The 56,011-nt window shown below is 46.6% G+C and carries 71 protein-coding genes and 1 other annotated feature (1 of these 72 cut by a window edge); of the genes, 68 read left to right on the top strand and 3 right to left on the bottom strand.

Annotated elements, in window-relative coordinates; all coding sequences use genetic code 11:
* Positions 1 to 163, bottom strand: the 5' end (the start) of a protein-coding gene (locus PBN151_RS28690; protein WP_072732037.1) for a nucleoside triphosphate pyrophosphohydrolase family protein. The gene continues 233 nt to the left of window position 1, outside the view; 163 of the gene's 396 nt are visible here — the first part of the coding sequence; its start codon is at positions 161 to 163; its stop codon lies beyond the left edge, outside the window.
* A 229-nt stretch (positions 164 to 392) separates the two neighbouring features.
* On the opposite strand from PBN151_RS28690, the gene PBN151_RS28685 reads away from it, so the two are divergent.
* The 65 genes from PBN151_RS28685 to PBN151_RS28365 all read left to right on the top strand — a co-directional run bounded on the left by PBN151_RS28685 (position 393) and on the right by PBN151_RS28365 (position 52,183).
* A complete protein-coding gene (locus PBN151_RS28685) occupies positions 393 to 1,478 on the top strand; it encodes a PIN/TRAM domain-containing protein (protein WP_021252483.1) in 1,086 nt (361 codons plus the stop codon).
* Positions 1,479 to 1,520: 42 nt separating this feature from the next.
* Positions 1,521 to 2,228 (top strand): 2-C-methyl-D-erythritol 4-phosphate cytidylyltransferase, encoded by a 708-nt coding sequence (gene ispD, locus PBN151_RS28680; protein ID WP_072732036.1) that lies wholly within the window; start codon positions 1,521 to 1,523, stop codon positions 2,226 to 2,228.
* Between the two features lie 32 nt (positions 2,229 to 2,260).
* Entirely contained in the window at positions 2,261 to 2,743 is a 483-nt protein-coding gene (ispF, locus tag PBN151_RS28675; protein ID WP_028532528.1) for a 2-C-methyl-D-erythritol 2,4-cyclodiphosphate synthase, read from the top strand.
* Between the two features lie 43 nt (positions 2,744 to 2,786).
* Entirely contained in the window at positions 2,787 to 4,235 is a 1,449-nt protein-coding gene (gltX, locus tag PBN151_RS28670) for a glutamate--tRNA ligase (RefSeq protein WP_028532527.1), read from the top strand.
* A 621-nt stretch (positions 4,236 to 4,856) separates the two neighbouring features.
* The gene (gene cysE, locus PBN151_RS28665; protein WP_072732035.1) at positions 4,857 to 5,603 is read left to right on the top strand and encodes a serine O-acetyltransferase; all 747 of its coding nucleotides are present in this window, start codon (positions 4,857 to 4,859) and stop codon (positions 5,601 to 5,603) included.
* 29 nt (positions 5,604 to 5,632) lie between these two features.
* Positions 5,633 to 7,048 carry a cysteine--tRNA ligase gene (cysS, locus tag PBN151_RS28660; RefSeq protein WP_072732034.1) on the top strand — a complete coding sequence of 472 codons (1,416 nt, stop codon included), beginning with the start codon at positions 5,633 to 5,635 and terminating at the stop codon, positions 7,046 to 7,048.
* Between the two features lie 43 nt (positions 7,049 to 7,091).
* Positions 7,092 to 7,571 carry a Mini-ribonuclease 3 gene (locus tag PBN151_RS28655; protein ID WP_028532525.1) on the top strand — a complete coding sequence of 160 codons (480 nt, stop codon included), beginning with the start codon at positions 7,092 to 7,094 and terminating at the stop codon, positions 7,569 to 7,571.
* Positions 7,572 to 7,605: 34 nt separating this feature from the next.
* Positions 7,606 to 8,349, top strand: coding sequence for a 23S rRNA (guanosine(2251)-2'-O)-methyltransferase RlmB (gene rlmB / locus PBN151_RS28650; RefSeq protein WP_028532524.1), 744 nt, complete (start codon positions 7,606 to 7,608; stop codon positions 8,347 to 8,349).
* Positions 8,350 to 8,360: 11 nt separating this feature from the next.
* A complete protein-coding gene (locus PBN151_RS28645; protein WP_072732033.1) occupies positions 8,361 to 8,900 on the top strand; it encodes an NYN domain-containing protein in 540 nt (179 codons plus the stop codon).
* 206 nt (positions 8,901 to 9,106) lie between these two features.
* The gene (sigH, locus tag PBN151_RS28640; protein WP_021252474.1) at positions 9,107 to 9,766 is read left to right on the top strand and encodes an RNA polymerase sporulation sigma factor SigH; all 660 of its coding nucleotides are present in this window, start codon (positions 9,107 to 9,109) and stop codon (positions 9,764 to 9,766) included.
* Positions 9,767 to 10,232: 466 nt separating this feature from the next.
* On the top strand, positions 10,233 to 10,382 hold the full coding sequence (rpmG, locus tag PBN151_RS28635; RefSeq protein WP_019420680.1) for a 50S ribosomal protein L33: 150 nt from the start codon (positions 10,233 to 10,235) through the stop codon (positions 10,380 to 10,382).
* 38 nt (positions 10,383 to 10,420) lie between these two features.
* A complete protein-coding gene (gene secE, locus PBN151_RS28630) occupies positions 10,421 to 10,612 on the top strand; it encodes a preprotein translocase subunit SecE (protein WP_028532522.1) in 192 nt (63 codons plus the stop codon).
* Between the two features lie 23 nt (positions 10,613 to 10,635).
* Positions 10,636 to 11,169, top strand: coding sequence for a transcription termination/antitermination protein NusG (gene nusG, locus PBN151_RS28625; RefSeq protein ID WP_021252472.1), 534 nt, complete (start codon positions 10,636 to 10,638; stop codon positions 11,167 to 11,169).
* A gap of 76 nt (positions 11,170 to 11,245) precedes the next feature.
* Entirely contained in the window at positions 11,246 to 11,671 is a 426-nt protein-coding gene (gene rplK, locus PBN151_RS28620; RefSeq protein WP_021252471.1) for a 50S ribosomal protein L11, read from the top strand.
* A gap of 62 nt (positions 11,672 to 11,733) precedes the next feature.
* Complete coding sequence (gene rplA / locus PBN151_RS28615) at positions 11,734 to 12,426, top strand: 50S ribosomal protein L1 (protein WP_021252470.1); 693 nt, start codon at positions 11,734 to 11,736, stop codon at positions 12,424 to 12,426.
* A gap of 104 nt (positions 12,427 to 12,530) precedes the next feature.
* Positions 12,531 to 12,696 (top strand) — a sequence feature (ribosomal protein L10 leader region).
* 61 nt (positions 12,697 to 12,757) lie between these two features.
* Positions 12,758 to 13,261 (top strand): 50S ribosomal protein L10, encoded by a 504-nt coding sequence (gene rplJ, locus PBN151_RS28610; RefSeq protein ID WP_021252469.1) that lies wholly within the window; start codon positions 12,758 to 12,760, stop codon positions 13,259 to 13,261.
* A gap of 46 nt (positions 13,262 to 13,307) precedes the next feature.
* Positions 13,308 to 13,673: a 50S ribosomal protein L7/L12 gene (rplL, locus tag PBN151_RS28605; protein ID WP_021252468.1), complete on the top strand. Its 366-nt coding sequence runs from the start codon at positions 13,308 to 13,310 to the stop codon at positions 13,671 to 13,673.
* Positions 13,674 to 13,854: 181 nt separating this feature from the next.
* Complete coding sequence (locus PBN151_RS28600) at positions 13,855 to 14,469, top strand: class I SAM-dependent methyltransferase (protein ID WP_072732032.1); 615 nt, start codon at positions 13,855 to 13,857, stop codon at positions 14,467 to 14,469.
* 366 nt (positions 14,470 to 14,835) lie between these two features.
* Positions 14,836 to 18,378 (top strand): DNA-directed RNA polymerase subunit beta, encoded by a 3,543-nt coding sequence (rpoB, locus tag PBN151_RS28595; protein ID WP_021252466.1) that lies wholly within the window; start codon positions 14,836 to 14,838, stop codon positions 18,376 to 18,378.
* A 152-nt stretch (positions 18,379 to 18,530) separates the two neighbouring features.
* Positions 18,531 to 22,154, top strand: a complete 3,624-nt coding sequence (rpoC, locus tag PBN151_RS28590; protein ID WP_021252465.1) for a DNA-directed RNA polymerase subunit beta' — start codon at positions 18,531 to 18,533, stop codon at positions 22,152 to 22,154.
* A 185-nt stretch (positions 22,155 to 22,339) separates the two neighbouring features.
* Positions 22,340 to 22,594, top strand: a complete 255-nt coding sequence (locus PBN151_RS28585; RefSeq protein WP_072732031.1) for a ribosomal L7Ae/L30e/S12e/Gadd45 family protein — start codon at positions 22,340 to 22,342, stop codon at positions 22,592 to 22,594.
* A gap of 136 nt (positions 22,595 to 22,730) precedes the next feature.
* A complete protein-coding gene (gene rpsL / locus PBN151_RS28580) occupies positions 22,731 to 23,150 on the top strand; it encodes a 30S ribosomal protein S12 (RefSeq protein ID WP_005544563.1) in 420 nt (139 codons plus the stop codon).
* A gap of 32 nt (positions 23,151 to 23,182) precedes the next feature.
* Positions 23,183 to 23,653 carry a 30S ribosomal protein S7 gene (gene rpsG / locus PBN151_RS28575; protein WP_021252463.1) on the top strand — a complete coding sequence of 157 codons (471 nt, stop codon included), beginning with the start codon at positions 23,183 to 23,185 and terminating at the stop codon, positions 23,651 to 23,653.
* Between the two features lie 62 nt (positions 23,654 to 23,715).
* Positions 23,716 to 25,791: an elongation factor G gene (fusA, locus tag PBN151_RS28570; protein WP_072732030.1), complete on the top strand. Its 2,076-nt coding sequence runs from the start codon at positions 23,716 to 23,718 to the stop codon at positions 25,789 to 25,791.
* Positions 25,792 to 25,896: 105 nt separating this feature from the next.
* Positions 25,897 to 27,090, top strand: a complete 1,194-nt coding sequence (tuf, locus tag PBN151_RS28565) for an elongation factor Tu (RefSeq protein WP_021252461.1) — start codon at positions 25,897 to 25,899, stop codon at positions 27,088 to 27,090.
* 243 nt (positions 27,091 to 27,333) lie between these two features.
* Positions 27,334 to 28,668 (top strand): globin-coupled sensor protein, encoded by a 1,335-nt coding sequence (locus tag PBN151_RS28560; protein WP_227775180.1) that lies wholly within the window; start codon positions 27,334 to 27,336, stop codon positions 28,666 to 28,668.
* A gap of 143 nt (positions 28,669 to 28,811) precedes the next feature.
* Positions 28,812 to 30,059: a hypothetical protein gene (locus PBN151_RS28555; protein ID WP_072732029.1), complete on the top strand. Its 1,248-nt coding sequence runs from the start codon at positions 28,812 to 28,814 to the stop codon at positions 30,057 to 30,059.
* 322 nt (positions 30,060 to 30,381) lie between these two features.
* Complete coding sequence (rpsJ, locus tag PBN151_RS28550; RefSeq protein ID WP_005544556.1) at positions 30,382 to 30,690, top strand: 30S ribosomal protein S10; 309 nt, start codon at positions 30,382 to 30,384, stop codon at positions 30,688 to 30,690.
* An 87-nt stretch (positions 30,691 to 30,777) separates the two neighbouring features.
* Positions 30,778 to 31,401: a 50S ribosomal protein L3 gene (rplC, locus tag PBN151_RS28545; RefSeq protein WP_021252458.1), complete on the top strand. Its 624-nt coding sequence runs from the start codon at positions 30,778 to 30,780 to the stop codon at positions 31,399 to 31,401.
* Positions 31,402 to 31,426: 25 nt separating this feature from the next.
* Entirely contained in the window at positions 31,427 to 32,050 is a 624-nt protein-coding gene (gene rplD / locus PBN151_RS28540) for a 50S ribosomal protein L4 (RefSeq protein WP_021252457.1), read from the top strand.
* A complete protein-coding gene (gene rplW, locus PBN151_RS28535) occupies positions 32,050 to 32,340 on the top strand; it encodes a 50S ribosomal protein L23 (protein ID WP_005544549.1) in 291 nt (96 codons plus the stop codon). The genes rplD and rplW overlap by 1 nt, the downstream gene beginning before the upstream one ends.
* 31 nt (positions 32,341 to 32,371) lie before the next feature.
* Positions 32,372 to 33,202 (top strand): 50S ribosomal protein L2, encoded by an 831-nt coding sequence (gene rplB, locus PBN151_RS28530; RefSeq protein ID WP_021252456.1) that lies wholly within the window; start codon positions 32,372 to 32,374, stop codon positions 33,200 to 33,202.
* A 70-nt stretch (positions 33,203 to 33,272) separates the two neighbouring features.
* Positions 33,273 to 33,551: a 30S ribosomal protein S19 gene (rpsS, locus tag PBN151_RS28525; protein ID WP_021252455.1), complete on the top strand. Its 279-nt coding sequence runs from the start codon at positions 33,273 to 33,275 to the stop codon at positions 33,549 to 33,551.
* Positions 33,552 to 33,584: 33 nt separating this feature from the next.
* Positions 33,585 to 33,917, top strand: a complete 333-nt coding sequence (gene rplV / locus PBN151_RS28520) for a 50S ribosomal protein L22 (protein ID WP_021252454.1) — start codon at positions 33,585 to 33,587, stop codon at positions 33,915 to 33,917.
* A 13-nt stretch (positions 33,918 to 33,930) separates the two neighbouring features.
* Positions 33,931 to 34,596: a 30S ribosomal protein S3 gene (gene rpsC / locus PBN151_RS28515; protein WP_021252453.1), complete on the top strand. Its 666-nt coding sequence runs from the start codon at positions 33,931 to 33,933 to the stop codon at positions 34,594 to 34,596.
* A gap of 2 nt (positions 34,597 to 34,598) precedes the next feature.
* Positions 34,599 to 35,033 carry a 50S ribosomal protein L16 gene (gene rplP / locus PBN151_RS28510; RefSeq protein ID WP_021252452.1) on the top strand — a complete coding sequence of 145 codons (435 nt, stop codon included), beginning with the start codon at positions 34,599 to 34,601 and terminating at the stop codon, positions 35,031 to 35,033.
* The gene (gene rpmC / locus PBN151_RS28505) at positions 35,023 to 35,223 is read left to right on the top strand and encodes a 50S ribosomal protein L29 (RefSeq protein WP_005544540.1); all 201 of its coding nucleotides are present in this window, start codon (positions 35,023 to 35,025) and stop codon (positions 35,221 to 35,223) included. The genes rplP and rpmC overlap by 11 nt, the downstream gene beginning before the upstream one ends.
* A gap of 63 nt (positions 35,224 to 35,286) precedes the next feature.
* Positions 35,287 to 35,553, top strand: coding sequence for a 30S ribosomal protein S17 (gene rpsQ / locus PBN151_RS28500; protein WP_005544539.1), 267 nt, complete (start codon positions 35,287 to 35,289; stop codon positions 35,551 to 35,553).
* A gap of 35 nt (positions 35,554 to 35,588) precedes the next feature.
* Complete coding sequence (gene rplN, locus PBN151_RS28495) at positions 35,589 to 35,957, top strand: 50S ribosomal protein L14 (RefSeq protein ID WP_021252451.1); 369 nt, start codon at positions 35,589 to 35,591, stop codon at positions 35,955 to 35,957.
* Positions 35,958 to 35,996: 39 nt separating this feature from the next.
* Entirely contained in the window at positions 35,997 to 36,347 is a 351-nt protein-coding gene (gene rplX, locus PBN151_RS28490; RefSeq protein ID WP_005544537.1) for a 50S ribosomal protein L24, read from the top strand.
* Between the two features lie 27 nt (positions 36,348 to 36,374).
* A complete protein-coding gene (gene rplE / locus PBN151_RS28485) occupies positions 36,375 to 36,917 on the top strand; it encodes a 50S ribosomal protein L5 (RefSeq protein ID WP_072732027.1) in 543 nt (180 codons plus the stop codon).
* Between the two features lie 90 nt (positions 36,918 to 37,007).
* Positions 37,008 to 37,193: a type Z 30S ribosomal protein S14 gene (locus PBN151_RS28480; protein ID WP_005544535.1), complete on the top strand. Its 186-nt coding sequence runs from the start codon at positions 37,008 to 37,010 to the stop codon at positions 37,191 to 37,193.
* 32 nt (positions 37,194 to 37,225) lie between these two features.
* Positions 37,226 to 37,624, top strand: a complete 399-nt coding sequence (gene rpsH, locus PBN151_RS28475; RefSeq protein WP_005544534.1) for a 30S ribosomal protein S8 — start codon at positions 37,226 to 37,228, stop codon at positions 37,622 to 37,624.
* Between the two features lie 31 nt (positions 37,625 to 37,655).
* Entirely contained in the window at positions 37,656 to 38,198 is a 543-nt protein-coding gene (rplF, locus tag PBN151_RS28470) for a 50S ribosomal protein L6 (RefSeq protein ID WP_021252448.1), read from the top strand.
* A gap of 64 nt (positions 38,199 to 38,262) precedes the next feature.
* Positions 38,263 to 38,631 carry a 50S ribosomal protein L18 gene (gene rplR / locus PBN151_RS28465; protein WP_021252447.1) on the top strand — a complete coding sequence of 123 codons (369 nt, stop codon included), beginning with the start codon at positions 38,263 to 38,265 and terminating at the stop codon, positions 38,629 to 38,631.
* A gap of 25 nt (positions 38,632 to 38,656) precedes the next feature.
* Positions 38,657 to 39,154 carry a 30S ribosomal protein S5 gene (gene rpsE / locus PBN151_RS28460; RefSeq protein WP_021252446.1) on the top strand — a complete coding sequence of 166 codons (498 nt, stop codon included), beginning with the start codon at positions 38,657 to 38,659 and terminating at the stop codon, positions 39,152 to 39,154.
* 13 nt (positions 39,155 to 39,167) lie between these two features.
* Complete coding sequence (gene rpmD / locus PBN151_RS28455; protein ID WP_005544529.1) at positions 39,168 to 39,353, top strand: 50S ribosomal protein L30; 186 nt, start codon at positions 39,168 to 39,170, stop codon at positions 39,351 to 39,353.
* A 94-nt stretch (positions 39,354 to 39,447) separates the two neighbouring features.
* On the top strand, positions 39,448 to 39,888 hold the full coding sequence (gene rplO / locus PBN151_RS28450) for a 50S ribosomal protein L15 (protein WP_021252445.1): 441 nt from the start codon (positions 39,448 to 39,450) through the stop codon (positions 39,886 to 39,888).
* On the top strand, positions 39,888 to 41,186 hold the full coding sequence (gene secY / locus PBN151_RS28445) for a preprotein translocase subunit SecY (protein ID WP_065291715.1): 1,299 nt from the start codon (positions 39,888 to 39,890) through the stop codon (positions 41,184 to 41,186). Before rplO ends, secY begins: the two co-directional genes overlap by 1 nt.
* Positions 41,187 to 41,328: 142 nt before the next feature.
* Positions 41,329 to 41,973, top strand: a complete 645-nt coding sequence (locus tag PBN151_RS28440) for an adenylate kinase (protein ID WP_021252443.1) — start codon at positions 41,329 to 41,331, stop codon at positions 41,971 to 41,973.
* 3 nt (positions 41,974 to 41,976) lie between these two features.
* A complete protein-coding gene (gene map, locus PBN151_RS28435) occupies positions 41,977 to 42,729 on the top strand; it encodes a type I methionyl aminopeptidase (RefSeq protein WP_021252442.1) in 753 nt (250 codons plus the stop codon).
* A gap of 9 nt (positions 42,730 to 42,738) precedes the next feature.
* The gene (locus tag PBN151_RS28430; protein WP_021252441.1) at positions 42,739 to 43,050 is read left to right on the top strand and encodes a KOW domain-containing RNA-binding protein; all 312 of its coding nucleotides are present in this window, start codon (positions 42,739 to 42,741) and stop codon (positions 43,048 to 43,050) included.
* Between the two features lie 2 nt (positions 43,051 to 43,052).
* Positions 43,053 to 43,268, top strand: coding sequence for a translation initiation factor IF-1 (gene infA, locus PBN151_RS28425; RefSeq protein WP_005544522.1), 216 nt, complete (start codon positions 43,053 to 43,055; stop codon positions 43,266 to 43,268).
* A gap of 101 nt (positions 43,269 to 43,369) precedes the next feature.
* A complete protein-coding gene (rpmJ, locus tag PBN151_RS28420) occupies positions 43,370 to 43,483 on the top strand; it encodes a 50S ribosomal protein L36 (protein WP_003333770.1) in 114 nt (37 codons plus the stop codon).
* Between the two features lie 20 nt (positions 43,484 to 43,503).
* Positions 43,504 to 43,872, top strand: coding sequence for a 30S ribosomal protein S13 (rpsM, locus tag PBN151_RS28415; protein WP_005544507.1), 369 nt, complete (start codon positions 43,504 to 43,506; stop codon positions 43,870 to 43,872).
* Positions 43,873 to 43,891: 19 nt separating this feature from the next.
* The gene (rpsK, locus tag PBN151_RS28410) at positions 43,892 to 44,287 is read left to right on the top strand and encodes a 30S ribosomal protein S11 (RefSeq protein ID WP_021252440.1); all 396 of its coding nucleotides are present in this window, start codon (positions 43,892 to 43,894) and stop codon (positions 44,285 to 44,287) included.
* 138 nt (positions 44,288 to 44,425) lie between these two features.
* Positions 44,426 to 45,370 (top strand): DNA-directed RNA polymerase subunit alpha, encoded by a 945-nt coding sequence (locus PBN151_RS28405; protein ID WP_021252439.1) that lies wholly within the window; start codon positions 44,426 to 44,428, stop codon positions 45,368 to 45,370.
* A 33-nt stretch (positions 45,371 to 45,403) separates the two neighbouring features.
* Positions 45,404 to 45,769, top strand: a complete 366-nt coding sequence (gene rplQ, locus PBN151_RS28400) for a 50S ribosomal protein L17 (RefSeq protein ID WP_021252438.1) — start codon at positions 45,404 to 45,406, stop codon at positions 45,767 to 45,769.
* Positions 45,770 to 46,041: 272 nt separating this feature from the next.
* Entirely contained in the window at positions 46,042 to 46,842 is an 801-nt protein-coding gene (gene truA, locus PBN151_RS28395) for a tRNA pseudouridine(38-40) synthase TruA (RefSeq protein ID WP_065291713.1), read from the top strand.
* 181 nt (positions 46,843 to 47,023) lie between these two features.
* Complete coding sequence (gene rplM, locus PBN151_RS28390) at positions 47,024 to 47,461, top strand: 50S ribosomal protein L13 (RefSeq protein ID WP_005544500.1); 438 nt, start codon at positions 47,024 to 47,026, stop codon at positions 47,459 to 47,461.
* Positions 47,462 to 47,483: 22 nt separating this feature from the next.
* Positions 47,484 to 47,876 (top strand): 30S ribosomal protein S9, encoded by a 393-nt coding sequence (gene rpsI, locus PBN151_RS28385; RefSeq protein WP_005544499.1) that lies wholly within the window; start codon positions 47,484 to 47,486, stop codon positions 47,874 to 47,876.
* A 258-nt stretch (positions 47,877 to 48,134) separates the two neighbouring features.
* The gene (locus tag PBN151_RS28380) at positions 48,135 to 48,827 is read left to right on the top strand and encodes a phosphoadenylyl-sulfate reductase (protein ID WP_072732026.1); all 693 of its coding nucleotides are present in this window, start codon (positions 48,135 to 48,137) and stop codon (positions 48,825 to 48,827) included.
* A gap of 76 nt (positions 48,828 to 48,903) precedes the next feature.
* On the top strand, positions 48,904 to 50,079 hold the full coding sequence (sat, locus tag PBN151_RS28375) for a sulfate adenylyltransferase (protein WP_072732025.1): 1,176 nt from the start codon (positions 48,904 to 48,906) through the stop codon (positions 50,077 to 50,079).
* 99 nt (positions 50,080 to 50,178) lie between these two features.
* Entirely contained in the window at positions 50,179 to 50,961 is a 783-nt protein-coding gene (cwlD, locus tag PBN151_RS28370) for an N-acetylmuramoyl-L-alanine amidase CwlD (protein ID WP_021256081.1), read from the top strand.
* 70 nt (positions 50,962 to 51,031) lie between these two features.
* Positions 51,032 to 52,183: an Mrp/NBP35 family ATP-binding protein gene (locus PBN151_RS28365; protein WP_072732024.1), complete on the top strand. Its 1,152-nt coding sequence runs from the start codon at positions 51,032 to 51,034 to the stop codon at positions 52,181 to 52,183.
* Between the two features lie 69 nt (positions 52,184 to 52,252).
* On the opposite strand, the gene gerD is transcribed toward PBN151_RS28365, so the two are convergent.
* Positions 52,253 to 52,939, bottom strand: a complete 687-nt coding sequence (gene gerD / locus PBN151_RS28360) for a spore germination lipoprotein GerD (protein WP_072732023.1) — start codon at positions 52,937 to 52,939, stop codon at positions 52,253 to 52,255.
* A gap of 130 nt (positions 52,940 to 53,069) precedes the next feature.
* On the opposite strand from gerD, the gene PBN151_RS28355 reads away from it, so the two are divergent.
* Positions 53,070 to 53,672: a KinB-signaling pathway activation protein gene (locus PBN151_RS28355; protein ID WP_072732022.1), complete on the top strand. Its 603-nt coding sequence runs from the start codon at positions 53,070 to 53,072 to the stop codon at positions 53,670 to 53,672.
* 38 nt (positions 53,673 to 53,710) lie between these two features.
* Here the strand turns inward: PBN151_RS28355 and pdaB are convergent, their stop codons facing one another.
* On the bottom strand, positions 53,711 to 54,520 hold the full coding sequence (gene pdaB, locus PBN151_RS28350; RefSeq protein WP_021256085.1) for a polysaccharide deacetylase family sporulation protein PdaB: 810 nt from the start codon (positions 54,518 to 54,520) through the stop codon (positions 53,711 to 53,713).
* A 172-nt stretch (positions 54,521 to 54,692) separates the two neighbouring features.
* Between pdaB and PBN151_RS28345 the strand changes: the two genes are divergently transcribed.
* Positions 54,693 to 55,298, top strand: coding sequence for a stage II sporulation protein M (locus PBN151_RS28345; protein ID WP_072732021.1), 606 nt, complete (start codon positions 54,693 to 54,695; stop codon positions 55,296 to 55,298).
* A 206-nt stretch (positions 55,299 to 55,504) separates the two neighbouring features.
* Positions 55,505 to 55,729, top strand: a complete 225-nt coding sequence (locus tag PBN151_RS28340; RefSeq protein ID WP_021256087.1) for a hypothetical protein — start codon at positions 55,505 to 55,507, stop codon at positions 55,727 to 55,729.
* Positions 55,730 to 56,011 lie beyond the last annotated feature (282 nt).

The raw sequence follows: 56,011 nt of genomic DNA, 5'->3' as shown, positions 1-56,011 counted from the left end.
CATGCAGCTCCAAGCAGCCACATTCTGTTATGGCTTTCGTTACCGCGCGGTTTACCGAGGCGTCAGACTGTCCGTATTTCGAAAGAATGTCCAGCAAGCTTCGGTGTCTTAACAATAAATCGCCGACTTGATCCTGCAAAGATTGCAAACTGGAAGTACTCATTACTCATCCACCTCTATTCATGGAATCGTGGTTCGGCCCGAGCCATACTGCTCAAGGGACTCACGTTATTTCAGCTCTCCCCATTCCGTACTACTCCCCTATTATACGACTAGGATTTCCTACATTTCAACTTCGCCTCGAATTTAAAAATGTAAGAATGGACGATTAGGAGCGAGAGGGTTGGGCCATAATTGTAAAGATATTCAAATTAGATAAGGAGGTGGACTTCGTGTTCAGACGATTATTTTATGCGGTTGCAGGATTGATCGGAGCATGGAGTGGGACAGAGTTCCATCGGTATTGGAATATGCAGACAATGGAGTTTTCGTCATTATCCAACCCTGGAATAACTTCTAACGGACTGTTATGGGCACTTGGTGGGGCATTTTGCTTTATTGTGATGGGTCGTGCACTTTTTACGCCATTGGCACGGTTATGGGGCAGCTTGGAAGAACGCATGGTGAATATGTCAGCAGGGATGCTGGTGATTGGAGCTTCTGGCGCATTGATGGGACTGTCCTTTGGGGGGTTGCTTGTACCGCTATTTGAGCCGTTTGGGACAGTAGGGCGTATGGTATCGGTTTGTATGATTGTCCTGCTGTCAGCAGCAGGGTTGCAAGCAGCACTTATGAAGCAGGATGAGATTGTAAAGTGGGTCTCCGCCTTCCGCATGCCTGAACGAGGTGAAGAGAAGAGCAGAGGAATGGAAGAACATAAGATCTTGGATACAAGCGTCATCATTGATGGTCGCATTGCAGATATATGCAAGACCGGATTCATTGAAGGGACAATCGTCATTCCTGAATTCGTCTTAGAGGAGTTGCAGCATATCGCGGATTCATCGGACTTGCTCAAGCGGAACCGTGGACGCAGAGGGTTGGACATTCTGAATAAAATTCAAAAAGAACTGGAAGTAAAAGTACTCATTTATGAAGGGGACTTTGACGAAATTTCGGAGGTAGACAGCAAGCTGGTTAAGCTCGCGAAGCTGCTAAAGGGGAAAGTCGTCACGAATGATTTCAACTTGAACAAGGTATGTGAGCTGCAGGGAGTATCAGTGCTCAATATTAACGATCTAGCCAACGCTGTGAAGCCAGTGGTTCTCCCAGGAGAAGAGATTGTTGTTCAAGTCATCAAGGATGGTAAGGAACATGGTCAAGGTGTAGCCTACTTGGATGATGGTACGATGATCGTCGTTGAGGGCGGCAGAGATTATATCGGCATGACGATGGAGGTTCTGGTGACCAGTGTACTTCAGACGTCAGCAGGACGAATGATATTTGCTAAGCCAAAACTGTTGGAAAAAGCCCAATAAACAGGTATGATGGGGATACTACCATCATGGGGGTTAGTAAGGATGGACAGAGGGTTTGGCGTGGTCATAGTCGCTGCTGGCAGAGGCACGCGCATGGGCACGGAAGAGAGTAAACAGTATTTGCATTTACAGGATAAGCCAGTAATCATCCATACCGTAGAGCGGTTTCAGTCCATGGAGGAGTGCGAATCGATCGCATGGGTAACCACGGAACAGGATTATGCGCGCTGCGAAGCATGGGTGAAACAATACGGATTGCATAAGGTTCAAGACATCGTTACAGGAGGCAAGGAACGTCAGCATTCAGTATATGCTGGCTTGCAGGCTCTGAAAGCGCGTGGACTCGAATATGTGTGCATCCATGATGGTGTACGGCCCTTTGTAGAGCCGGGCAGAGTAAGCGCATGTTACGATGCGGCCCGGCAGCACAGAGCGGCCGTATTGGCCGTTCCGGTCAAGGATACCATTAAGCAGGTGGACAAGTCCGGTATTATTACGGCAACACCTGATCGCAGCAGCTTATGGGCGATTCAGACACCACAGGCTTTCCGGCTTGCTGATGTAATGGCTGCTCATGAGCTCGCGGAGCAGGAGCAATTCGTGGGAACGGATGATGCGATGCTTGTTGAGCGGATGGGAATTGCTGTTCACGTAGTGGAGGGGAGCTACACGAACATTAAGCTAACGACGCCGGATGATCTGGATTGGGCTGCATGGTGGCTGTCTCGTCATGAAGCTAAGCGAAATTGAATGTTGAGGCAGAAGGAGAGGGAGGCTTACGTATGATTAGAGTGGGACAGGGATTCGACGTGCACCAGTTAGTAGAGGGACGGCCGTGCATTATTGGTGGCGTTCATATTCCTTACGAGAAGGGATTGCTTGGGCATTCAGATGCTGATGTGCTTCTGCATACGGTAAGTGATGCAATTCTGGGCGCACTAGGATTAGGGGATATCGGCAAGCATTTTCCAGATACGGATCCTGCATTCAAGGATGCGGACAGCATGAAGCTGTTAGAGCATGTATGGCAGCTAGCTGTTGAGCGCGGTTATCGACTTGGCAACATCGATTGCACGATTATTGCACAGAAACCGAAGATGCTGCCGCATATTCCAGCGATGGTAGCGAATATCGCTCGCGCTCTCGGCGCAGAGGATTCGCAGGTGAATGTGAAGGCTACGACAACGGAACAATTAGGATTTGCTGGACGCGGTGAGGGAATTGCCGCACAGGCTGTTGTCTGCTTATTTCACAATATGGTATGATGAAATGATTAATGGAAAGACAAAGTACGGGAGTGAAGCAATCATGAATAACGATATTCGAGTTCGTTACGCACCAAGCCCTACAGGACACTTACATATTGGTAATACGCGTACGGCATTGTTTAACTATTTGTTCGCACGTCACCATGGGGGTAAGTTCATCGTTCGCATCGAGGATACGGACGTGAAGCGCAATGTGGAAGGCGGAGAAGAGAACCAATTTACGTACATGAAGTGGCTCGGCATGGATTGGGATGAGAGCATTGATGTAGGCGGGGATTTCGGCCCGTACCGTCAGACGGAGCGCTTGGATATCTATAATAAATATGTGGACGAGCTTCTAGAGCGCGGGCTTGCCTATCGCTGCTATTGTACGGAAGAAGAGCTTGCAGCGGAGCGGGAAGCACAAGTTGAACGCGGCGAAACGCCGAAGTATTCCGGCAAGTGCTGCAGCTTGTCCGCTGAGGATCATGCACACCTGGAGGCAGAAGGCCGCAAGCCTAGCATCCGCTTCCGCGTGCCGCAAGGACGCTCGTATACCTTTAATGATATGGTTAAAGGTGAAATTACGTTTGAATCCGATACAACAGGCGACTGGGTTATCGTGAAGAAGGACGGTATACCGACTTATAACTTCGCGGTTGTCATCGATGACCATTTGATGCGGATGTCTCACATTCTGCGTGGAGAAGATCATGTGACGAATACGCTTCGCCAATTGATGATCTTTGAAGCGTTTGGATGGGAAGCGCCTGTATTTGGACATATGACGCTTATCGTAAATGAGAATCACAAGAAGCTCAGCAAACGGGATGAGTCGATCATTCAATTTATTGAACAATATGAGCAGCTCGGCTACTTGCCAGAGGCAATGGTTAACTTCATCGCATTGCTTGGCTGGTCACCAAAAGGGGAAGAAGAGATCTTCTCAATGGAGGAGCTCATCTCGATCTTTGACGAGACGCGCTTGTCCAAGAGCCCTGCTGTATTTGATACGAATAAGCTGACGCATATTAATAATACGTATATGAAGAAAGCAGAACCTGATCGCATTGCGGCATTGTCGATTCCTCATCTCCAGCGTGCAGGACGCTTGCCAGAGCAGCTGAATGAAGAGCAGCAAGCTTGGGCGGCTGCTCTTGTGAAGCTGTATCAGGAGCAAATGAACTGTGCATCCGACATTGTGGAATTGTCGGAGATGTTCTTCCGTGAAGAACTTGTCATCGACGAAGAAGCTAAGGCAGTGCTCGCTGAAGAGCAGGTTCCTACCGTATTGGCAGCACTTCGTGCGAAGCTGGAAGCTGCAACGACTTGGGATGCAGATACGATCAAGGTATCCTTGAAGGAAGTTCAGAAGGAAACAGGCGCCAAGGGCAAAGGTCTGTTCATGCCGGTTCGTGTTGCAGTATCTGGGCAAATGCACGGCCGTGATTTGAATGAGACGATTGTTCTGCTTGGTAAAGAGAAGGTCCTAGCTCGCTTGAATGGATAGATCAGATTTGATGTTTTTGGATAGGATATGATTCGAATGCACATGCGGATAACTTTCATCGATTGTTATTGTCATGCAGTAGGAGCTTCGAATATACTTAACGATAGAATCCTTTTCATTATTTCGTTCTGAAGGAAAGTCATGCTTCGTAAAGTATGATTGAGCATACTAATAAAAGCGTTGAACGGGAGAGTATAAGCGGGATAAAAATGAACAGAGAGAACGATCGAGATAAGGAAGACTATGGATCTGGTGTCCATCGCTCCTTACAGGCTGTGAGTCGTTCCATTTTTAAGCTTATGCGATGCACCCGGAAGCTCCGTCCTTGAGCATGTACCTGGTACATGGGTAGGGGGTGGCGAATCATCCGCGTTAAGGATATTCAAGAGGGGCAACAAGTATTTGGCTATGTCATGGTTTTGTATCCGGTGTAAGTGGAGGATAGATATACGATGGCAATAGCGGAGATATGATGTTGTCCAAGCAGAGTGGAACCGCGCATCGCGTCTCTGCAGCATCATGCTGCAGGGGCGTTTTTTATTGTGATGAATTTATGTATCCGCTTGTGTGTATGAGAGAGGAATGCTAACTCAATTCGCTGAGTTCCGGGGGGGACAGAGCATGTGGCGTGTCATTCGAAGAATGAAATCCGATGTGCAGGCGGTGTTCGATAACGACCCGGCGGCGCGCAACCGATTCGAAGTAATCTTTACCTATTCAGGCCTGCATGCCATCTGGGCGCATCTCATTGCACATCGGTTCTATCGTTGGCGCTGGTTTACGACTGCGCGCATTATTTCGCAAATAAGCCGGTTCATGACGGGAATTGAAATACATCCTGGAGCGAGGATTGGCCAAAGACTGTTTATTGACCATGGCATGGGAGTCGTCATTGGTGAAACCTGTGAGATTGGCGATGATGTAGTCATTTACCAAGGCGTAACACTTGGAGGTACGGGGAAAGAGAAGGGGAAGCGGCATCCGACGATTGGGAACAATGTCGTCATTGCTTCTGGATCGAAAGTGCTTGGCTCTTTCACTATTGGAGACAATTCAAGCATTGGAGCCAATTCCGTCGTGCTCCGGGAAGTACCGCCGAACTGTACAGTCGTGGGCATTCCGGGACGTGTAGTGAAGCAGGATGGAGTGCGCATTGACCGCTTGAACCATGCCCAACTGCCTGACCCAGTGATTGATATGCTTCGAAGCATGCAGATTGAGATGGATGCATTGAGAGCTGAACTGCACCAACTTAAGCATCCCCAAGGCAGCGACGCTGAAATTGCAGAGACTGAAAGTCAAGAAAGCATACCAGTAGAGGAGTCTGTCCAACAACCGAGGAAAGAACTTGAGAAAGTGAACAAATAAATCCCGAACATCAAGGAGGAGTGACTTGCATGACTTTGCACATTTATAATACGCTGACACGTACGAAAGAGCCGTTTCAGCCGATAGATCCGGATCGCATTACGATGTATGTATGCGGGCCAACTGTGTATGACTATATCCATATCGGAAATGCGCGGCCTGCGATCTTTTTTGACGTTGTTCGCCGTTATTTAGAGACGCTGGATTACGAAGTAAACTACATCGTGAATTTCACAGATGTTGATGACAAGCTGATCCGCAAAGCAGCAGATCTGGGATCCACGGTACAAGAAGTTGCGGAGCGCTTTATTCAGGCGTTCTATGAGGATAATGATGGTCTAGGTATTCGCCGTGCATCGAATAACCCGCGTGTAACGGATAATATGGAGGAAATCATCGCCTTCATCTCAGAGCTTGTGGCAAACGGTAAGGCTTATGAATCGGGCGGAGATGTGTATTTCCGTACGAGAGAATTTGCGAAGTATGGCCAGGTTTCCGGTCAGAACATTGATGAGCTGCAGCTCGGAATTCGAATCGAAGTGGATGAGCGCAAGGATGACGCAGCTGACTTCGTCTTATGGAAAGCGGCGAAGCCAGGGGAAATCTCTTGGTCAAGCCCATGGGGCGAAGGCCGTCCAGGCTGGCATATTGAATGCTCGGCTATGTCGCGCAAATATTTGGGTGAAACGATCGATATCCATGGCGGCGGCCAGGATCTTCAGTTCCCGCACCACGAATGTGAGGCTGCACAGTCCGAATCCGTGACAGGAAAACCACTTGCCAACGTGTGGATGCATAACGGATATATTAATATTGATAATGAAAAAATGTCGAAGTCGCTTGGTAATGGGGTAACGGTTCATCAATTGCTGAAGCAATATGATCCGGCTGCTCTGCGCTACTTCATGTTGTCGACACACTATCGCAACCCACTGAACTTCAATGCAGAAGCGATGGAACAGGCAGAGAAAAGCGTCAGCCGCATAGCGAATGCAGTTGCGAATGTCCGCCATGCATTGGCATCTCTGAATACAGATCCATCTGTGCAGGAAGATGCGAACGAGGCACTTCAAGTGAAGATAGCTTCCATTCTAGAGACCTTTGATGCGAAGATGCAGGATGACTTCAATACGGCAGATGCCATTACTGCTGTATTCGAATGGGCAAGTGAGGCGAATTCGTATTTGCAGCAAGCTGATTCGCTTGCAGCTGGGGACTTGGAAGCATTGCTGGATGCCTTTGAAGCGATGAACGAGGTGCTTGGACTGGTATTGGAGAAGGAAGAGGAATTGCTGGATGAGGAAATCGACCAACTTATCCAAGAACGCAACGATGCTCGCAAAGCGAAAAACTGGGCGAGAGCCGATGAAATTCGCGATCTGTTAACCGAGCAAGGGATCGTTCTGGAAGATACGCCTCAGGGTGTGCGCTGGCGCCGAAAATAGTCGCAGCGGCATTACGGTCGACGAAGGAGCTTATGCATACGCAATGAATGATAATCAACAGGAACATCAATCGACAACAATTGAAGCAAGGTCAGGGGATGCTGGAACATGGCTGTTCCCTTTCGCCCCGACCAAGCGGCCGCAGCAGCTTAATCCGATTGTACTCGCTTATATAGGCGATGCAATCTTCGAAGTTGCCATCAGACAATATCTTATATCACAGCCGAATCATCGGCCGAACCACCTGCATCGTGAAGCGACGGGGTATGTATCTGCCAAGGCGCAGGCGCGTGCGCTATCGCTTCTGATGCCGATATTAACAGATGAAGAAGCAGACGTCGTTCGTCAAGGACGCAATACGAAGTCCAGTGTGCCGAAAAGTGCGAACGTAAGTGAATATAGACAGGCTACAGCGCTTGAATCTTTATTCGGCTATTTATATCTGAATGAAAATTTTGAACGAATGCGGCAATTCGTTACTATGATTGTTCAAGCACATGGGACAGAACAGCAGCAAAAGTAAAAGGGAAACATCTAGACGGGAGGCACACTTACGCATGCATGAAGAAGAATATATTGCCGGGAAGCATTCGGTAACCGAGGCGCTCAAATCCGGGAGAACGATAAATAAAGTATGGATTGCGGAAAATGCACAAAAACATTTAACAGGGCCGATTATTGCAGAAGCCAAGAAAGCTGGCGTCGTGATTCAAATGGTCGATAAGCGCAAGCTCGATCAAATGGTCGAAGGGGTTCAGCATCAAGGAGTTGTCGCACAGGTTGCAGCTTATCATTATGTAGAAGTGGAAGATATTTTAGCTCAAGCTGAGGCTAAAGGCGAGACTCCGTTTCTGATCCTATTGGATGAAATCGAGGATCCGCACAATTTGGGTTCCATTCTTCGTACAGCGGACTGCACAGGTGCGCATGGCGTAGTTATTCCGAAGCGCCGCTCAGCTGGACTGACTGCTACGGTATCTAAGACATCTGCTGGAGCTGTCGAGTATGTGCCGGTAGCCAAGGTGACGAATTTGGTTCAGACGATGCAGCAGCTTAAAGACCGTGGAGTGTGGATCGTAGGTACAGATGTAACAGCAACGCAAGACATTTATGAAGCGGATGTATTCAATCTTCCAATCGCGCTTGTCATCGGTAACGAGAATAAAGGAATGGGCAGACTTGTTCGGGAAAATTGCGATATGTTGTATAAGCTTCCAATGGCAGGGCAAATTAACTCGCTTAATGCGTCGGTAGCTGCAGGCATCTTCATGTATGAGGTCGTGCGCCGGCGTCGCGGCTGAGGCTGCCCGGTATGGATCGGCAGGATTGGCGCGATGTGCTTCTTGTTGACGGCTACAACATGATCGGGGCGTGGCCGGAATTAAGAGAGCTGAAAGATAAAGACTTAGATGAAGCAAGAGAACGACTGTTAAATATGCTTGCAGACTATCTAGCATATTCCGGCCGAAGAGTAATTGTGGTATTTGATGCATATCGCGTTCCTGGCTTAGGCGCCAAGTACACGCAGGGTAAAGTCTCTGTACAGTTCACGAAGGAGAAAGAGACAGCGGACGAATGCATCGAGCGGCTTGCCAGGGAGCTTGGGCATCGCCGCCGTCAAATCTACGTAGCAACATCAGACATGACAGAACAGAACGTAGCTTTTGCACAAGGTGCACTTCGTATTTCGGCACGCGAGCTGGGGCTCATTATCGTACAGGCCCGGCGCGAGGTGGAGACGAAGATTCGTGAACAGGCACTGCAGCCGATCAAGCGTAACCCGATTGAAGGCAAGCTTAAGCTGGATCAACTGCTTAAGCTTGAACGGCTGCGCCGAGGGGAAGAAGATTGAGTAGCGTAGGACAGGAGCTTGAGCGTCATTTTCAACGTTATTATTGGCGTATGCAGTCAAATGCATAGACTTATTTTGGAATAATGCTCAAATTCCGCACAGGATAAGGCTTCCTTTGGTTGACGATGATAGATAGATTCATATATACTGAATCTATCATTTGTGATGTAACGGGTGGATTGCGTTGCAGGCCGGAGGGATTGCTAGTGAGTGTTGACCTCAAAGTATTAAGCACCTCCTCATACGATCGTTCGTCGGATGAACAGCTAGTCGACGCGGTCAGGGAGGGAGATAGCGAAGCGCTCGAATACTTAATTAACAAGTACCGCAATTTCGTTCGAGCAAAAGCACGCTCATATTTTCTAATCGGCGCTGACCGTGAGGATATTGTTCAAGAGGGCATGATCGGATTATACAAGGCAATTCGTGATTTTAAGGGAGACAAGCTGGCATCATTCAAGGCATTCGCCGAACTGTGCATTACTAGACAGATTATTACTGCGATTAAGACGGCGACGCGCCAGAAGCACATACCATTGAATTCTTATGTGTCGTTGGATAAGCCGATATATGACGAAGATTCAGATCGTACCTTGCTAGATGTGATTGGTGGCTCGCGGGTGTCTGATCCAGAAGAATTGATCATTAATCAAGAAGAATTCGTTGGGCTCGAGGACAAGATGTCTGAAATTTTGAGCGATTTGGAACGGAAAGTGCTCATGTTGTATTTGGATGGGCGTTCCTATCAGGAAATTGCCGTTGATCTGGATCGCCACGTCAAATCGATAGACAATGCGCTGCAGCGAGTCAAGCGAAAGTTGGAGCGATATTTGGAGTTACGGGATGGCGGGGATAGCGGATGTTAATTAGTCGAATACAGATGTAAGAGCTTATCAACCTAGTATGGGAGATAGGCTCTTTTTCATTGTGTACATACTGTATCCGGTTGAAAGCAATTAATTTTACATCGAAAGTTTACGAGAATGAAGGTTTAGATTGCGTAATATTCCACCATACTGATAGCGACTAGGAACATTAGTGATCTTTTCCTTTGTCAAGCAGCTGTCGGATATGATAGAGTGAATGACATCGCCCCCCACGGCGTCAACATCTTATCATTGACATCATTTGCCCCTTGTGATAAAGTGTTTTAGGTAGCCCTAAATATGCGTACGTATTTACTGAATAAGAAATGATTGGTTATTAGACTGAGAGTGGATTATTCAGCGAACAAGAGACGATTTGTCCCCCTGTAGAAGGATGGTCAATCCGTTTCTGCTTGGGGAAATTCGACGCTTCTTATCATTAAGGTGTCTTCAGGAGGTGTACTACATGCGGGTAATCGTTACGATGGCTTGCACGAACTGCAAACAACGCAACTATACGACAACAAAGAACAAACGTAATCACCCAGACCGCATTGAGTTGAAGAAATTCTGCAAGTTCTGCAACGAGCATACTTCTCATCGCGAAACGAGATAAGTCTGATGGAGGTGTAGTCCGTGGCTTTCTTCGGGAAACTGAAACAAAGTTTCGGTTCGATGTTTTCCTTCTTTGCCGACAGCTGGGGTGAATTAAAAAAGGTTCGCTGGCCCAGTCGTAAAGAACTGACAAGCTATACGATCGTCGTTTTAGCCACGGTTATCTTTATGACGCTTTATTTCTGGGTCCTTGATATCGGAATTTCCGCGATAGTCGAAGCGATTATTTAATAAAGTCCCAAGGTGGCTTAGTTATGGAAAAAAGATGGTACGTTGTTCATACCTACTCAGGTTATGAGAACAAAGTTAAAGCCAATTTGGAAAAGCGCGTTGAATCCATGGGCATGGAAGACAAAATATTCCGCGTTCTTGTTCCGATGGAAGAAGAAATGGTAAACAAGGATGGCAAAAAGAAAGTTGTCATGCGTAAAGTTTACCCCGGTTATGTTTTGGTTGAAATGATTCAGACGGATGAGTCTTGGTATGTTGTTCGCAACACGCCAGGGGTTACCGGATTCGTCGGATCTACCGGCTCTGGTTCAAAGCCTATTCCACTGTTGCCTGAAGAGGTCGATCAGATCTTAAAGACAATGGGCATGGAAGATCCGAGAGCAAAAGTCGATTTCGACTTGAAGGAATCGGTTCGCATTATGGTAGGGCCTTTCGCGAACTTCGTCGGTACGGTCGAAGAGATCATTACAGACAAGCAGAAGCTTAAGGTTCATGTCAACATGTTTGGAAGAGAAACCCCTCTTGAGTTGGATTACCACCAAGTGGAGAAGATCTAATACATCTTTCTATTGGTTTCTACTGTGAGATAGGGCAACCTGAACCTCACATAACTAGCGCAAGGAGGTGTTTGAAATGGCGAAAAAGGTCATTAAAGTCGTTAAATTGCAAATTCCAGCGGGTAAGGCGAATCCAGCGCCTCCGGTAGGTCCAGCATTGGGTCAAGCGGGTGTCAATATCATGGCGTTCTGTAAGGAATTCAATGCGAAAACAGCTGATCAAGCAGGTTTGATTATTCCTGTTGAAATCTCTGTATTCGAAGATCGTTCCTTTACGTTCATCACGAAGACTCCACCGGCTGCAGTATTGTTGAAAGTAGCGGCTAAGGTCGAAAAAGGTTCCGGTGAACCGAACACGAAAAAAGTTGCAACAGTGAAACGCGACGTTGTACGTCAAATCGCTGAGCAAAAAATGCCTGACCTGAACGCAGCATCCGTTGAATCGGCTATGCGTATGGTTGAAGGTACAGCTCGCAGCATGGGCTTTGTCGTAGAAGACTAATACGTTCTTCTTTGGCGCATGTGGGAGGTTAATCCGTTAAAACCACAAAGGAGGAAATAATCATGGCAAAACGTGGCAAGAAATATGTCGAAGCTGCAAAGCTTATCGATAGAGATGCTGCTTATGAGTCGATGGAAGCCATTGAGTTGGTTAAGAAATCGGCTACAGCAAAATTCGACGAAACAGTTGAAGTTGCTGTTCGCTTGGGTGTAGACCCTCGTAAACAAGACCAAGCTGTTCGTGGGGTAGTTGTACTTCCACACGGTACAGGTAAAACAAAACGCGTTCTCGTCTTTGCAAAAGGCGAAAAAGCAAAAGAAGCAGAAGCAGCTGGTGCTGATTTTGTAGGCGATCAAGATATGATCAACAAAATTCAACAAGGCTGGTTCGACTTCGATGTCTGCGTAGCTACGCCAGACATGATGAGCGAAGTAGGTAAATTGGGACGTATCCTCGGTGGTAAAGGTCTCATGCCTAACCCTAAAGCTGGTACGGTTACATTCGACGTTACTAAAGCTGTTCAAGAGATCAAAGCTGGTAAAATCGAGTACCGTCTGGACAAAGCAGGACAAATCCACGCACCAATCGGTAAAGCTTCTTTCGATGCAGACAAGTTGCATGACAACTTCAAAGCGTTGATCGATGCATTGAACCGTGCGAAGCCAGCAGCGGCTAAAGGCGTGTATTTGAAAAACATCGCGGTTTCTTCCACGATGGGCCCTGCAGCACGTGTGAACACAGCATCTTTCCGCTAAGATTTATTCTTTAGTGGGAATCTGTTGGCAAGTTTTGTGAGTGGTTGACATGGTTCAACTGTCCATGCTATGCTAATAGAGTTGCTAACACATGATGTGCAATTAACTTTTGAATAATCGTACCGTAGACAGTAGGTGCCGAAAGGCTTAATCTCCTACCGAGGTGTTCGAAATAGACTGAGTGCTTGGAGCGTGTCGTTGACACGTCTGCGCACCAAGTGCTATCGTGATGCCTCTGTAGTAAACTGCAGAGGCTTTTCTTATGCTGAAGTAGGTAGAAGATCTCGGACAGGATGCGGTGTTAAGTAGAACCTTGTAGGAGGTGGAACGAGTGGCAAACGCAAAAGTAATCGAAGCGAAACAGCAAGCTGTACAAGATATCGCTGAGAAATTCCGTAGCAGCGCTACAACGGTTGTTGCTGACTACCGTGGATTGACAGTATCTCAAGTTACTGAACTTCGTAAGCAACTGCGCGAAGCAGGCATCGAATTCCAAGTATTGAAAAATACATTGGTACGCCGTGCGACAGCAGAAGCTGAGTTGTCTGAACTTGATGAAGTATTGTCTGGTCCGACAGCTATCGCATTCAGTCGTGAAGACGCAGTAGCACCTGCGAAAATCTTGAACGACTTTGCGAAGAAAAACGAAGCTCTTGAAATTAAGGGTGGAGTAGTTGAAGGTCGCGTCGTTGACGTGGATCAAATCAAAGCCTTGGCAGCATTGCCTTCCCGCGAAGGTTTGTTGTCCATGTTGCTCAGCGTGCTCCAAGCACCAATGCGCAACTTCGCATTGGCTGTCAAAGCCGTTGCAGAGAAGAACGAAGCGGAAGCGTAAGCTTAATCGCGTAACATACACTTTACTAAATATGGAGGTTTAACAAATGAGCAAAGAGCAAATCTTGGAAGCCATCAAAGGCATGTCCGTATTGGAATTGAACGACCTTGTTAAAGCAATTGAAGAAGAATTCGGCGTAACTGCAGCAGCTCCTGTAGCTGTAATGGGTGGCGCAGCTGGTGATGCTGGCGCAGCTGAACAAACTGAGTTTGACGTAATCTTGACTGCACCAGGCGCAGGCAAAATCAACGTTATCAAAGTTGTTCGTGAAATCACTGGTCTTGGCTTGAAAGAAGCTAAAGACTTGGTAGACAACTGCCCGAAACCATTGAAAGAAAAAGTAAGCAAAGAAGAAGCAGAAGCAGTAAAAGCGAAGCTCGAAGAAGCTGGCGCATCTGTAGAAGTGAAGTAATCTCTGCTTGCAAAGTGCGAACCCCTTGGAACTTGTTTTCAAGGGGTTCGTTGTCTAAGATACGACTTACCGATTTAGCTTAGGTGTCATCGAATACGAAGGGTAAATAGGGAACTCGACGCGCATCTTAGCCAATGAACGATAGCACTTTTTATTTTCACCATGACAGGAAGGGATCAAGATGGCAGGGCATTATTACAGCAAGCGTCCAGATGTAGAGCATAATCGCAAGAAATGGACGGTATCCTTGCGAGGTATGCAGCTAGCATTCGTGTCGGATGCCGGTGTATTTTCCAAAGGTGGTGTCGATTACGGCAGTCGAGTGCTGATTGATTGCATGGACATTCCTGAAGACGCCACCGTTCTTGATGTCGGCTGTGGTTATGGGCCGATTGGATTAACAGCTGCAAAACTGGCTACGCGCGGACGAGTAACGATGGTAGATGTGAATGAGCGAGCCTTAGATTTAGCGAGAGAGAACGCTCTTCTAAATGGAGTCCATAACGTCACGATTCAAGAGAGTGATGGCCTCAATGCGCTAGGTAGTGAGCATTATTCTGTTATTCTCACCAATCCGCCGATTCGTGCAGGCAAAGAGGTTGTTCATCGCATCTTTGAACAATCCTATGAGCATTTAGCAGACGGAGGTTCTCTATGGATTGTCATTCAGAAGAAACAGGGAGCGCCATCAGCGGAAGCGAAGCTGCAGCAGTTGTTTGGAGAAGATAACGTAGAGTTAGTTGTGAAGGACAAAGGGTATCGGATCTATCAAGCGAAGAAATCATTTCCAAGTTGACTCTGAGTTCCCAATATGGTATTATTATAAAATGTCAGTATTAGGATGGACTCCATGTCTACACATGGCCCAAATGTCAAGCCTTTTTTTGAAAGGATGCATACATTTTTGCGAAATGACGTATAATGTTTACATTTTGGGCAAGTCTATCGGATATGTAGTTGTATCGACAACAGGAAACGGCGACACGGGGGAAAACGGCGTCCATCGCATTTGCGTTTTGCCGTGAACGTGCGTTTTTCTTTTTTCTGACATTTTGTACTATATCATTTGTTTTTAGAGTCTCTTTCGTGGACTTTATTATAAAGGATACCGAAAAGGATTCGCAATCCATTTTTGTGAGTAGACATGAGGGGTGAGTTAAAGTTGGCAGGACATCTTGTTCAATATGGACGACGCACTCGGCGCAGTTATGCGCGCATCAAAGAGGTACTCGAAGTTCCGAACTTGATTGAAATCCAACAGAAATCGTATCAATGGTTTTTGGACGAAGGATTGCGCGAAATGTTCCAAGATATTTCGCCGATTCAGGATTTCACAGGTAATTTGGTTTTGGAATTTATCGATTACAGCTTGGGTGAACCCAAATATACAGTCGATGATTCGAAAGAACGCGATGTAACTTATGCGGCGCCGCTCCGCGTTAAAGTGCGCCTTCTTAACAAAGAGACCGGAGAGGTCAAAGAGCAGGAAGTGTTTATGGGTGATTTCCCGCTCATGACGGAAACGGGCACGTTCGTCATTAATGGTGCTGAACGTGTAATTGTCAGCCAGTTGGTTCGCTCTCCGAGTGTCTATTTCAGTACTAAAGTTGACAAGAACGGGAAGAAAACTTACACGGCGACAGTTATTCCGAATCGTGGTGCATGGCTGGAACTTGAGATGGATGCGAAGGACATTATCTATGTTCGTATCGACCGTACTCGTAAAATTCCTGTTACGGTATTGCTGAGAGCACTTGGATTCGGTACAGACGAGCAAATCTTAGATTTGCTTGGCCATGATGAGTATATCCGCAATACGCTGGACAAAGATAATACGGATTCAACAGAGAAGGCTCTGATTGAAATCTACGAGCGTCTGCGTCCGGGCGAGCCTCCTACACTCGAGAATGCAAGAAGCTTGCTGATTGCACGTTTCTTCGATCCGAAGCGCTATGATCTAGCGAATGTAGGTCGTTACAAGATTAATAAGAAGCTTCACATTAAGAACCGTTTGTTCAACCAACGCTTGGCGGAATCGCTTGTTGATACAGAAACAGGCGAAATCATTGCTGAAGCAGGTCAAGTTGTTGACCGTCGTCTCTTGGACGAAATTCTGCCTCGTCTTGAAAGCAATGTAGGTTTCAAAACCTATCATGTGGCAGGCGGAGTTATGGAGTCGGAAGATATTCCGGTCCAAGTCATCGACGTGTTCTCGCCAATTGAGGACGGTAAAGTTACTAAAATTATTGCAAACCGCAATATCGACAAGTCCGTGAAGAACATTACTCCTGCGGATATCATTTCGTCGATCAACTATTTTATTAACTTGCTGCACGGAATTGGTAGCACAGATGATATCGACCACTTGGGTAACCGTCGTCTGCGTTCCGTTGGTGAATTGCTGCAGAACCAGTTCCGTATCGGTTTGTCCCGTATGGAGCGCGTTGTGCGCGAGCGGATGTCCATTCAGGATGCGAACGTGATTACGCCACAGGCGCTCATTAACATTCGCCCGGTTATTGCATCCATTAAAGAGTTCTTCGGTAGCTCGCAGTTGTCTCAGTTCATGGATCAGACGAACCCACTTGCGGAACTTACGCATAAGCGTCGTCTGTCTGCACTCGGACCTGGTGGTTTGACGCGTGAGCGCGCGGGCTTTGAAGTTCGTGACGTCCATCCATCCCACTATGGCCGTATGTGTCCGATCGAGACTCCAGAGGGTCCGAACATCGGTTTGATCAACTCCTTGTCTACGTTTGCTCGAGTGAACGAGTATGGCTTCATTGAAGCACCATATCGTTGGGTCGATCCGAAGACAGGGCAGGTTACAGAACAAATCGATTACATGACTGCTGACGAAGAAGATAACTATGTAGTCGCACAGGCGAATGCACCGCTGAATGAAGACGGCACATTCCGTGACGAAACAGCTATCGTTCGTTACAACAAGCAATCAGATAACATCTTGACGATGCCTACGGATCGTGTTGACTACATGGACGTATCGCCGAAGCAGGTTGTGTCGGTAGCGACAGCGCTCATTCCGTTCTTGGAGAACGATGACTCCAACCGTGCGCTCATGGGATCGAACATGCAGCGGCAAGCGGTGCCTTTGCTCATACCAGAAGCTCCGTTTGTTGGTACAGGAATGGAATACAAGTCTGCAAAAGACTCTGGTGTATGTATCGTCTCCAAAGTAGACGGTGTCATCGAGCGTGTTACAGCGAATGAAGTTCAAGTTCGCAAGGTTGAAGTGATTGATGGTAAAGAGGTCAGAGGTGACCTCGTCAAATATAAATTGCAGAAGTTTATGCGTTCCAACCAAGGAACATGCATTAACCAACGTCCACTTGCCAAGAAAGGCGATATCGTTAAGAAAGGCGACATCTTGGCGGACGGCCCTTCCACAGAGGTCGGCGAATTGGCCCTTGGACGCAACGTTGTTGTCGCGTTCATGACATGGGAAGGTTACAACTACGAGGATGCGATCTTGCTCTCCGAGAAGATGGTGAAAGAGGATGTATACACGTCCATTCACATCGAAGAGTACGAGTCCGAAGCTCGTGATACGAAACTTGGACCAGAAGAGATTACTCGTGATATTCCGAACGTCGGCGAAGAAGCGCTCAAGAACTTGGATGAGCGCGGAATCATTCGCGTCGGTGCGGAAATTAAAGACGGTGACATTCTCGTTGGTAAAGTAACACCTAAAGGGGTTACGGAACTGACAGCAGAAGAACGCCTCTTGCATGCAATCTTCGGCGAGAAGGCGCGTGAAGTACGTGATACTTCCTTGCGTGTGCCTCACGGTACTGACGGTATCGTCGTTGATGTTAAAGTATTTACACGTGAGAACGGGGACGAACTCCCTCCAGGTGTGAATCAACTCGTTCGTGTTTATATTGCCCAAAAACGTAAAATTTCCGAGGGCGATAAGATGGCGGGACGCCACGGTAACAAGGGTGTCATCGCACGTATCTTGCCTGAAGAAGATATGCCGTTCCTTCCGGACGGTACGCCTGTTCAAGTCGTCTTGAACCCACTAGGGGTACCATCGCGGATGAACATCGGTCAGGTACTCGAGGTTCACTTGGGTATGGCGGCACGTTATCTTGGTATGCACATGGCTACTCCGGTATTCGACGGTGCTACAGAGTATGACGTGTTCGATACGATGGAAGAAGCAGGCATGCAGCGCAACGGTAAGACAATCTTGTACGACGGTCGTACAGGTGACCCGTTCGAGCGCGAAGTTACGGTTGGTGTCATGTACATGATCAAGCTCGCACACATGGTTGATGATAAGATCCATGCTCGTTCTACTGGACCATACTCTCTCGTTACGCAGCAGCCGCTTGGTGGTAAAGCACAGTTCGGTGGTCAGCGCTTCGGGGAGATGGAGGTATGGGCACTCGAAGCCTATGGTGCAGCTTATACATTGCAAGAGATTCTTACAGTCAAGTCCGATGATGTCGTCGGCCGCGTGAAGACGTATGAATCGATTGTGAAGGGCGAAAATGTTCCTGAGCCAGGTGTTCCTGAATCGTTCAAGGTTCTTATCAAAGAGCTGCAAAGCTTGGGTATGGATGTCAAGATCTTGACAGAGAACGAAGAAGAAATTGAGATGCGTGAAATCGATGAAGATGACGATATTCCGCAGGATAAGTTGAATCTCGGCATGGATGACGAGTACGTCACCGAGTAAGCTGCCGAAGTCGTATAACGTTGGATCGGACGGTGGCCGTTAGCGAATTGCTATACGGCCACCGCCAGCCCATATATGGTTCGAACACAGAATTCCGCTCCTGTGTACTGACAGAGCGGTACACTCAAGTACAGATTAAGGAGGGTCGCTCCTTGATGGACGTCAACAATTTTGAATTTATGAAAATCGGGCTTGCCTCTCCCGAAAAGATTCGTTCTTGGTCCCGTGGCGAAGTCAAGAAGCCGGAAACGATTAACTATCGTACGCTCAAACCGGAGAAAGAAGGTTTGTTCTGCGAGAAGATTTTCGGACCGACGAAGGACTGGGAGTGTCATTGCGGTAAATACAAGCGTGTACGTTACAAAGGCGTTGTCTGTGATCGATGCGGCGTTGAAGTAACACGCCAGAAGGTGCGCCGTGAACGGATGGGCCATATTGAATTGGCTGCTCCTGTATCGCACATTTGGTACTTCAAGGGAATTCCAAGCCGCATGGGCTTGGCGCTGGACATGTCTCCACGCTCCTTGGAAGAGATCATTTACTTTGCTTCTTATGTTGTAACAGAGCCCGGGGATACACCTCTTGAGAAAAAGCAACTGCTTTCCGAGAAGGAATATCGCAGCTACCGTGAGAAATATGGTCATGCATTCCAAGCTGGTATGGGTGCTGAAGCAGTTAAGAAGCTGTTGCAAGACTTGGATGTTGAGAAAGAACTTGAAGTGCTGAAGGAAGAGCTTCGTACGGCACAAGGCCAACGCCGCAACCGTGCGATCAAGCGACTAGAAGTAATCGAGGCATTCCGTAACTCTGGCAACCAACCAGATTGGATGATTCTCGATGTTCTTCCAGTTATTCCTCCAGAGCTTCGTCCAATGGTACAGCTCGATGGCGGTCGCTTTGCGACGTCTGACTTGAATGACCTGTATCGCCGTGTTATCAACCGGAACAACCGCTTGAAGCGTTTGCTTGATTTGGGTGCTCCGGACATTATCGTACAGAACGAGAAGCGCATGCTGCAGGAAGCAGTAGACGCATTGATTGATAACGGTCGCCGTGGTCGTCCAGTAACAGGCCCTGGTAACCGTCCATTGAAATCGCTCAGCCATATGCTCAAAGGTAAGCAAGGTCGCTTCCGTCAGAACTTGCTCGGTAAACGGGTTGACTACTCTGGTCGTTCCGTTATCGTCGTAGGTCCTTACTTGAAGATGTACCAATGTGGTTTGCCGAAGGAAATGGCGCTTGAGCTGTTCAAACCTTTTGTCATGAAAGAACTCGTGAATAAAGGTTTGGCACACAATATTAAGAGCGCGAAACGTAAAGTAGAGCGCATTAGCCCGGAAGTATGGGACGTTCTCGAAGAGGTTATTCGTGAGCACCCAGTCTTGCTTAACCGTGCACCAACACTTCACCGACTCGGTATCCAAGCATTTGAACCGATTCTGGTAGAAGGGAAAGCAATCCGTCTTCACCCACTCGTATGTACAGCCTACAACGCTGACTTCGACGGTGACCAAATGGCGGTTCACGTTCCGTTGTCTGCAGAAGCACAAGCAGAAGCTCGTCTTCTTATGCTCGCTTCCGGCAACATCTTGAACCCGAAAGACGGTAAGCCAGTTGTAACACCATCTCAGGATATGGTTCTCGGATCCTTCTACTTGACGATGGACAACAAGGAAGCTAAAGGAACAGGTATGATCTTTGGCTCCGTCAATGAGGCTGTATCTGCTTATCAACGTGGTTCAGCATCCTTGCATGCACGTGTTGCAATTCCAGTACGTGAATTGGGCAAGTCTGACTTTACTGAAAAACAACAAGATGCGTTCCTTATTACAACGGTTGGACGTATCATTTTCAACGAAATATTCCCGGCAGATTTCCCGTACATCAATGAGCCGACGAAGCGCAATTTGTTCGAGGGAACACCGGATCATTATTTCGTATATGAGAAAGGCGCGAATATTAGAGAAATAATCGAAAATATTCCGCAAACAGGTGGGGTAGGTAAAGACTATCTTGGTCAAATTATCGCCCGCTGCTTCGATGTATTCCATACAACGAAGACTTCGGTTATTTTGGATCGAATCAAGGAGATCGGCTTTACGTATTCCACAAAAGCAGGTATCTCGATTGCGGTATCCGACGTTATCGTACCGCAAGAGAAAGTGGATATCTTGAAGGAATCCGAAGAGAAGGTTCGTGTCATTACAAATCAGTATCGTCGTGGTCTGATTACGAATGAGGAACGTTACGATCGTGTTATCGAGGTATGGTCAAACACGAAAGATCGTATTACCGAGATTTTGATGAAATCGATGGAACGTTACAACTCCATCATGCTCATGGTTGACTCCAAAGCACGGGGTAACAAATCGCAGATTACTCAGTTGGGTGGTATGCGTGGTCTCATGGCCAACCCGTCCGGTCGAATCATCGAGTTGCCAATTAAATCGAACTTCCGTGAGGGCCTGACGGTCTTGGAATACTTTATTTCCACTCACGGTGCGCGTAAAGGTCTCGCGGATACGGCTCTTCGTACGGCGGATTCGGGTTACTTGACTCGTCGTCTCGTTGACGTTGCACAAGACGTTATCGTTCGTGAAGAAGATTGTGGTACGGATAAAGGCTTCTTAGTAGCCAACATCTCCGACGGTAAGGAAGTTATCGAAGGCTTGTACGACCGTATCGAAGGTCGCTATTCCGGTGAAACGGTTCGTCATCCGGAGACAAAGGAGATCCTTGTTAACCGTAACGAACTGATTGATACGGATAAGGCAGAGTTGATCGTCAATGCTGGCGTCAAGAAGATGATGATTCGTTCCGTACTCAGCTGCCGTGCTCGTCACGGTGTATGTAAGATTTGTTATGGTCGCAACCTGGCGACTGGTAAGCACGTTGAAATTGGTGAATCTGTTGGTATCATCGCGGCTCAGTCCATCGGTGAACCAGGTACACAGCTCACCATGCGTACGTTCCATACCGGTGGTGTCGCGGGTGACGATATTACTCAAGGTTTGCCGCGTATCCAGGAGTTGTTCGAGGCGCGTAATCCGAAAGGGCAAGCGATCATTTCCGAGATCGATGGTGTGGTTAAAGAAATTCGCGAAGCGAAAGATCGTCGTGAAATCGAAGTCCAAGGTGAGGCAGAGTCCAAAGTGTACTCCGTCACATATGGTTCTCGTGTCCGCGTAAGCGAAGGCATGGCAATCGAAGCCGGCGATGAGATTACAGACGGTTCTATCGACCCTAAAGAAATGCTCCGCATTAAAGGTATCCGTGGCGTTCAGAACTACATCTTGCAGGAAGTTCAACGCGTATACCGGAACCAAGGGGTAGAAATTAACGATAAGCACGTCGAAGTTATGATCAAGCAAATGCTTCGTAAAATCCGTATCATCGATGCGGGTGAAACGACATTGCTTCCAGGATCATTCGTTGACATGCATGAATATGAAGCAGCGAACAAAGAAGCGATCCTCTCTGGCAAGGAACCTGCTGTTGCGAAACCGATCTTGCTCGGTATCACGAAGGCATCCTTGGAGACAGACTCCTTCTTGTCTGCAGCATCCTTCCAGGAGACGACTCGAGTTCTTACTGATGCAGCGATCAAAGGTAAAGTCGACCAATTGCTCGGCTTGAAAGAGAACGTTATTATCGGTAAGTTGATTCCTGCAGGTACAGGTATGAACCGTTATCGCAGCGTTAAAGTGATTAATCCGCTTGACGAGGAAGTAACGGAAGAATCCCTTGATGCAGCAGGTGTTGGCGCAGCGGAGTAAGCTCTACTATAGAGGTTTCAAATGAGGTGGTTGGCGCTGTCTAGATGGCGCCAACCTCCATTTTTGTGACAAATATATCGTTTTAAAAAAGAAGTTATGAAATTGCTTGACACTGGGTAAACGAAGTGCTATTATGTCGTAGTGTGCCCAAGACAAAGACCTGTACTTTTGGAGGAACATGCATCATGTCTAATGAAAAAGGTTTACAGGATGCAACAATTCGTATTGGGACGAAGCAAACATTGAAGATGGTTGAACTTGATAAAGCCATCGAGGTGTACATTGCCGAAGACGCTGATGACCACGTTACATCGAAAGTCGTAAGCTTATGTGAGAAGAAGGGCATCAAATTGACATATGTCAGCACGATGCGCGACCTTGGCAAGGCATGCGGCATCGAAGTAGGTGCAGCAGTCGCAGCTGTCGTTGAAGAAGAATAGGGAAGCCGATTGTTTTTGTAACAGAAGAAATTCTGGGGCAAAGACATTTCATTTGTTCATTTATGAACCACCTGGATCTGTGGACTTAAATGAATGATTTATGAAGGTGTCGATAATATGGGAAGGGGGTGCCAACATGCCAACAATTAACCAATTGGTACGTAAGGGCCGCAAAGATAAAGTAACTAAATCCAAATCCCCAGCTTTGCAAAAAGGTTTCAACGCGTTGAAACGCGAAGAAACGGATTTGAGCGCGCCACAAAAACGCGGTGTCTGCACTCGTGTAGGTACAATGACTCCGAAGAAACCGAACTCCGCGCTTCGTAAATATGCTCGTGTTCGCTTGACGAACCGTGTAGAAGTTACAGCGTACATCGGTGGTATCGGCCACAACTTGCAAGAGCACAGTGTTGTTCTCGTTCGCGGTGGTCGTGTAAAAGACCTTCCGGGTGTTCGTTACCACATCGTTCGCGGTGCATTGGATACTGCAGGTGTAAACAATCGTATGCAAGCTCGTTCCAAATACGGTACGAAGCGTCCTAAAGCTAAGAAATAAGAAGTTAATGCTACTCAGAAAGGGGGATTCACATGCCACGCAAAGGTCCTGTTACTAAGCGCGACGTGTTGCCGGATCCGGTGTATAACAGCAAGCTTGTTACTCGCTTGATCAACCGCATCATGCTCGACGGTAAACGTGGTGTTGCTCAATCGATCTTGTACAACTCTTTCGAAATCATTCGTGAGCGTACAGGCAACGATCCTATGGAAGTATTTGAAGCAGCACTGAAAAACATCATGCCAGTCCTTGAAGTTAAAGCTCGCCGTGTAGGTGGTTCTAACTATCAAGTACCTATCGAAGTTAAACCTGAGCGCCGCACATCCTTGGGATTGCGCTGGTTGGTTAACTACTCCCGCAACCGCGGTGAGAAAACGATGGAAGAGCGTTTGGCAGCAGAGATTATCGATGCTTCCAACAACACTGGTGCAGCAGTTAAGAAACGCGAAGATACGCACAAAATGGCTGAAGCGAACAAAGCGTTTGCTCACTACCGTTGGTAGGATAAAGCTGTTTTGGTCTCGATATTCGAGTAACCAAACTCAATTTGAAGGGAGACCATTCCATGGCAAGAGAGTTCTCCTTAGCAAATACGCGTAACATCGGAATCATGGCTCACATCGATGCCGGTAAAACAACAACTACGGAGCGTATCTTGTTCTACACAGGCCGTACTCACAAAATCGGAGAGGTGCATGAAGGCGCCGCTACGATGGACTGGATGGAGCAAGAGCAAGAGCGTGGTATTACGATCACTTCCGCTGCGACTACAGCGCAATGGAAGGGTCATCGTGTAAATATCATCGATACTCCGGGGCACGTTGACTTTACGGTAGAGGTTGAGCGTTCCCTTCGCGTATTGGACGGAGCAGTAGGCGTGTTCTCCGCTAAAGAAGGCGTAGAACCGCAATCTGAAACGGTATGGCGTCAAGCTGACAAGTACAGCGTACCTCGTATCGCTTACGTTAACAAAATGGACATCATCGGCGCTGATTACCTCAACGTTATCGAGTCCATGAAGGATCGTTTGCAAGCGAATGCTGTTGCAATTCAGCTGCCTATCGGTGCAGAAAACGACTTCACAGGCATCATTGATTTGATGGAAGAGAAAGCTTACATCTTCAAAGATGACTTGGGTAAAGAAGTTGATGAAACAGAAGTTCCTGCTGAGTTCAAAGACAAAGTCGCTGAACTTCGTATGGAAATGATTGAGAAAATCGCAGAACTCGACGAAGAGTTGATGATGAAATACCTCGAAGGCGAAGAAATTACAGTTCCTGAACTGAAAGCAGCTCTTCGCAAAGGGGTATGCAGCGTTCAAATCTTCCCAGTAGTATGTGGTTCTTCTTACCGCAACAAAGGCGTACAGCTCATGATTGACGCTGTCGTTGACTACTTGCCATCCCCACTTGATGTACCTGACATTAAAGGTCATCTTGAAGATGGTGAAGAAGAAGTTCGTCATTCTTCGGACGAAGAGCCGTTCTCGGCACTTGCGTTCAAGATCATGACTGACCCTTATGTTGGTAAGTTGACGTTCTTCCGCGTTTACTCTGGTGTATTGAATTCCGGTTCTTACGTCTTGAACGCGACAAAAGGCAAACGTGAACGTATTGGCCGTATCCTTCAAATGCATGCGAACAGCCGTGAAGAAATCGCTACAGTACATGCTGGCGATATCGCTGCTGCCGTTGGTTTGAAAGATACAGGTACAGGCGACACACTCTGCGATGAGAAGTCTCCGATCATCTTGGAATCCATGAACTTCCCAGATCCGGTTATCAGTATCGCAGTTGAGCCGAAGACAAAAGCAGACCAAGATAAAATGGGTACTGCTTTGTCAAAATTGACAGAAGAAGACCCAACACTCCGTGTTTACACTGATGAGGAGACAGGTCAAACGATCTTGTCCGGTATGGGTGAGCTTCACCTCGATATCATCATCGACCGTATGCGTCGTGAGTTCAAGGTTGAGACGAACGTAGGTAGCCCACAGGTTGCTTACCGTGAGACATTCCGTCAACAGGCTAAAGTTGAAGGTAAATTCGTACGTCAGTCCGGTGGTCGTGGTCAATACGGTCACGTATGGATCGACTTCGAACCTCTCGAAGCAGGATCAGGATTCGTGTTCGAGAACAAAATCGTTGGTGGCGTAGTCCCTCGTGAATACGTACCTGCGGTTCAAGCTGGTATTGAAGAATCCATGAAGAACGGTGTCTTGGCAGGCTTCCCATTGGTTGACCTCAAGGCTACTATCTTCGATGGTTCCTACCATGATGTTGACTCCAATGAAATGGCGTTTAAAATCGCTGGTTCCATGGCGCTTAAAGCTGCTAAGGACAAGTGTAAGCCAGTATTGCTTGAGCCAATCATGAAAGTAGAAGTTACAGTACCAGAAGAGTATATGGGCGACGTTATGGGTATGTTGAACTCCCGCCGTGGTCGTATCGAAGGTATGGATACTCGTGCAGGTGCACAAATTATCCGTGCTAAGGTGCCTCTCTCCGAGATGTTCGGTTACTCCACAACATTGCGTTCCGGTACTCAAGGACGCGGTGTGTTCTCTATGGAACTCTCTCACTATGAAGAAGTTCCTAAGAATATCTCCGAAGAGATTATCGCGAAGAACAAAGGCGAATAATTTCGCTTCTGATTCATTTGCTATCGGCTGAGCGCATGACTTGTCATGTGTCTCGGCTGCTTATAACATATATCTATTCCACTTATTGAAGGAGGACTAGTTCAAATGGCAAAGGCTAAGTTTGAACGTACGAAACCGCACGTTAATATCGGTACAATTGGTCACGTTGACCATGGTAAAACAACTTTGACAGCGGCTATCACAACAGTTCTGTCTAAAAAATATGGTAACGGTGCAGCTGTAGCATTCGATCAAATCGATAAAGCTCCAGAAGAGCGCGAGCGCGGTATCACAATCTCCACGTCCCACGTAGAGTATGAGTCCGCTAACCGTCACTATGCACACGTTGACTGCCCAGGTCACGCCGACTATGTTAAAAACATGATCACTGGTGCTGCTCAAATGGATGGCGCGATTCTCGTAGTATCCGCAGCTGACGGCCCAATGCCACAAACACGCGAGCACATCTTGTTGTCTCGCCAAGTAGGCGTACCTTACATCGTCGTATTCATGAACAAATGCGACATGGTTGAAGACGAAGAGTTGTTGGAATTGGTTGAAATGGAAATTCGCGATTTGCTTAGCGAATACGAATTCCCTGGCGATGACACTCCAGTTATCCGCGGTTCCGCTCGTGAAGCTCTTCAAAACCCAGACGGAGAATGGGCTGACAAAATCGTTGAATTGTTCACACAAATCGACGAGTACATCCCAACTCCAGAACGTGACACTGACAAGCCATTCTTGATGCCAGTCGAGGACGTATTCTCCATCACTGGTCGTGGTACAGTTGCTACTGGCCGCGTAGAGCGTGGTACTGTTAAAGTCGGCGACGAGATCGAAATCGTTGGTATCCAAGAAGAGACTCGTAAGTCCGTAGTAACAGGCGTTGAAATGTTCCGTAAACTTTTGGATTCCGCTCAAGCTGGTGACAACATCGGTGCGTTGCTTCGTGGTGTAGACCGCAGCAACATCGAGCGTGGTCAAGTATTGGTTAAGCCAGGTTCGGTTAAACCACATACTGAGTTCACTGCTCAAGTTTACGTTTTGACTAAAGAAGAAGGTGGCCGTCATAAGCCATTCTTCACAGGCTACCGTCCACAGTTCTACTTCCGTACAACGGACGTAACTGGTATCATCAACTTGCCAGAAGGTACTGAAATGGTTATGCCTGGTGACAACATCACAGTTACTGTACAATTGATCGCTCCAATCGCGATCGAAGAAGGTACACGCTTCGCGATCCGCGAAGGTGGCCGTACAGTAGGTGCTGGTGCGGTTGCAACTATCATTAAATAATGATAGTACCGACAATAGTCGGTAATAAGAGCCCCTTATCCTTACGGATAAGGGGCTTTTTGCTTTAAAAAAAACACAGCTTTTGTTCAATATTCTTTCAAGAAGTCCCTTCCAGATCACTGTACATGATTTCTGTTATAGCGCTATAATATGTAACAATATAAGCTTACATATAGGTATGTAGATCTAGTAATATAGGGATTTAGGCCGATAAGTGAGGCGCAGGAAGGAAGAGCGACTGAAATGAGCAAAAAGCTATTAGGATGGGCAGGAAAGTGGAATAAGGAACAAACTGTGGATAGAATTGCACCAATATCCGAAGAAGCTAAATTAATGGAGCAAGGTATGATTCATTTATCCACAACTCATCCTATACATAAACAGATCGAAGTGATCGGAATGACAACAGAAGACCTAACTTTACTGCGTCAGCTCAAGCCATATTTATTGCTGCATATGAAATCATTAACGGAGGCATTTTATTCGGTTATTTTGAGTGTAGAGCATTTAAAGCAACTCATAACAAAACATAGTACAATCGAACGATTGCAGTTAACGCTTGAACGTCATATCGAAGAAATGTTTGATGGAAAAATAAATGATGAATTTGTAGGGAAACGAATTCGTATTGCAGACGTTCATCGCCATATCGGTCTCGAAACGAAATGGTACATGGCAGCTTTTCAGAATATGCAGAACCGGCTTCTTGATCTGATTGCAGCGGAGATCCGCAATGCAGAAGATCGAATGAAGGCGATTTTGGCTGTGAATAAAATATTGAACTTGGAGCAACAGCTTGTCCTTGAGGCATATGAAGAACGAAACCGATTAGAGCGAGAAGAACAATATCAACAGGTCAAGAATGAACTGAAGGGGAGTATCGCACAACTTAGTAATCAACTTGAACTGTTAACGACGGAAACAAAGCATACAATTGAACAACTGGTCGAACGAGGCAAGAGTGTAAAAAATATCATTGAACATACAGCTTCTACTGTACGGCATGCTCAACTAGAGGCAGATGAGGGGGAGCGAATGATGCGTACGTATATCGAGCGTATTCAGGACATTGACCACAACGCTTTGCTGATGAAGGGGCATGTTGATCAGTTGAAGGACACGTCTGCTCAGATCAGGACAATTGTTAGTGCTGTAAAGGAAATTGCAGGTCAAACGAAACTGCTGTCGCTTAATGCATCTATTGAAGCAGCGCGTGCAGGTGAACATGGTGCAGGTTTCGCTGTAGTAGCCAAAGAAGTGAACAAGCTGGCTGATCATACAAAGGATACCGTAGCTCATATTGAAGAACTCGTCGGCAATTCGAATTTGGCAACGAATGCAGTTGTATATAATATTGAAGTGGTGAAATCGAGTGTAGGAACAGTTCGGGGACAAGCAGATGCTGCCGGAAACGCGTTCCAGCAAATTGTTGATCATGTTGAGCACAGTACATCGAATATGGAGCATATCCAAGGCGAGATGAGCGATTTGCTGCAAATGATCAGTCATATCCATGAGGCGACAGCTGAAGTTGCGGCATCAGCAGAGCAGCTCAATCGAACGACGAAGCATTTGTAGTCTAATTGATTTCCTATTCGATAGAAATATAGCATACAGTGGAAGAGACTGGTTTAATAACTAGTCTTTTTCTATGTTATGGCAGTTTATCATGTTATGATTGCTTTCGTATTTACTTCGTTATGATGAACAGGGGGAGACAAATGAGAAAGTGGATGAGTCACGCAATTGTTTTAACGCTAGTGAGTGTGTTGCTATTAACGTCTATGGCTGGTACCGCTTCAGCGAAATCAGAATTTTTGAAGGAAGGTACAATAGTAGGTAAAGTTTCTGAGGTACAATTAAAAGGTTCAATTAATGGAATAGCTATTACAGGGTATACGTTTCGCGATTCACTGTGGATTCCAGTTAGTCATTTATCACAATATGGGTTCGACATACAAGCCAATGGGAATTCCGGACCAATTCGAATTCTTCGAAATACAAGTAAACCTGTAAAAGGGATGGCGGCTGATAAAATAAAGAAGCCAACAAGCAAGCTCACAAACGTTCATTTCACGCAAAAAGACGTTTTGCTAGGTAATCGCAAGCTTACTACATATCAAATTGATAATTCAGCTGTTATTCGATTAAATGACTTAGCTTTGTTTGGTGAAGTACTATGGAATGGACAAAGTAAAACGCTTGAGTTAAAACTAGGCAATATGGAATATGAAAATACTCTCGGCATTTGGATTGCAGGTGATAAGGCATATAATAGAAGTGATAAACAGATAAATGAAATAAGCATTAAACACTTCTTCATGTATAGAGGGAATTTGTATGACGTAAGTGAAGTTATCGATACTGCAGGTAAGCAATTTGCAGATATTCAAGGACTCATTGATCCAGATTCAAAAGAGAAGCTTGTAGATACTTACATTGGTTCAACTGTTGAATATGTAATTACATCGACTGGAGATCGAATCGATAATCCATACTTGAAGCAAGATAGTGATTATTATAAGAGCAAGACAATGGCAGAAGACGTATTGTTCCAATTGAAAAGTGTGAAGACCTATATGGAAGCAGCGGAAAAAGAATACTACATGAAATTGAAAGAGGAACTAAAAAATAACGGAAATCGTCCTCTTAAATTCGTAACACAAAAAATTACTTACAATCGTTTTGGAAGTCCAGAAGTCAACTTATCCCTAAAAAATCTAACTGAGAAAAAAGTCGTTTCTTTTGAATTGACGATAACCGGTTATGATGGGAAAGGTCGCATCGTGAAGAACAGCATCACTGGGGAAAGCCAAGTAAAAGGACGAGCTAAAGATTTTGGGAAGTATGGATCTGGAGATGTTATTGAATTTACATGGGTAATGGATTTTTATAACGATATGGTCAAGGCGAATGCTAAACTTACATCGGTTAAGTTCTCCGACGGTACAGTATGGAGAGCGAAGTAATTCAGGCAGCTTACGGAGGCTGGAACAACATCCAGAACCTTCAACTTTCATTATATATATAAACTGTGATAGACTCTAACAAGTGCCTAATAGAATCGAGTTATGTAGTGTCCTGGCTGTCCGCAAGCAAACGTCTGAAAAGATTACGAAAAAAACTTGCAATAGTCGGGACATTTATATATAATAGTGAATGTTGTTCGTCGACGTTGCGATGAAGTGAGAGGTTACCGACACACCCGGCCCCTTTGCCATGGCGATGTGTTAGGAAAATTTTCACGGAGTATGTCCGATGCAAAATTGGGCGATAAAAGGAGGGACTAAAATGGCAAAGCAAAAAATTCGTATTCGCTTGAAAGCATACGATCACAGAATTCTTGACCAATCCGCTGAGAAAATCGTTGAAACGGCTAAACGTTCCGGTGCTGGAGTATCCGGTCCAATCCCGTTGCCAACGGAGAAGCAAATCATTACGATTCTTCGTGCGGTGCACAAGTATAAGGATTCCCGCGAGCAGTTCGAAATGCGCACTCATAAGCGCCTTATCGACATCGTGAATCCAACGCCGCAAACGGTGGACGCGCTGATGCGCTTGGACTTGCCGTCCGGTGTAGATATCGAAATTAAATTGTAAGACAGTTGAAACGGTTATCCACATGTGGATAGCGAAGCCGTTTCTACTTCATTATGAACGGACTAAGGAAAGAAAAGAGGTGTCAACATGAAAGGTATCTTAGGTAAAAAGCTCGGCATGACTCAAGTATTTACCGCTGAAGGTAATGTACTGCCGGTAACTGTTATCGAAGCTGGCCCTTGCGTCGTTCTTCAAAAGAAAGACGTTGAGAACGATGGCTACGAAGCTATTCAAATCGGCTACGCTGATAAGAAAGAAAAGCGTGCTACGAAACCAGAAATCGGTCACGCGAAAAAAGCTAACGCAACACCTAAGCGCTACGTTAAGGAACTTCGTGGTGTGGATCTTTCTCAATATGAAGTTGGCCAAGAATTGAAGGCTGATTTGTTCGCTGAGGGAGAATTCGTTGACGTTACAGGTATCTCGAAAGGTAAAGGCTTTGCCGGCGTAATTAAGCGTTGGGGACAAAGCACGGGTCCTATGTCTCACGGTTCCCGTTACCATCGTGGACCAGGTTCCATGGGTTCCATTCAAGCGAACCGCGTACCGAAGGGCAAACGCCTTCCAGGTCACATGGGTACTGACACAGTAACAATTCAAAATCTTGAAGTTGTTAAAGTGGATGCAGAACGCAATGTTATCCTCGTTAAAGGTTCTATTCCAGGCCCTAAAAACAGCTTCGTTAACGTTAAATCTGCAATTAAAAAGTAATTGGTGAGGAAAGGAGGAGCACATTATGCCTAAAGTAGCAGTTTACAACATGAGCGGTGCGCAAGTTGGCGAGATCGAATTGTCCGACAGCGTATTCGGCATTGAACCAAACAAAAACGTACTTCATGATGCAGTTGTGATGCAGCTTGCATCTATGCGTCAAGGTACTCATAAAGTTAAAGGCCGTTCCGAAGTTCGCGGCGGCGGTCGTAAACCATGGAAACAAAAAGGCACAGGTCGTGCGCGTCAAGGTTCCATTCGTTCGCCACAATGGGTTGGCGGCGGTACAGTATTTGGACCGACACCACGTAGCTATGCTTACAAGCTTCCTAAGAAAGTTCGTCGTTTGGCGATTAAATCCGCATTGTCTTCGAAAGTGTTGGCAGAGCAAATTATCGTAATCGATAGCCTTGCTTTGAACACGCCGAAAACGAAGGAATTCGCGGCAGTATTGAACAACCTAAAAGTGGATCGCAAAGCGCTTGTCGTGCTTCCTGAGTACAACGACAACGTGGCACTTTCCGCTCGCAACATTCCTTCTGTGAAGCTTGTTGCAGCTGATGGTGTTAACGTATATGATGTTCTTCGCCATGAGAAGCTCATCATCACGAAGGATGCGGTTCAGAAGGTAGAGGAGGTGTTCGCATAATGAAAGACCCTCGCGATATCATTAAGCGTCCGGTTATTACTGAGCGTACAGCAGACATGATGAATGACTTGAAATACGTATTCGAAGTTGATATGCGTGCTAACAAGACTGAAATCAAATTGGCTGTAGAGCAAATCTTCAAAGTGAAGGTAGCGAACGTGAACACGCTTCGTATGCCTGCTAAGCCAAAACGCTATGGCCGTCACTCCGGCTACACTTCCGAATGGAAGAAAGCGTTCGTCACTTTGGCAAAAGACAGCAAGCCACTCGAGTTCTTCGAGACGGTTTAATATAGACTTCTGAAGTAAGGAGGGAAAACAAGTGCCTATCAAAAAGTACAAACCGACATCCCCGGCTCGTCGTAATATGAGCGTGTCCACGTTCGAAGAAATTACAACGAATGTACCGGAGAAATCGTTGCTTGCGCCTTTGAGCAAAACTGCTGGCCGCAACAACCAAGGTAAAATTACGGTTCGTCACCACGGTGGTGGACACAAACGTAAATACCGTATCATCGATTTCAAACGTAACAAGGATGGCATTCCAGGCCGCGTTGCTACAATCGAGTACGATCCAAACCGTACTTCCAACATTGCGTTGATCAACTATGCTGATGGTGAAAAGCGTTATATCATCGCTCCTAAAGGATTGAAAGTAGGCGACGTTATCGAGTCCGGTACCGGCGCAGACATCAAGATCGGTAACGCATTGCCAATGGAAAACATTCCAGTAGGTACAGTTATCCACAACATCGAATTGCAACCAGGTAAGGGTGGTCAGTTGGTTCGCGCCGCTGGTACGGAAGCTCAATTGCTTGGTAAAGAAGAGAAGTACGTAACAGTACGTTTGTCTTCTGGCGAAGTTCGTAAATTGTTGAAAGTGTGCCGTGCTACAATCGGTTCCGTAGGTAACGGTGACCATGAGCTTATCAAAATCGGTAAAGCAGGCCGTAACCGCTGGTTGGGCAAACGTCCAGTCGTTCGTGGTGTGGTAATGAACCCGGTTGATCACCCTCACGGTGGTGGTGAAGGTAAAGCTCCAATCGGTCGTAAGTCTCCTATGTCTCCATGGGGCAAACCGACACTTGGTTACAAAACGCGTAAAAAAGGTAAACATTCCGATAAATATATCGTTCGTCGTCGCACGAAATAATATGTTTCCATTTGATTGCGCAGCAGCGTAATCACAAACGAATCAGTTCTGTCGAAGGGAGGATTCATATATGGGTCGCAGTTTGAAAAAAGGACCATTCGTTGATGGTCACCTGATGAAGAAAGTTGAAGGATTGAACGATACAAGCAAGAAAGTTGTTATCAAGACTTGGTCCCGTCGTTCTACAATTTTCCCTCAATTTATCGGTCATACGTTCGGGGTATATGACGGACGTAAACATGTACCAGTATACGTAACGGAAGATATGGTTGGGCATAAGCTTGGCGAATTCGCACCAACACGTACGTACAAAGGTCATGACGATGACAGAAAAACAGGCAAACGCTAATTATTGATATAGCATTCGAGGGGAGGTACTTCCATGCAAGCAAAAGCACATGCGAATAACATTCGCATCGCCCCACGCAAGGTTAAGCTGGTTATTGACTTGATCCGCGGCAAACAAGTGGGCGAAGCAATCGCAATTTTGCGCCACACGCCGAAGTCAGCTTCGCCAGTGGTTGAAAAATTGTTGAACTCTGCAATTGCCAATGCAGAACACAACCATCAAATGGACGTTAATAGTCTCGTTATTTCGGAAGTCTTCGTAAACCAAGGACCAACGATGAAACGTTTCCGTCCACGCGCTATGGGACGTGCGAGCCGCATTAACAAAAGAACAAGCCACATCACGCTTGTAGTATCTGAAAAATAAGGAGGGACAACGTGTGGGTCAAAAGGTAAATCCAGTCGGACTTCGAGTGGGCGTTATCCGCGATTGGGAATCCAAGTGGTATGCCGAAAAAGATTTCGGTACATTGCTCATCGAAGACGTTAAGATTCGTGAATTCCTTAAGAATAAATTGAAAGAATCCGCCGTATCCCGCATTGAGATTGAACGTGCAGCTAACCGCGTGAACGTTACAATCCACACTGCGAAACCGGGTATGGTAATCGGTAAGGGCGGTTCCGAAGTTGAAGCACTTCGTCGTGAAGTAACGAAAATTGCTAACGGCAAAAAAGTACACATCAACATCTCGGAAATCAAAACTCCAGATTTGGACGCAACTCTCGTTGCAGAGAGCATTGCACAACAACTGGAACGCCGTGTTTCTTTCCGCCGCGCTTTGAAACAATCAATTCAACGTTCCATGCGTTCTGGTGCGAAAGGAATCAAGACTGCAGTTAGCGGTCGTCTGGGCGGTGCTGAAATCGCTCGTACAGAAGGTTACAGCGAAGGGACAGTGCCACTTCATACGCTTCGCGCCGACATCGACTACGGCACAGCTGAAGCTCATACAACTTACGGCCGTATTGGCGTAAAAGTATGGATCTATCGTGGAGAGGTACTTCCTACGGCTAAGAAAAAGGCTGTTGAGGAAGGAGGCAACTAATCATGTTGGTACCTAAACGTGTAAAACACCGGAAGCAGCAAAAAGGACGCATGAAGGGTCAAGCTAAAGGTGGCACGACAGTTCACTTCGGTGAATACGGGTTGCAAGCATTGGAGCCTACATGGATTACTAACCGTCAAATCGAGGCTGCTCGTATTGCGATGACTCGTTACATCAAACGTGGCGGTAAAGTATGGATTAAAATTTTCCCAGATAAACCAGTAACGGCTAAGCCGCTTGAGGTTCGTATGGGTAGCGGTAAAGGTAACGTTGAGAAGTGGGTTGCTGTAGTTAAGCCTGGTAAAGTAATGTTCGAACTTTCCGGTGTACCTGAAGAGGTAGCTCGCGAAGCTATGCGCCTTGCTGCTCACAAACTGCCTATTAAGACTAAGTTTGTGAAACGTGAAGAAATGGGTGGTGAAGCAAATGAAAGCTAGTGAATTCCGCAACTTGACCACTGCCGAAATCGAACAAAAGATTGCCGGATTCAAGGAAGAACTTTTCAACCTCCGTTTCCAATTGGCTACCGGACAGCTTGACAACCCAACTCGCATTCGTGACGTGCGTAAAGCGATTGCTCGTGCACATACGATTCTGCGTGAAAGAGAACTTGGTATTACTAGCTAATACACCAAGATGTCAGTTTCGGAAAAATAGACATCCTGTATCCAGGAAGGAGGCAGAACACTAATGAGTGAAGTACGTAACGCTCGTAAAGTGCAAATTGGTAAAGTTGTCAGCGATAAAATGGACAAAACAATCGTAGTAGCGGTTGAGACATACAAAAAGCATGATTTGTATCACAAACGCATCAAATACACGAAGAAGTTCAAAGCGCATGACGAAAATAACGAAGCCAAAATTGGCGATACTGTAAAAATCATGGAGACGCGTCCGTTGTCGAAAGACAAGCGCTGGAGACTCGTTGAAATCGTTGAGAAAGCAGTTATCGTTTAATGAACGGATAGTTTCACCGAAAGGAGGACATTCGAATGATTCAAGCATTTTCACGTTTAAATGTAGCAGACAACTCTGGTGCGAAAGAACTGATGTGTATTCGCGTGTTGGGCGGTACTGGCCGTAAATCAGCTCACATCGGTGACTTGATCGTATGCTCTGTCAAACAAGCAACACCAGGCGGCGTTGTCAAAAAGGGTGACGTAGTCAAAGCGGTTATCGTTCGTACGAAGCGTTCTGTACGCCGTAAAGACGGTTCTTACATCGCATTTGACGAAAACGCAGCGGTTATCGTGAAAGAAGATAAGGGCCCACGTGGGACTCGTATTTTCGGACCTGTCGCTCGCGAACTTCGCGAAAAAGACTTCATGAAAATCGTTTCCCTGGCACCGGAAGTTATCTAATCAGCTTGCCCGCCAGGCAAGACTCAGGAGGTGTGACACATGCCACGATTGAAAAAAATTCTCGAGTCGCATAACAACAAATTGCACGTGAAAAAAGATGACACTGTCATCGTGATCACGGGTAAAGATAAAGGCAAAAAAGGCCGTGTTATTGCAGCATTCCCTCGTGAAAACCGCGTTATTGTGGAAGGCGTAAACATGGTGAAGAAGCATCAGAAGCCTAACGCTAAGAACCCACAAGGCGGTATCGTTGAGCAAGAAGCAGCAATTCATGCATCTAACGTTATGCACGTGGATCCAAAGTCGGGTAAAGTAACGCGCATCGGTTACAAAGTGGAAAACGGTAAAAAAGTGCGCGTAGCTAAACGCTCCGGCGAAATTATCGACTAATCGCTTCGGAAAGGAGGTCCATTCTACATGGCAGCTCGTTTGAAAGAACGTTATTTGAACGAAATTACTCCTGCGCTAGTGCAGAAGTTCAACTATACATCAGTAATGCAAGCACCAAAAGTGGAGAAAGTCGTCATCAACATTGGTATGGGTGAGGCTGTTCAAAACTCCAAAGTTTTGGATTCTGCAGTAGCTGAATTGCAACTAATCGCTGGTCAAAAGCCAGTAATCACTCGCGCGAAGAAGTCTATCGCAGGCTTTAAACTTCGTGAGGGAATGCCGATTGGTGTGAAAGTCACATTGCGTGGTGAGCGCATGTATCACTTCTTGGACAAATTGTTCAATGTCACGCTTCCTCGTGTCCGCGACTTCCGCGGTATCTCGAATAAAGCGTTTGACGGCCGCGGCAACTACACACTCGGTTTGAAGGAGCAAATTATCTTCCCTGAAATCGAGTATGATAAAATTGACAAGGTTCGTGGTATGGATATCGTCATCGTTACAACAGCGAAGACGGACGAAGAATCCCGCGAATTGTTGACGCAACTCGGCATGCCTTTCACGAAGTAATTCGTTTTAAAGGTCGGTTACGTTTGAGATACGGACTGAGCAATCAGTTCTGAATCCATCGACACAAATCTCTAGGAGGTGTCAACTCACGTGGCAAAAACTTCGATGAAAATCAAGCAACAACGCAAACCGAAGTTTGAAGTACGGGCATATACGCGCTGTGAGCGCTGCGGACGTCCGCATTCCGTATTACGTAAGTTCAAAATTTGCCGGATTTGTTTCCGCGAATTGGCATATAAAGGCCAGATTCCTGGCGTTAAAAAAGCAAGCTGGTAATCAACCCTGTTGCGGGAAGGAGGTTTACACTAATGGTTATGTCCGATCCGATTGCAGATATGCTTACACGCATTCGCAATGCTAATACAGTGCGTCATGAAACGGTGGAAATGCCTGCTTCTACTATGAAGAAGCAAATCGCAGAAATCTTGAAGCGTGAAGGCTTTATCCGTGACGCTGAATATATCGATGACAACAAACAAGGGATCATTCGCGTGTTCCTGAAGTACGGTGCAAACAACGAGCGTGTTATCACAGGCTTGAAGCGCATCAGTAAACCAGGACTGCGCGTGTACACGAAGGCTAATGAGGTTCCTCGCGTACTCGGCGGTCTCGGTATCGCAATCATCTCGACGTCCAAGGGCGTCATGACTGACAAAGAAGCTCGCCAGTCCAAATCCGGCGGCGAGGTAATCTGCTACGTTTGGTAAACCATTCGCATAAGATTGGAGGTGCAACAACATGTCCCGTATTGGTCGCAAACCAATTGAGGTACCAGGTGGCGTAACTGTCACTTTGGAAAACCACGTTATTACAGTAAAAGGACCGAAAGGAACTTTGACTCGTGAACTTCACAAAGACATGAAAGTGTCTGTAGAAGAGAACGTCATTTCCGTAGAACGTCCTTCTGAAAATAAACTTCATCGTTCGTTGCACGGTACAACACGCAGCGTAATCAACAACATGGTTAGCGGAGTAACTGATGGTTTCTCCAAAACCCTTGAGTTGGTCGGTGTAGGTTACCGTGCAAACAAATCCGGCGACAAGCTTGTCTTGAACGTTGGTTACTCCCATCCGGTTGAAATTACACCGGAAGCTGGTATTGAATTCGAAGTGCCTGCTCAAACGAAAATCATCGTTAAAGGCATTGATAAAGAGCGCGTTGGTGCTTATGCAGCGAACATTCGTGCAGTACGTGAGCCAGAACCTTACAAAGGTAAAGGTATCAAGTACGAAGGCGAACGCATCATTCGTAAAGAAGGTAAAGCAGGCAAGAAGAAGTAAGATCTTGCCTAGCTCACTTACCTTAGCAGCTTAATGGTTAAACTGAAGGGAGTGAAACAATCCGATGATTACCAAAGGCGATAAGAACAAAGCTCGGTTGAAAAGACACCTGCGTGTCCGTAAAAAAATCGAAGGTACAACGGAACGTCCTCGCTTGAACGTATTCCGTTCTTCTAAACATATTTACGCTCAACTTATCGATGACGTGAAAGGCGTAACAGTCGCTTCCGCTTCGACTATGGACAAAGAGCTTCGTGAAGATATCAAAAATGGTGGTAACGTAGAATCCGCTCGCAAAGTTGGCGAATTGATCGCAAAACGTGCGAAAGAGCAAGGATACGAGACAATCGTATTCGATCGTGGCGGTTACTTGTACCATGGACGTATTCAAGCTTTGGCTGACGCAGCACGCGAAGCTGGTCTTGAATTCTAATTTTTAATCGAAGGAGGTAAACGACTTGCGAGTTGATCCAAACACGTTAGAACTTTCTGAAAAAGTTGTTCAAATTAACCGCGTTGCTAAAGTTGTTAAAGGCGGACGTCGCTTTAGCTTTAGCGCTCTCGTGGTTGTCGGCGATGGCAAGGGCTGGGTTGGCGCTGGAATCGGTAAAGCATCCGAAGTACCAGACGCAATCCGCAAAGGTATCGAAGACGCTAAGAAAAACCTGATTCATGTTCCGTTTGTTAACACGACAATCCCTCACCAAGTAATTGGTCAGTTCGGCGCTGGTAAAGTTCTTTTGAAGCCAGCATCCGAAGGTACTGGGGTTATCGCAGGCGGTCCTGTTCGTGCCGTTCTTGAGTTGGCTGGTGTAGGCGATATCTTGACGAAATCGCTTGGTTCCTCTAACTCCATGAACATGGTTAACGCTACATTGGAAGGCTTGTCTCGTTTGAAGACAGCTGAACAAGTAGCTAAATTGCGCGGTAAAACCGTTGAAGAACTGTTAGGTTAAGGAGGGGACGAAGATGGCGAAATTGCAAATTACCCTCGTTCGCAGTCTGATCGGTCGCCCGGAAACTCATCGCCAAACGGTGAACACTTTGGGTTTGCGCAAGTTGAATCAGACGGTTGTTCATAACGACAACGTTGCGATCCGCGGAATGGTAAACCAAGTTAAACACTTGGTTGAAGTCAAAGAGATCGAAGCGTAAGGGTAAAACCATACGACTTCTGTAATCAGTTATAGATTACATGATACAATACAAAAGATTAGAGTCATAAATATTAAAGGAGGTGCGACGAACGATGAAGTTGAATGAACTTTCTCCGGCACCTGGTTCCCGCCAAACACGTAACCGTGTAGGCCGTGGTATCGCGACAGGAAACGGTAAAACATCTGGCCGTGGTCACAAGGGTCAAAATTCCCGTTCCGGCGGTGGTGTTCGTCCGGGCTTCGAAGGTGGACAAAACCCACTTTACCGTCGTCTGCCAAAACGCGGCTTTGTAAATCCAACTCGTAAAGAGTATGCGGTAGTTAACGTAACGGATTTGAACCGCTTTGAGGCTGGTACGGAAGTAACTCCGGAATTGTTGATGGAACAAGGCATCGTGAACAACCCAATGAGCGGAATCAAAGTATTGGGCAATGGCGATTTGTCCGTCAAATTGACGGTCAAAGCTAACAAGTTCTCTCAATCTGCGGTAGAGAAGATCGAGGCTGCCGGCGGTAAATCCGAGGTGATCTAATGTTCAAGACCGTATCGAATATATGGCGAGTCGAGGACTTGAGACGTAAGATTTTGTTTACGCTCATGGTTCTGATCGTTTATCGCGTCGGGTCCTTTATACCGGTCCCCGGCGTCGATACGTCGGTCTTTGCTACAGCAAGCCAAAACACGGACTTGTTCAGCATGCTGAACACTTTCTCTGGTGGTGCGCTGTTTAAATTCTCTATCTTTGCTCTAGGAATTATGCCGTACATTACGGCCTCGATCATCGTACAGCTTCTGTCGATGGACGTTATTCCGAAATTTACACAATGGGCAAAAGAAGGAGAAGTCGGCAAACGTAAGCTTTCCCAAATTACGCGCTACGGCACAGTAGTATTGGGATTGATTCAAGCTTTCGGTACGGCGATTGGGTTTAATCGCATGTACGGTGCGCAGCTGGTTCCAGGTGCAACATATGCGGATTATATCCTAATCGCGATTGTCTTGACTGCTGGTACGGCGTTCTTGATGTGGATCGGTGAACAAATCACGGAAAAGGGTATCGGCAACGGTATTTCGATTCTGATCTTCGCAGGTATCGTCGCAGCTATCCCGATTCATATTGGGGAAATTTATCGTAGTCAATTTGCCGATGCAAGCGGACAATTGTTCCTCAACATCGTCAAAATGATCGTTATCGTATTGGTTATCGTGCTGATTGTGATCGGTGTTATCTACATTCAGCAAGGGAACCGTAAAATCCCGGTACAATACGCTAAACGTGTTGTGGGTAACAAAATGTATGGTGGACAGAACACACACATTCCGCTTAAAGTAAATGGTGCAGGCGTTATTCCGGTCATCTTTGCATCTTCGCTCTTGATGTTCCCGGCTACAATTGCTCAATTCTGGGCGGATAAGCCGTGGGCTCGTTGGATCATTGAACATATGGGATTGAACAAGCCGCTGGGCATGTTCTTATACGTTCTTTTGATTATCGGGTTTACGTTCTTCTACACGTTCGTACAGTTGAATCCACAACAAATGGCAGATCAAATGAAAAAGAATGGCGGATATATCCCAGGAATTCGTCCGGGGAAAGCAACAGCAACGTACTTGACTCGAGTTATGTCTCGTATCACACTTGCAGGTGCTATCTTCCTCGCTGGCGTATCCATCTTGCCAGTGTTCTTCGGAGCACTAGCTGGATTGCCGCAATCTGTTCAAATTGGCGGTACTTCGATTCTGATCGTTGTCGGCGTTGCGCTTGACACAATGAAGCAAATCGAAAGCCAGTTGATCAAACGTCATTACAAAGGTTTCATTAATAAATAGGCAATAGGTTCCGGTGAGACCATCTAGGCTCATTGGCACCTATTGTGCTGTTCTTGTAGAGCAGAGGCTTAACGAATGGCATCGAAGCACCCCACTTCCGACGAAGTTAAGCCTGTGCTTACCATAAAGGGAGTGACATTCGATGAACATTCTATTCATGGGGCCTCCTGGGGCAGGAAAAGGAACACAGGCCGAGCGCATCGTAGAACAATTCGGCGTTCCTCATATCTCGACAGGAGACGCATTCCGCAAAGCAATTGGAGAAGGCACTCCTATCGGATTGAAGGCTAAAGAGTACATTGATCAGGGTCTGCTCGTTCCAGATGACGTGACGGTAGGCATCGTGCGAGAGCGCCTTGCACAACCTGATTGCGAGAAAGGGTTCCTTCTGGATGGTTTCCCGCGCACATTGGCGCAAGCTGAAGCGTTGAATAGCATCTTGGTAGAACTGAATCGCAGTCTTGATCATGTCATCAACCTGAGCGTTGACCGCGATTTACTGCTGGCGCGTCTTACAGGACGACGCATTTGCAAGTCTTGCGGCGCGACGTACCATGTCATCTACAACCCGCCTAAACAAGAGGGCGTTTGTGATAAGTGTCAAGGCGAGCTGTACCAACGTTCGGATGATTCCGAAGAGAAAGTCGGCACACGTCTTGATGAGTACATCAACAAAACGGCACCTTTGCTCGCATACTATGAGGACAAAGGCTTGTTGCGTCAGGTTGACGGGGAGAAGGAAATTGATACGGTCACGTCAGAAATCGTATCTTTACTGCGGGGTTAAACCATGATCATTTGTAAGTCCGAAGTGGAGTTAGGCTTCATGAGGGAAGCTGGGCGAATTGTTGCGGAAACGCATCGTCTTTTAGCGAAAACGATTGAGCCAGGGATTACCACTCTCGAGCTTGATTCGATCGCGGAATCGTTTATTCGCAGCCAAGGAGCAACACCTTCTTTCAAGGGCTACAACGGTTTTTCCGGCAGCATTTGCGCGTCAGTGAACGAAGAACTGGTTCACGGCATTCCCGGAAAGCGCAAGTTAAACGAAGGCGACATCATCAGCATCGACATCGGTGCGGAATACCGCGGATATCACGGTGACTCTGCCTGGACATATGGGGTTGGGAAGATAACGGAGGCAGCTCAGCAGCTGCTTGACGTAACGGAGCAATCACTTTATGCTGGCTTAGCGCTGGTTAAACCGGATGTACGGTTGTACACGATATCGCACGCGATTCAACGCGTGATCGAGGATGCAGGTTTTTCCGTTGTACGGGAATATGTCGGACACGGAATCGGTGCGGAGCTTCATGAAGAGCCGCAAATTCCGAACTACGGCATTCCGGATCGCGGACCACGCTTGAAACCGGGCATGGCGCTCGCGATTGAGCCGATGGTCATTGCCGGTGGGCGTCACGTCAAAACGCTCACTGACAACTGGACGGTCGTGACGGTGGACAGTTCATGGTGTGCTCATTTCGAGCATACGGTGGCTGTAACGCCGGACGGATGCGAAATTTTGACGAAGCTGGTTGAGTAGGTGAGAGGCATGAATGAATATTCCACTCCGCGTCTCGGCCAATTCGTCAAGGTTCTTCAGGGTCGTGATGAAAGCAAATATGCGGTTATCATTGATATTGAGGAGTCGCGCTACGTCAAGATAGCGGACGGAGACAAACGAAAGTTTGATCAACCAAAGCGTAAAAACTTGCTTCATCTCGAATTGCAACCTGCAATTAGCCATGAAGTTGTCCATAGTTTACACGAAAGCGGACGGGTAACGAACAGCAAGCTTCGTTATGTTATAGCGAAGTATGCTGAACAACAAGCCGCTGCACATGCTGATGAGAAAGGAGAATGACGTTGGCCAAGGAAGATGTAATTGAAGTTGAAGGTGTTGTAATTGAACCGTTGCCGAATGCAACGTTCCGTGTTGAGCTGGAGAATGGTCACCAAATTCTTGCCCACGTTTCCGGAAAGCTGCGGATGCATTTCATCCGTATCCTGACGGGGGACAAAGTGGTCGTTCAACTGTCGCCATACGATTTGAGTAAAGGTCGCATCACATATCGGAAGTAGTGCTCGGATCGTTCCGAGTCGCGCTTGCATGAACTTGCAGGCCGTTCACGCGTCAGGAAGACGGTTTGACGTGCTACTTGAGAAACTGGGAGGTATTCAGCATGAAGGTAAGACCTTCTGTTAAGCCCATTTGCGAGAAATGCAAAGTCATTCGTCGCAAAGGCAACGTTATGGTAATCTGTGAAAATCCGAAACACAAACAAAAACAAGGATAATAGAAGGGGGTGTAGCGTAAATGGCTCGTATAGCTGGTGTAGACTTGCCACGGGATAAACGCGTTGAGATCGCCTTGACATACATTTTTGGTATTGGTAAAACAACTTCTAAAAAGGTAATTGCTGAGGCTGGCGTTAACCCTGATACTCGCGTTCGCGATTTGACGGAAGATGAGGTAAACAAAATTCGTGAGCTGATTGACAAAACGGTTAAGGTTGAAGGTGACCTTCGTCGTGAGATTTCTCTGAACTTGAAGCGTTTGGTTGAAATCGGATGCTATCGTGGTATCCGTCATCGCCGTGGATTGCCTGTTCGTGGACAACGCACGAAAACAAATGCTCGTACACGTAAAGGCCCTCGTCGTACTGTAGCGAACAAGAAGAAGTAATAAGGGGGGATAAGTAGCAATGGCAAAACCAAAAAAAGTCGTACGTACTAAACGTCGTGACCGTAAAAATATTGAGACTGGTGTGGCTCATATCCGTTCCACGTTCAACAACACGATCGTGACAATCACGGATCCACACGGCAACGCAATTTCTTGGGCTAGCTCCGGCGGTTTGGGCTATAAAGGCTCCCGTAAATCTACGCCATTCGCAGCTCAAATGGCTGCTGAATCCGCAGCAAAAGCTGCTATGGAACATGGCATGAAGACGGTAGAAGTTATGGTTAAAGGCCCAGGCGCAGGTCGTGAAGCTGCCATCCGTTCTCTGCAAGCTGCAGGTTTGGAAGTTAGCATGATCAAAGACGTAACGCCAATCCCGCACAACGGCTGCCGCCCACCAAAACGTCGTCGCGTATAATGACGGCAACACCGATGCGTGTAGTATTAAGCTAGCGCCTGTTGGGAAGAATGGTTGTTTAGGCATACTGCATGAATCGACCGACCGTAGGTGTTTGACGTTAATGAACGCCAGCGACGTTTTAAGGAGGGTTATATAGTGATTGAGATCGAAAAGCCGAAGATTGAAACCGTGGAAGTCAATGAGGAAGGCACATACGGCAAATTTGTCGTAGAACCTTTAGAGCGTGGATACGGTACGACGCTGGGTAACTCCCTGCGCCGTATTCTCCTCTCCTCGTTGCCCGGTGCAGCAGTGACGTCCGTTCAAATCGACGGTGTCTTGCACGAGTTCTCGACAATCCCAGGAGTCTATGAAGACGTAACTGAGATTATCTTGAACTTGAAGGCCTTGTCGCTGAAAATCCACTCTGATGAAGAGAAAATTCTCGAAATCGATGCGGAAGGCGAAGGGGTAGTAACGGCTGGCGATATTCGAGCGGATAGTGATGTGGAAATTTTGAACCCGGATCTCCGCATTGCGACATTATCACAAGGTTCCAGACTCCATATGCGCATCTATGCGAATCGTGGACGTGGTTACGTACAAGCAGATCGCAACAAACGGGAAGATCAGCCTATCGGCGTAATTCCAGTTGATTCGATCTACACACCAATCTCGCGTGTAAACTACACAGTAGAGAACACTCGTGTTGGTCAAGTAACGAACTACGACAAGCTGATGCTTGAAGTATGGAGTGACGGAAGCATTCGACCGGAAGAAGCGGTTAGCCTCGGCGCGAAGATCCTTACAGAGCATCTGATGCTCTTCGTTGGACTGACTGACGAAGCGAAAGACGCGGAAATCATGGTTGAAAAAGAGGAAGATAAGAAAGAGAAAGTTCTTGAGATGACTATCGAAGAGCTGGATCTCTCCGTTCGTTCCTATAACTGCTTGAAACGTGCCGGCATCAATACGGTTCAAGAGCTGATTACGAAAACTGAAGAAGATATGATGAAGGTTCGCAACTTGGGCCGCAAATCTTTGGAAGAAGTTCAAGAGAAGCTCGAAGAACTCGGATTGGGCTTACGCATGGAAGACTAAACGGGACTTGGCATAGAAGGAGGGGAAATAGCAATGGCATACCAAAAGTTGGGTCGTGACTCTAGCGCGCGTAAAGCTTTGTTCCGCGACATGGTTACTGACTTGTTCTTATATGAGCGCATCCAAACAACTGAAGCGAAAGCGAAAGAAGTTCGTTCCATCGCTGAGAAGTTGATCACGTTGGCGAAGCGCGGTGACTTGCATGCTCGCCGTCAGGTAGCAGCATTCGTTCGTCGCGAAACGTTGAACGGTGAACAAGATGCAATCCAAAAGCTGTTCTCGGAGCTTGCACCACGTTACGCAGAGCGTCCAGGTGGCTACACACGTATCATGAAACTGGGACCACGCCGTGGCGACTCCGCGCCTATGGTTTATTTGGAACTGGTTGACCGCGTGTAATTGCGGTTGCAGAATACGTTCAATACGTCGTGTAACAGCGTCGTAAAAAGAAGGCTCCCATGAGGAGCTTTTCTTTTTAACTGTGTTAGGATTGGAGCCAACTTCTGTTGGCTTCCTGTCTTGACTCTTGCAATGATTCCAATTATGAATTTATGTGCTATATATTTCATGTGGTGAATGAATGCAAGAATACGCAATGCAGCGGCTGTCTTTATGCGAATAGAGATAGTGGCGACTGCCTGTTCACAGAGCAGTGAATGAAAGGAGACTTCATGCGTAACGTAGGAATGCTTGTAAGTTACGATGGAACAGCTTACAGCGGTTTTCAGATACAGCCGAATGAAGACACGATACAGGGTCGTATTGAGCAAGCTATCAAGATGCTGACGAATGAATCCATAAGCATTCATGCTTCGGGTCGGACAGATGCAGGGGTGCATGCTTACGGCCAAGTATTTCACTTCATGACCGAATCGGCGATTCCGATTGACCGGTGGACGATTGCGATCAATTCGCGTTTGCCGGATGACATTGTCATCCGTGAGACGTGGGAGGCGCCATTGTCATTCCATTCTCGTTACTCGTCGAAGCGGAAGACATACCGCTACTCCATCATTGCAGAGCGGAAACCGGATGTATTCCGGAGGTTAACCGAGTTCTTTTACCCGAAGCCTCTGGATGTCCGTGCAATGCAAGAAGCCATTACTCATATAGTAGGGGAACATGACTTTACTTCGTTTACTTCTCCAAAGTCAACGAAGGTGAGTAATGTCCGTACGATCTATGACGCCCACATCGAATATGAACCGAGCGTAACGGGGGAAGAAGGCCGCGGTCGCATTCATATCGTAGTGACAGGCAATGGTTTCTTATACAATATGGTTCGCATCATTGCAGGCACACTGATACGGGTGGGCCAGGGTAAGCTTGCACCGCATGACATCCCACGCATCTTGGAAGCGAAGAATCGACAAGTGGCAGGTCCATTGGCGGTTCCGCATGGATTGATGCTGTGGAGCGTGGAATACGGTGGCGAAGAGCGACTTGAGTCCATAAACAACGTATCCGAGTGAATCGAAATATTTTCTTGCAATATGCCCTAATCTATTGTAAAATAACATTTGTGTTTCTTTAGGCTTTCCCACAGCCCCCCAAAGAAATCACACTGCAGATTGCAGTTCATGAATGAAAATCAACGATTGAATGAATATACACAAGCTAGACAGGAACGAATGTTATTAAGGAGGATATTTCATGCGTACCACTTACATGGCGAAGCCAGCTGACGTTGAGCGCAAATGGTTCATTATCGACGCTGAAGGCAAGACACTTGGCCGCTTGGCGAGCGAAGCAGCTGCACTTATTCGCGGCAAACACAAACCAACTTTCACGCCACATGTTGACGGCGGTGATTTCGTTGTTATCATCAACGCTGAGAAAATCGTGTTGACAGGTAAGAAATTGACTGACAAGAAATACTATCGTCACTCCCACTATCCAGGCGGTTTGAAAGTGACATCTGCACAAGAAATGTTGAACAACAAGCCAGAGCGTATGATCGAACTTGCTGTTCAAGGGATGTTGCCTAAGACTCGCATGGGTAACAAAATGAAGCTTCGCGTTAAAGCATATGCAGGCGCTGAGCATCCACATCAAGCACAACAACCTGAAGTTTACGAACTTCGCGGATAATAAATAAAGGGAGGACAGTTTCATGGCACAAGTACAATACTATGGGACAGGTCGTCGTAAGCATTCCGTAGCGCGTGTTCGCCTTGTACCAGGCGAAGGCCGCATCGTGATCAACAAACGTGACCTTAATGAATACTTTGGTTTGGAAACATTGAAGCTTATCGTGAAGCAACCATTGAACCTTACAGAAACACTCGGTAAATACGACGTGTTGGTATTGGCTCATGGCGGCGGTATCTCCGGTCAAGCAGGCGCAATCCGTCACGGCATTTCCCGTGCATTGCTCAAGGCTGACCCTGAGCTTCGTCCAGCTTTGAAAAAAGCAGGATTCTTGACTCGCGACCCTCGTATGAAAGAGCGTAAGAAATACGGTCTTAAAGCAGCTCGTCGCGCACCTCAGTTCTCCAAACGTTAAGATTGGATTACCGAACATACAGCCCTTTCTTGGCCCTTGGCCAAGGAGGGCTTTTTTGTATGTTAAGACCTGCTCTGGAATCTGCATACACTCCACATTTCCCGCACCTAGGACATTTAGCCGGAATAGGCTGTAATCATATGTCTATCTCTTTGTAAATTTCGAATTGACAAAGCAAAGAAACGATCTATAATTATTAATTATACAAAACATACCAAAATACTAGGAATAAAAGGTGAGTATGTGGAGGATGCAAAAATGAATTTATTGGAGAAAGAGGCTCTTGTTCATGAGAAGGCGGAGCAATATGAGCAGTCCAATCCGGAAGAGGTAATCGCTTGGGCTGTTAAGGCGTTCCCGAATATTACGTTTGCTTGTAGCTTTGGAGCGGAGGATGTTGTGCTTGTAGACATGCTGCAGCGGATCAGTCCTTCGACCGATATTTTTTACCTGGATACGGATTTTCACTTTCAAGAAACATACGAGACGAGAGATCGCATTACGGAGCGTTATAGTTTAAACTTTGTACGCGTCACCCCGCAACTTACCCCTGAAGAGCAATCCGAGACATACGGTGATGAATTGTGGCTTAGTAATCCCAACAAATGCTGCAATCTGCGTAAAGTCGAACCACTCACTGGCATTCTAAGCAAATATGATGCATGGATTACCGGTATTCGAAGAGATCAAGCCCCAACACGAGCCAATACACGAAAAGTAGAATACGACTCGAAATTCGGCCTCATCAAATTCAATCCATTAGCTGCTTGGACATCAGAAGATGTATGGAACTATATCCGCACTAACGATATCATTTATAACCCCCTACATGACCAAGGATATCCCAGTATAGGATGCTCCTATTGTACGCGCGCCGTTCAAGCAGGTGAAGATCCAAGGGCTGGACGTTGGTCAGGATCAGCGAAAATAGAATGTGGGCTCCACAAGTAATAAGTGCGTGGGTACCATTTGATTTGCTAATAAAGAATGGTACTATTTCCACATGCAGAGGAGAGGTGCTAAGAAGATGTCAACAATTGAGCCTCACGGAGGTACACTGATCAATCGAATGGTTCCAGAAGACGAGAAGGAGCAGAAGCGCAATGAAGCGGCAGCTCTGCCGCGCATATCGCTCGATGCACGTACATTATCGGATATCGAAATGATAGGGGTAGGTGCTTTTTCTCCCCTAGAAGGATTTATGAATGAAGATGACTATAAAAGTGTTGTAGACCAGATGAGATTGGCGAATGGAACGGTATGGAGCTTACCTATTACACTGGCAGTCTCGGATGAAGCAGCTAAGAAGCTCAACATAGGAAGCCCAGCTGCGCTTGTTGGGGAAGAAGACGGGGAACTGTATGGGGTTATTGAAATAGAGAGCATATACCAGGCTGATTTACTGCATGAAGCAGAACAAGTGTACAGAACGATGGATACAGCACATCCAGGAGTGGAGAAGCTGCTAAAGCGTCCTTCTACATATGTGGGAGGCAAAGTATCTGTATTGGGGCGCAGGCAGCCGGAGCAATTTTCCCAATATTATTTTGATCCTGTGGAGACGCGGCAATTGTTTGCGGACAGAGGCTGGAGAACTGTTGTTGGTTTCCAAACACGAAATCCGGTGCATCGTGCTCATGAGTACATCCAGAAGAGTGCGATGGAGATTGTAGATGCTCTATTTCTAAATCCGCTTGTAGGGGAAACGAAGTCTGATGACGTCCCGGCTGATGTGCGTATGCGCAGTTATGAAGCGCTACTTGCGAATTATTATCCAGAGAATCGCGTGTTTCTTGGGGTATTCCCAGCTGCGATGCGTTATGCAGGGCCAAGGGAAGCTGTATTCCATGCCATTGTGAGAAAAAACTACGGTTGCACCCACTTCATTGTTGGCCGAGACCATGCAGGTGTGGGCGATTATTATGGCACGTATGACGCCCAGCATATCTTCAGCACCTTCGAACCCGAAGAATTGGGGATTCAGCCGTTATTCTTCGAGCACAGCTTCTACTGTAAGACATGTGGAGGTATGGCCTCCAGCAAGACCTGTCCTCATGATGCAACCCATCATTTGACCCTATCCGGAACGAAGGTGCGTGCGCTATTGCGTGACGGTACATGTCCACCTCCAGAATTCTCAAGACCTGAGGTGGCACGCATCCTGATCGAAGGCATGGCACACTCAACAACTGCCCAAAAGTAATTGAATATAGAGGAACCTGTGGATCGTTAACGTATATTTGTCCACCTCGTCCCATATAGATGATTAGAAGTCTTTATGGAGCGGAGGTGGGCTTTTTTTGTGAAAAAGGTAAATTGGGAACAAAGCCGTCAGAAGCGAAGACATACGTCAATCTTATGGATACCACTGCGAAATGTCCGTCGCTGGTTAATAAGTTTATGCTTGCTGCTTCTAGTCGTTGTTGTGATGACGATGGAGATGCCGGTATCGAAGACATGGACCTATTGGTCCATTCCTCTATCGGGCAGAGTGATTGCTATCGACGCAGGGCATGGTGGAGTAGATGGCGGGGCTGTTGGTCGCGAGGGGTTATTAGAGAAGGACATTAACCTAACGATTGCACTACTTCTTCGTGATTACTTGCAGCAAGCTGGGGCTATTGTGGTCATGACCCGGGAAGGGGACTATGATTTGGCGGATAAGGACACTAAGGGATACTCCCGCAGGAAGGCAGAGGACTTGAAGAAGCGTGTTGGTTATATCGAGGAGAAGAAAGCGGATGTTGTCATTAGCTTGCATATGAACAGCGTACCTTCTTCTCGCTGGAGTGGAGCACAGGCTTTCTATACGAATCGCCATCCGGATAATGAACAGCTTGCGAAGTGGATTCAAGCTGAAATTCGTACGAATCTGGCCAATACGGATCGGGAGGCCAAGCCTATAGATCGGAAGCTCTATTTTATGGATCATATTTCGATCCCAGCTGTGTTGGTGGAGTCAGGCTTCTTATCGAACCCAGAAGAGTCACGGAGTCTGGCGAATGAAGAATATCAGCGGAAGCTAGCTGCATCGATCTACAAGGGAATTCTGCGATATATTGCAGGAGAAAAAACTGGAAAATGATGACCTTGTGCTATAATAGAAACGGTTACATAGTGACCGATCTGAACTTCATAGGAGACGAGGTGCCATCATGACGACGAAAGAAGAAGTGCTGCAAGCACTGCAGGGCTTGCAAGAACCAGTGTCGGGACAAGACATGACAAGCCTTCATTGGATTCGCGATATGATGATTAAGGAAGATGAAGTGAAGCTGACGGCAATCGTAGCGCCACAAGCAGCAGATGCAGCCGCTAGAGAGGCGCTAGTCGGACAGATTAAGGAGCGTCTAGCAGCAATTGAGCTGCACAATGTATATGTTCGTACTCGCATCGCATCTGAAGCTGAGCTGAGTGCAGCTGGAATAGCGGTACAAAGCGGGCAATCAGCAACCGATCATGCGGGTAATGGCCGTGATCCCCAAGAAGGGAGTGCTCCTCGTGGACACGGTGCTGGATTAGAACAGCATCCTATCTTGGAACCGGCATCTGGAGTGAAATTTATCGCAATTGCCAGCGGCAAAGGTGGAGTTGGCAAATCGACAGTGACCGTGAACCTTGCGGTTGCGCTCGCTCGTCTCGGCAAACGTGTTGGCCTAATAGATGCAGACATATATGGATTCAGTGTACCTGACATGATGGGGATTGAAGACCGCCCTGTCGTTGTAGACAACTATATCATTCCACAGGAGCGCTTCGGAGTGAAGGTGATGTCCATGGGTTTCTTCGTAGAGGACAATAGTCCGGTCGTATGGCGCGGTCCAATGCTTGGCAAGATGCTGCGGAATTTCTTCCAAGAAGTGCAGTGGGGGGAGCTTGATTACATGCTTCTTGACTTGCCTCCAGGTACGGGGGATGTAGCCTTGGATATTCACCAAATGATACCGCATAGCCAAGAGATCATCGTAACGACACCACATGCGACAGCTGCCTTCGTTGCGGCTCGAGCAGGCACAATGGCCATTCATACGAAGCATGAGATTATCGGTATCGTCGAAAATATGTCCTATCTGGAATGCGGTTCTTGTGGCGAGAAGCAATATGTATTTGGACGAGGGGGCGGTGCTAAGCTGGCAGATGAGCTTCATGTTGACCTGCTTGCGCAGCTTCCGCTCGGCGCTCCAGACAATCATCCTGCAGAACCGGATTATGCTCCTTCTGTATATAAGGCGGATTCGTCAATTGGCAAGCAATTCGATGAGTTGGCGGCTGCCGTTGATGCGAAGATGCAAGTTGTGCAGGCCTAACAATGTCGGAGAGGCCTCATCATGAGTGCCTCTCCATAAGTGAGGAATAGAGGGGGAAAGAGTGGGCTCCTAGCCTTCTCCACTACCACCTTCTTCTTCCGATCCACCCTCACTCTCACCGCCTTGCTTCTCCTTTTCCCCACCTTTTTTCTTTCCTTCCTTTTCTTTTTCTTTTTCTTTTTCCTTCGGCTGCAATTCTTCTTTAACGACCTTCCCTAATAAGTCCATGATTTCAAGCTTAAATATAGGGCTATTCAAAGCATCTTTCATTACAGTCTGTAGTTGTTTGCGATACTCTGGTGTCTTCATCATATCCAAATAAGACTTCATCATGTCTGGAGATTTAACAATGTCACCAAAGTCCTTCTGATACTCTGGGTCTTTCATTAAAGTCTTCAGGATTTGTTTGTTTTCCTTGCTTACCGCCTTGGCGAATTCCCCAGCAAACTTCGGATCTTTCATTACTTTATCGAGGACTTTCTCATAATCGGGTGATACAAGTGTATCCTTAACTGCCGTTCGGATCTGCTCCTGCTGCTGCATATTTAATGATTGGGCTTGCATGCCGCCTCCGCCAGATGGACCGGATTGGATCGCCTTCTGCGCTTCCTCTGTCTTTAAAATATCGACAACCATCGTTTTAACTTCTTTATAATCGAGATTACTGCTTTGTGTGGGCTGCTCCATGCCGCAAGAGGTCAACAGCACGATTACGACGAAACTGACGATCGCAAGTTTGCCCAGTGGTGCCTTCATAACAGCTTCGCTCCCTTCTGTCCATGTCCTCACGCGTAGTATGTGGAGGAAATTATGAATTATGTTTGACAATGATAGTTTTTTGCTGAGAACATTGGTAAAATAATGAACATTGCGGAGGTGGAGCACCATGAATTTGAAAAAATGGTCTTATTTATTTTGGACGACTACGTGTATTGGTGGGGCAATCAGTCTCGTCATTGGCCTCGCATTACAGGTATTTCAAGGGGAAATGGGCAATTTTAGAGGGCCAGTGGATATTTTGCTTAATGTGCTTCAGTTAATCTTGAGCGGATGTATGATCAGCGTCTATTCGCAGATGGGATTCTTCGCATATCTGACGTTGAACTATATTGCTATTGGCTTGTTCAAGAAGGGATGGCCGTATGTTCAGGTATTATTGACCGTGATTGCACTACTCGATCTAATGTTCCTGCGCATGCTTCTGGGAAACAAGCCAGAAGGAGTACGTGGAGGGGGATACGAGGATATCGTGCTGGGTTTAGTTGTCCTAGTGCTTGCTGTAGCTGTTACTTATTGGAAAGTAAAGGCGACAAATGCGACAGCTCTCATTCCTACCTTATTCTTCATGATTGCAATCACCACAGTGGAGACACTGTCGGCACTTAACATTGGAAATATGGCTACCTGGTTCGTATACATACCGCTCGCAATATGCAATGCGTATCAAATCTTGATGCTGCATCGATTGGTGGGCACAGCAAAAAGCTGACGGAAATCCGTCAGCTTTTTTGTATACCTTTACATCTATTACATGCCTACTGCATTTTGCAAATGTTCCATCATCGTTGCTTGATCCTGAATCGTTTTGCTCTTCATTTCCGTTTGTTGAATCAGCTCAGAGACCGTAACGAACTCATATCCCTTTGCGGACAATTGATCCAGAATGGTCGGCAAGGCGAGATGGGTTTGCTTGCATGAATCACTAGCGTGCATGAGAATAATGTCTCCAGGATGTGCTTTACTAACGACGCGGTTCACGATCGTTTCAACCCCGGGATTTTTCCAATCCAATGAGTCGGTATCCCATTGTATGACCTTGTAATTCAGACTGTTAGCAATTTGCAGGACGCGCTTGTCAAAGTCACCGTTCGGCATACGAATCAGATTCGGTGCTTTCCCTGTAACTTCAGATAGAATATTGTGGGCTGCCTGAATCTGCTTACGTATCTCTTCATCGCTCATGCTGCTGTAATTGTCATGCTTGTGGCCGTGACTTCCAATCTCGTAGCCAGCAGCCTCAATTTTCTTCACGAGGTCACTATGCGTCTTGCTCCAAGGGGAGGAGAGGAAGAACGTTGCTTTTTTTACACCCTTCTCCTGCAAGATCTGCAAAATTGGCTCAACTCGTGTATCCCCCCAGCTAATATCGAACGTGAGGGCGAGCATCTTTTTATCAGTTGGGACGCTGTAGATAGCGGAAGGGCTGCTGCCTTCTGAAAATACGGTAATATTGTCACTCTCTACGTAAACGACGCCAGCGGCGAATAGCATTGCAATTGCAAGTACAAATACACGCTTTATTTTCTTGCCGCTAAATACATAAAAGTAATTATTCATACCAAGGCTGCTCCTCTCGTAACGTTTTGAATGGGGCGAATTAGGGTGGTACGTTGCTGCCTAATACTAATGCCCGTCGACAAGCTGCAGCTTGTCATGCTTGTTTACTACACTGTATGCTGAGTGTATGGAATTATGTCTGCAAGTCAGTCTGAAAGGAGGAGTGTACAATATGCTTCGATTCTCATCGTGGTGGAATACGCTGAAGCAGCTGCGTTGGTATCTCATTGCCGCTGTGTTGCTGTTTGCTGTAGGGTATGTGCTTGGCAATCAGTGGAGCGGGTTTGAGGGCTTCATCATGGAGCAGCTCAAGGGGATTCAAGGTATGCGGGATCAATTGATGCAATCTGATAATCAAGAATTGTCTTTCTTCGTATTTATTTTCTATAACAATGCGATTAAGGCTGTCATGATCATGTTTGCTGGGATCGTATTAGGGATCGTACCAGCGGGGTTCCTTATTATTAATGGAATGGTGATCGGATTGCTGCTGCGAATTATGGAATCGCAGGGTCTTGATTTAGCAAGCACGATTATTAAGGGTATACTTCCGCATGGAATACTTGAAATTCCTGCAATTCTAATTGCCGGTGCTTATGGAATGAGATTTGGTATCTTAATCTTGCAGCGATTCTTCAGCAGACGTATGCGTGCTGAGGGGCCAACGATTATGGATTGGATAAAGCAGACTGGAGCAGGGGTGGTATGGGTAACCGCAATGCTGCTAGTTGCCGCTATTATTGAGAGTACCGTAACTTTCTGGTTGATGAATGGTTAACTAGATAAACGAATCCGCGCCTCCCTGTGATAAAACAGCTCAAAAATGAGCATAACAGTAAAGCGGCACCATTCTTTCTGTAATTGAACAGAAGCGGGTGCGAGTTACTTCCCTATAAGCAGACACTCTAGAGTGTTAAGCAGTGGGGAAGTAAGCGTTATGTTCGAAGACAGGGGTATTGTCGTCAAGGGAGGATGCGGACAGTTATGCTAGGATTTTTGTTCAATGAGAGAGAATGTAAAGAATTGAGCTATATGCTGCGCAAGGAATTGGATGAGATGCTATTTGATTTAAGCGATAAGCGATTAGAGGCTGAAATACGGGATGCGATTTCGAAGCGTTACCGTACCGTATTTCGCATGTACGCGCGAATTGCATCACCTAAAGAACTGTCCAAGTATGCTAGAAATCATCGGAATGTTACTATGTAATAAAAAAGTTTTAAAAAAGTGTTGACGTGTTTTCGAATATATGATAAATTATTTTTCGTTCCCTTCTGAACGACTTCGAGATGAAGCGAGCGGGAACAACAATCATAACGAACGGTTGAAAAAAACATTTTAAAAAAGTGTTGACATCAACTGAACGAAATGATAAGATATAAAAGTCGCCGCTGACAAAGCGGTGAGAAAAAGAAAGTAACTAAGAGATTGGTTACTGACTGAGATTGTTCTTTGAAAACTGAACAACGAGCAACGTTTGTGAATGAGGTA

The sequence above is a fragment of the Paenibacillus sp. NAIST15-1 genome, from assembly GCF_001894745.1.
Classification (GTDB): Bacteria; Bacillota; Bacilli; order Paenibacillales; family Paenibacillaceae; genus Paenibacillus_B; species Paenibacillus_B suaedae.
Note: the sequence above shows the minus strand (reverse complement) of the source record. Positions and strands in the feature narration are given on the sequence as shown.

Coding starts and splice junctions, on each gene's coding strand:
- ispD (WP_072732036.1), top strand. CDS start 1,521: ATGGACAGAGGGTTTGGCGTGGTCATAGTCGCTGCTGGCAGAGGCACG.
- ispF (WP_028532528.1), top strand. CDS start 2,261: ATGATTAGAGTGGGACAGGGATTCGACGTGCACCAGTTAGTAGAGGGA.
- gltX (WP_028532527.1), top strand. CDS start 2,787: ATGAATAACGATATTCGAGTTCGTTACGCACCAAGCCCTACAGGACAC.
- cysE (WP_072732035.1), top strand. CDS start 4,857: ATGTGGCGTGTCATTCGAAGAATGAAATCCGATGTGCAGGCGGTGTTC.
- cysS (WP_072732034.1), top strand. CDS start 5,633: ATGACTTTGCACATTTATAATACGCTGACACGTACGAAAGAGCCGTTT.
- PBN151_RS28655 (WP_028532525.1), top strand. CDS start 7,092: ATGAATGATAATCAACAGGAACATCAATCGACAACAATTGAAGCAAGG.
- rlmB (WP_028532524.1), top strand. CDS start 7,606: ATGCATGAAGAAGAATATATTGCCGGGAAGCATTCGGTAACCGAGGCG.
- PBN151_RS28645 (WP_072732033.1), top strand. CDS start 8,361: ATGGATCGGCAGGATTGGCGCGATGTGCTTCTTGTTGACGGCTACAAC.
- rpmG (WP_019420680.1), top strand. CDS start 10,233: ATGCGGGTAATCGTTACGATGGCTTGCACGAACTGCAAACAACGCAAC.
- nusG (WP_021252472.1), top strand. CDS start 10,636: ATGGAAAAAAGATGGTACGTTGTTCATACCTACTCAGGTTATGAGAAC.
- rplK (WP_021252471.1), top strand. CDS start 11,246: ATGGCGAAAAAGGTCATTAAAGTCGTTAAATTGCAAATTCCAGCGGGT.
- rplA (WP_021252470.1), top strand. CDS start 11,734: ATGGCAAAACGTGGCAAGAAATATGTCGAAGCTGCAAAGCTTATCGAT.
- rplL (WP_021252468.1), top strand. CDS start 13,308: ATGAGCAAAGAGCAAATCTTGGAAGCCATCAAAGGCATGTCCGTATTG.
- PBN151_RS28600 (WP_072732032.1), top strand. CDS start 13,855: ATGGCAGGGCATTATTACAGCAAGCGTCCAGATGTAGAGCATAATCGC.
- PBN151_RS28585 (WP_072732031.1), top strand. CDS start 22,340: ATGTCTAATGAAAAAGGTTTACAGGATGCAACAATTCGTATTGGGACG.
- rpsL (WP_005544563.1), top strand. CDS start 22,731: ATGCCAACAATTAACCAATTGGTACGTAAGGGCCGCAAAGATAAAGTA.
- rpsG (WP_021252463.1), top strand. CDS start 23,183: ATGCCACGCAAAGGTCCTGTTACTAAGCGCGACGTGTTGCCGGATCCG.
- fusA (WP_072732030.1), top strand. CDS start 23,716: ATGGCAAGAGAGTTCTCCTTAGCAAATACGCGTAACATCGGAATCATG.
- tuf (WP_021252461.1), top strand. CDS start 25,897: ATGGCAAAGGCTAAGTTTGAACGTACGAAACCGCACGTTAATATCGGT.
- PBN151_RS28560 (WP_227775180.1), top strand. CDS start 27,334: ATGAGCAAAAAGCTATTAGGATGGGCAGGAAAGTGGAATAAGGAACAA.
- PBN151_RS28555 (WP_072732029.1), top strand. CDS start 28,812: ATGAGAAAGTGGATGAGTCACGCAATTGTTTTAACGCTAGTGAGTGTG.
- rpsJ (WP_005544556.1), top strand. CDS start 30,382: ATGGCAAAGCAAAAAATTCGTATTCGCTTGAAAGCATACGATCACAGA.
- rplC (WP_021252458.1), top strand. CDS start 30,778: ATGAAAGGTATCTTAGGTAAAAAGCTCGGCATGACTCAAGTATTTACC.
- rplD (WP_021252457.1), top strand. CDS start 31,427: ATGCCTAAAGTAGCAGTTTACAACATGAGCGGTGCGCAAGTTGGCGAG.
- rplW (WP_005544549.1), top strand. CDS start 32,050: ATGAAAGACCCTCGCGATATCATTAAGCGTCCGGTTATTACTGAGCGT.
- rpsS (WP_021252455.1), top strand. CDS start 33,273: ATGGGTCGCAGTTTGAAAAAAGGACCATTCGTTGATGGTCACCTGATG.
- rplV (WP_021252454.1), top strand. CDS start 33,585: ATGCAAGCAAAAGCACATGCGAATAACATTCGCATCGCCCCACGCAAG.
- rplP (WP_021252452.1), top strand. CDS start 34,599: ATGTTGGTACCTAAACGTGTAAAACACCGGAAGCAGCAAAAAGGACGC.
- rpmC (WP_005544540.1), top strand. CDS start 35,023: ATGAAAGCTAGTGAATTCCGCAACTTGACCACTGCCGAAATCGAACAA.
- rpsQ (WP_005544539.1), top strand. CDS start 35,287: ATGAGTGAAGTACGTAACGCTCGTAAAGTGCAAATTGGTAAAGTTGTC.
- rplN (WP_021252451.1), top strand. CDS start 35,589: ATGATTCAAGCATTTTCACGTTTAAATGTAGCAGACAACTCTGGTGCG.
- rplX (WP_005544537.1), top strand. CDS start 35,997: ATGCCACGATTGAAAAAAATTCTCGAGTCGCATAACAACAAATTGCAC.
- rplE (WP_072732027.1), top strand. CDS start 36,375: ATGGCAGCTCGTTTGAAAGAACGTTATTTGAACGAAATTACTCCTGCG.
- rpsH (WP_005544534.1), top strand. CDS start 37,226: ATGGTTATGTCCGATCCGATTGCAGATATGCTTACACGCATTCGCAAT.
- rplF (WP_021252448.1), top strand. CDS start 37,656: ATGTCCCGTATTGGTCGCAAACCAATTGAGGTACCAGGTGGCGTAACT.
- rplR (WP_021252447.1), top strand. CDS start 38,263: ATGATTACCAAAGGCGATAAGAACAAAGCTCGGTTGAAAAGACACCTG.
- rpmD (WP_005544529.1), top strand. CDS start 39,168: ATGGCGAAATTGCAAATTACCCTCGTTCGCAGTCTGATCGGTCGCCCG.
- rplO (WP_021252445.1), top strand. CDS start 39,448: ATGAAGTTGAATGAACTTTCTCCGGCACCTGGTTCCCGCCAAACACGT.
- secY (WP_065291715.1), top strand. CDS start 39,888: ATGTTCAAGACCGTATCGAATATATGGCGAGTCGAGGACTTGAGACGT.
- PBN151_RS28440 (WP_021252443.1), top strand. CDS start 41,329: ATGAACATTCTATTCATGGGGCCTCCTGGGGCAGGAAAAGGAACACAG.
- map (WP_021252442.1), top strand. CDS start 41,977: ATGATCATTTGTAAGTCCGAAGTGGAGTTAGGCTTCATGAGGGAAGCT.
- PBN151_RS28430 (WP_021252441.1), top strand. CDS start 42,739: ATGAATGAATATTCCACTCCGCGTCTCGGCCAATTCGTCAAGGTTCTT.
- rpmJ (WP_003333770.1), top strand. CDS start 43,370: ATGAAGGTAAGACCTTCTGTTAAGCCCATTTGCGAGAAATGCAAAGTC.
- rpsM (WP_005544507.1), top strand. CDS start 43,504: ATGGCTCGTATAGCTGGTGTAGACTTGCCACGGGATAAACGCGTTGAG.
- rpsK (WP_021252440.1), top strand. CDS start 43,892: ATGGCAAAACCAAAAAAAGTCGTACGTACTAAACGTCGTGACCGTAAA.
- rplQ (WP_021252438.1), top strand. CDS start 45,404: ATGGCATACCAAAAGTTGGGTCGTGACTCTAGCGCGCGTAAAGCTTTG.
- truA (WP_065291713.1), top strand. CDS start 46,042: ATGCGTAACGTAGGAATGCTTGTAAGTTACGATGGAACAGCTTACAGC.
- rplM (WP_005544500.1), top strand. CDS start 47,024: ATGCGTACCACTTACATGGCGAAGCCAGCTGACGTTGAGCGCAAATGG.
- rpsI (WP_005544499.1), top strand. CDS start 47,484: ATGGCACAAGTACAATACTATGGGACAGGTCGTCGTAAGCATTCCGTA.
- PBN151_RS28380 (WP_072732026.1), top strand. CDS start 48,135: ATGAATTTATTGGAGAAAGAGGCTCTTGTTCATGAGAAGGCGGAGCAA.
- sat (WP_072732025.1), top strand. CDS start 48,904: ATGTCAACAATTGAGCCTCACGGAGGTACACTGATCAATCGAATGGTT.
- PBN151_RS28365 (WP_072732024.1), top strand. CDS start 51,032: ATGACGACGAAAGAAGAAGTGCTGCAAGCACTGCAGGGCTTGCAAGAA.
- gerD (WP_072732023.1), bottom strand. CDS start 52,939: ATGAAGGCACCACTGGGCAAACTTGCGATCGTCAGTTTCGTCGTAATC.
- PBN151_RS28355 (WP_072732022.1), top strand. CDS start 53,070: ATGAATTTGAAAAAATGGTCTTATTTATTTTGGACGACTACGTGTATT.
- pdaB (WP_021256085.1), bottom strand. CDS start 54,520: ATGAATAATTACTTTTATGTATTTAGCGGCAAGAAAATAAAGCGTGTA.
- PBN151_RS28345 (WP_072732021.1), top strand. CDS start 54,693: ATGCTTCGATTCTCATCGTGGTGGAATACGCTGAAGCAGCTGCGTTGG.
- PBN151_RS28340 (WP_021256087.1), top strand. CDS start 55,505: ATGCTAGGATTTTTGTTCAATGAGAGAGAATGTAAAGAATTGAGCTAT.